At 46.0% G+C, this 54,535-nt stretch carries 70 protein-coding genes, 1 tRNA gene and 1 riboswitch (2 of these 72 running past the window's edge); of the genes, 15 read left to right on the top strand and 56 right to left on the bottom strand.

Annotation, left to right across the window (positions count from 1 at the left end; genetic code table 11):
• The 26 genes from spo0A to G9F48_RS12630 all read right to left on the bottom strand — a co-directional run.
• A protein-coding gene (spo0A, locus tag G9F48_RS12755) for a sporulation transcription factor Spo0A (protein ID WP_003153177.1) crosses the window boundary here: on the bottom strand, positions 1-113 show its 5' end (the start). Its footprint begins 688 nt before the window's first position; only the first 113 of its 801 coding nucleotides appear in the window; it begins with the start codon at positions 111-113; the stop codon falls past the left edge of the window.
• A gap of 280 nt (positions 114-393) precedes the next feature.
• Positions 394-1,674, bottom strand: coding sequence for a SpoIVB peptidase (gene spoIVB / locus G9F48_RS12750; RefSeq protein ID WP_007408360.1), 1,281 nt, complete (start codon positions 1,672-1,674; stop codon positions 394-396).
• A 163-nt stretch (positions 1,675-1,837) separates the two neighbouring features.
• Complete coding sequence (recN, locus tag G9F48_RS12745; RefSeq protein WP_077722583.1) at positions 1,838-3,568, bottom strand: DNA repair protein RecN; 1,731 nt, start codon at positions 3,566-3,568, stop codon at positions 1,838-1,840.
• A gap of 31 nt (positions 3,569-3,599) precedes the next feature.
• A complete protein-coding gene (gene ahrC / locus G9F48_RS12740; RefSeq protein ID WP_003153173.1) occupies positions 3,600-4,049 on the bottom strand; it encodes a transcriptional regulator AhrC/ArgR in 450 nt (149 codons plus the stop codon).
• 96 nt (positions 4,050-4,145) lie between these two features.
• Positions 4,146-4,991 (bottom strand): TlyA family RNA methyltransferase, encoded by an 846-nt coding sequence (locus tag G9F48_RS12735; protein ID WP_003153172.1) that lies wholly within the window; start codon positions 4,989-4,991, stop codon positions 4,146-4,148.
• Positions 4,988-6,889 (bottom strand): 1-deoxy-D-xylulose-5-phosphate synthase, encoded by a 1,902-nt coding sequence (gene dxs, locus G9F48_RS12730; protein ID WP_044053456.1) that lies wholly within the window; start codon positions 6,887-6,889, stop codon positions 4,988-4,990. Before dxs ends, G9F48_RS12735 begins: the two co-directional genes overlap by 4 nt.
• A gap of 143 nt (positions 6,890-7,032) precedes the next feature.
• Entirely contained in the window at positions 7,033-7,923 is an 891-nt protein-coding gene (locus G9F48_RS12725; protein ID WP_043867281.1) for a polyprenyl synthetase family protein, read from the bottom strand.
• On the bottom strand, positions 7,913-8,167 hold the full coding sequence (locus G9F48_RS12720; protein WP_007408352.1) for an exodeoxyribonuclease VII small subunit: 255 nt from the start codon (positions 8,165-8,167) through the stop codon (positions 7,913-7,915). The genes G9F48_RS12725 and G9F48_RS12720 overlap by 11 nt, the downstream gene beginning before the upstream one ends.
• Positions 8,164-9,510, bottom strand: coding sequence for an exodeoxyribonuclease VII large subunit (gene xseA, locus G9F48_RS12715; protein ID WP_165409570.1), 1,347 nt, complete (start codon positions 9,508-9,510; stop codon positions 8,164-8,166). The genes G9F48_RS12720 and xseA overlap by 4 nt, the downstream gene beginning before the upstream one ends.
• Before the next feature lie 123 nt (positions 9,511-9,633).
• Positions 9,634-10,485 carry a bifunctional methylenetetrahydrofolate dehydrogenase/methenyltetrahydrofolate cyclohydrolase FolD gene (gene folD, locus G9F48_RS12710; RefSeq protein WP_007408350.1) on the bottom strand — a complete coding sequence of 284 codons (852 nt, stop codon included), beginning with the start codon at positions 10,483-10,485 and terminating at the stop codon, positions 9,634-9,636.
• Between the two features lie 11 nt (positions 10,486-10,496).
• Positions 10,497-10,889: a transcription antitermination factor NusB gene (gene nusB / locus G9F48_RS12705; RefSeq protein ID WP_061890719.1), complete on the bottom strand. Its 393-nt coding sequence runs from the start codon at positions 10,887-10,889 to the stop codon at positions 10,497-10,499.
• Positions 10,890-11,153: 264 nt separating this feature from the next.
• Positions 11,154-11,561 (bottom strand): Asp23/Gls24 family envelope stress response protein, encoded by a 408-nt coding sequence (locus G9F48_RS12700; protein WP_003153156.1) that lies wholly within the window; start codon positions 11,559-11,561, stop codon positions 11,154-11,156.
• Between the two features lie 21 nt (positions 11,562-11,582).
• A complete protein-coding gene (gene accC, locus G9F48_RS12695) occupies positions 11,583-12,935 on the bottom strand; it encodes an acetyl-CoA carboxylase biotin carboxylase subunit (RefSeq protein ID WP_007408348.1) in 1,353 nt (450 codons plus the stop codon).
• Positions 12,936-12,949: 14 nt separating this feature from the next.
• Positions 12,950-13,429: an acetyl-CoA carboxylase biotin carboxyl carrier protein gene (gene accB / locus G9F48_RS12690; protein WP_070082099.1), complete on the bottom strand. Its 480-nt coding sequence runs from the start codon at positions 13,427-13,429 to the stop codon at positions 12,950-12,952.
• Between the two features lie 153 nt (positions 13,430-13,582).
• Positions 13,583-14,233: a SpoIIIAH-like family protein gene (locus tag G9F48_RS12685; RefSeq protein WP_003153150.1), complete on the bottom strand. Its 651-nt coding sequence runs from the start codon at positions 14,231-14,233 to the stop codon at positions 13,583-13,585.
• Between the two features lie 3 nt (positions 14,234-14,236).
• Positions 14,237-14,929, bottom strand: coding sequence for a stage III sporulation protein AG (gene spoIIIAG, locus G9F48_RS12680; protein WP_159164957.1), 693 nt, complete (start codon positions 14,927-14,929; stop codon positions 14,237-14,239).
• Positions 14,922-15,542: a stage III sporulation protein AF gene (gene spoIIIAF / locus G9F48_RS12675; protein WP_015388014.1), complete on the bottom strand. Its 621-nt coding sequence runs from the start codon at positions 15,540-15,542 to the stop codon at positions 14,922-14,924. Before spoIIIAF ends, spoIIIAG begins: the two co-directional genes overlap by 8 nt.
• A 16-nt stretch (positions 15,543-15,558) precedes the next feature.
• Positions 15,559-16,767 carry a stage III sporulation protein AE gene (gene spoIIIAE / locus G9F48_RS12670; protein WP_003153145.1) on the bottom strand — a complete coding sequence of 403 codons (1,209 nt, stop codon included), beginning with the start codon at positions 16,765-16,767 and terminating at the stop codon, positions 15,559-15,561.
• Positions 16,768-16,799: 32 nt separating this feature from the next.
• On the bottom strand, positions 16,800-17,189 hold the full coding sequence (spoIIIAD, locus tag G9F48_RS12665) for a stage III sporulation protein AD (protein WP_071392571.1): 390 nt from the start codon (positions 17,187-17,189) through the stop codon (positions 16,800-16,802).
• A 12-nt stretch (positions 17,190-17,201) separates the two neighbouring features.
• The gene (spoIIIAC, locus tag G9F48_RS12660; protein ID WP_003153142.1) at positions 17,202-17,408 is read right to left on the bottom strand and encodes a stage III sporulation protein AC; all 207 of its coding nucleotides are present in this window, start codon (positions 17,406-17,408) and stop codon (positions 17,202-17,204) included.
• A 22-nt stretch (positions 17,409-17,430) separates the two neighbouring features.
• Positions 17,431-17,946 carry a stage III sporulation protein SpoIIIAB gene (gene spoIIIAB / locus G9F48_RS12655; protein WP_032874046.1) on the bottom strand — a complete coding sequence of 172 codons (516 nt, stop codon included), beginning with the start codon at positions 17,944-17,946 and terminating at the stop codon, positions 17,431-17,433.
• The gene (spoIIIAA, locus tag G9F48_RS12650; protein WP_044053459.1) at positions 17,940-18,863 is read right to left on the bottom strand and encodes a stage III sporulation protein AA; all 924 of its coding nucleotides are present in this window, start codon (positions 18,861-18,863) and stop codon (positions 17,940-17,942) included. Before spoIIIAA ends, spoIIIAB begins: the two co-directional genes overlap by 7 nt.
• Before the next feature lie 76 nt (positions 18,864-18,939).
• The gene (locus tag G9F48_RS12645) at positions 18,940-19,221 is read right to left on the bottom strand and encodes a YqhV family protein (RefSeq protein WP_003153124.1); all 282 of its coding nucleotides are present in this window, start codon (positions 19,219-19,221) and stop codon (positions 18,940-18,942) included.
• A 147-nt stretch (positions 19,222-19,368) separates the two neighbouring features.
• On the bottom strand, positions 19,369-19,926 hold the full coding sequence (gene efp / locus G9F48_RS12640) for an elongation factor P (protein WP_003153123.1): 558 nt from the start codon (positions 19,924-19,926) through the stop codon (positions 19,369-19,371).
• A gap of 24 nt (positions 19,927-19,950) precedes the next feature.
• Positions 19,951-21,012: a M24 family metallopeptidase gene (locus G9F48_RS12635; RefSeq protein ID WP_165409569.1), complete on the bottom strand. Its 1,062-nt coding sequence runs from the start codon at positions 21,010-21,012 to the stop codon at positions 19,951-19,953.
• A gap of 131 nt (positions 21,013-21,143) precedes the next feature.
• The gene (locus tag G9F48_RS12630) at positions 21,144-21,674 is read right to left on the bottom strand and encodes a YqhR family membrane protein (RefSeq protein ID WP_003153121.1); all 531 of its coding nucleotides are present in this window, start codon (positions 21,672-21,674) and stop codon (positions 21,144-21,146) included.
• A gap of 221 nt (positions 21,675-21,895) precedes the next feature.
• On the opposite strand from G9F48_RS12630, the gene G9F48_RS12625 reads away from it, so the two are divergent.
• Both G9F48_RS12625 and G9F48_RS12620 read left to right on the top strand, forming a co-directional pair.
• Positions 21,896-22,852: a DUF1385 domain-containing protein gene (locus G9F48_RS12625; RefSeq protein ID WP_003153120.1), complete on the top strand. Its 957-nt coding sequence runs from the start codon at positions 21,896-21,898 to the stop codon at positions 22,850-22,852.
• Between the two features lie 34 nt (positions 22,853-22,886).
• Positions 22,887-23,282 carry an SA1362 family protein gene (locus tag G9F48_RS12620; RefSeq protein ID WP_017418130.1) on the top strand — a complete coding sequence of 132 codons (396 nt, stop codon included), beginning with the start codon at positions 22,887-22,889 and terminating at the stop codon, positions 23,280-23,282.
• Here G9F48_RS12620 and G9F48_RS12615 read toward each other — a convergent pair.
• The 3 genes from G9F48_RS12615 to G9F48_RS12605 form a co-directional block, all read right to left on the bottom strand.
• Positions 23,279-24,154, bottom strand: coding sequence for a patatin-like phospholipase family protein (locus tag G9F48_RS12615; protein ID WP_015388011.1), 876 nt, complete (start codon positions 24,152-24,154; stop codon positions 23,279-23,281). The genes G9F48_RS12620 and G9F48_RS12615 overlap by 4 nt on opposite strands.
• A gap of 114 nt (positions 24,155-24,268) precedes the next feature.
• Complete coding sequence (gene mntR, locus G9F48_RS12610) at positions 24,269-24,697, bottom strand: transcriptional regulator MntR (protein WP_007408338.1); 429 nt, start codon at positions 24,695-24,697, stop codon at positions 24,269-24,271.
• Between the two features lie 99 nt (positions 24,698-24,796).
• Positions 24,797-25,633 carry a lipoate--protein ligase family protein gene (locus tag G9F48_RS12605; protein WP_003153114.1) on the bottom strand — a complete coding sequence of 279 codons (837 nt, stop codon included), beginning with the start codon at positions 25,631-25,633 and terminating at the stop codon, positions 24,797-24,799.
• A gap of 193 nt (positions 25,634-25,826) precedes the next feature.
• Between G9F48_RS12605 and G9F48_RS12600 the strand changes: the two genes are divergently transcribed.
• Complete coding sequence (locus G9F48_RS12600; protein WP_007408335.1) at positions 25,827-26,207, top strand: rhodanese-like domain-containing protein; 381 nt, start codon at positions 25,827-25,829, stop codon at positions 26,205-26,207.
• Between the two features lie 52 nt (positions 26,208-26,259).
• Here the strand turns inward: G9F48_RS12600 and gcvPB are convergent, their stop codons facing one another.
• Genes gcvPB through gcvT form a run of 3 tightly spaced genes read right to left on the bottom strand, consistent with a single transcriptional unit; the run spans position 26,260 to position 30,189 of the window.
• Entirely contained in the window at positions 26,260-27,735 is a 1,476-nt protein-coding gene (gene gcvPB, locus G9F48_RS12595) for an aminomethyl-transferring glycine dehydrogenase subunit GcvPB (RefSeq protein ID WP_165409568.1), read from the bottom strand.
• Positions 27,728-29,074: an aminomethyl-transferring glycine dehydrogenase subunit GcvPA gene (gene gcvPA / locus G9F48_RS12590; protein WP_165409567.1), complete on the bottom strand. Its 1,347-nt coding sequence runs from the start codon at positions 29,072-29,074 to the stop codon at positions 27,728-27,730. Before gcvPA ends, gcvPB begins: the two co-directional genes overlap by 8 nt.
• Before the next feature lie 14 nt (positions 29,075-29,088).
• Positions 29,089-30,189, bottom strand: a complete 1,101-nt coding sequence (gene gcvT, locus G9F48_RS12585; RefSeq protein WP_165409566.1) for a glycine cleavage system aminomethyltransferase GcvT — start codon at positions 30,187-30,189, stop codon at positions 29,089-29,091.
• Positions 30,190-30,367: 178 nt separating this feature from the next.
• Positions 30,368-30,468, bottom strand: a riboswitch (glycine riboswitch).
• A 144-nt stretch (positions 30,469-30,612) separates the two neighbouring features.
• Here gcvT and G9F48_RS12580 point away from each other — a divergent pair.
• From G9F48_RS12580 to sinR, 4 genes are all read left to right on the top strand, one after another.
• Entirely contained in the window at positions 30,613-32,283 is a 1,671-nt protein-coding gene (locus G9F48_RS12580; protein WP_128574830.1) for a DEAD/DEAH box helicase, read from the top strand.
• A gap of 17 nt (positions 32,284-32,300) precedes the next feature.
• On the top strand, positions 32,301-33,095 hold the full coding sequence (locus tag G9F48_RS12575; RefSeq protein ID WP_060562613.1) for a YqhG family protein: 795 nt from the start codon (positions 32,301-32,303) through the stop codon (positions 33,093-33,095).
• 176 nt (positions 33,096-33,271) lie between these two features.
• On the top strand, positions 33,272-33,445 hold the full coding sequence (gene sinI, locus G9F48_RS12570; protein WP_003153105.1) for an anti-repressor SinI: 174 nt from the start codon (positions 33,272-33,274) through the stop codon (positions 33,443-33,445).
• 33 nt (positions 33,446-33,478) lie between these two features.
• Positions 33,479-33,814 carry a transcriptional regulator SinR gene (sinR, locus tag G9F48_RS12565; protein ID WP_003153104.1) on the top strand — a complete coding sequence of 112 codons (336 nt, stop codon included), beginning with the start codon at positions 33,479-33,481 and terminating at the stop codon, positions 33,812-33,814.
• A gap of 47 nt (positions 33,815-33,861) precedes the next feature.
• Here the strand turns inward: sinR and tasA are convergent, their stop codons facing one another.
• The 3 genes from tasA to tapA form a co-directional block, all read right to left on the bottom strand.
• Positions 33,862-34,647, bottom strand: a complete 786-nt coding sequence (tasA, locus tag G9F48_RS12560; protein WP_003153102.1) for a biofilm matrix protein TasA — start codon at positions 34,645-34,647, stop codon at positions 33,862-33,864.
• 63 nt (positions 34,648-34,710) lie between these two features.
• Positions 34,711-35,295 (bottom strand): signal peptidase I SipW, encoded by a 585-nt coding sequence (sipW, locus tag G9F48_RS12555; protein WP_012117977.1) that lies wholly within the window; start codon positions 35,293-35,295, stop codon positions 34,711-34,713.
• Complete coding sequence (tapA, locus tag G9F48_RS12550; protein WP_165409565.1) at positions 35,267-35,938, bottom strand: amyloid fiber anchoring/assembly protein TapA; 672 nt, start codon at positions 35,936-35,938, stop codon at positions 35,267-35,269. Before tapA ends, sipW begins: the two co-directional genes overlap by 29 nt.
• A 258-nt stretch (positions 35,939-36,196) precedes the next feature.
• Here tapA and G9F48_RS12545 point away from each other — a divergent pair, with 258 nt between their 5' ends.
• Complete coding sequence (locus tag G9F48_RS12545; RefSeq protein ID WP_060562616.1) at positions 36,197-36,526, top strand: DUF3889 domain-containing protein; 330 nt, start codon at positions 36,197-36,199, stop codon at positions 36,524-36,526.
• A 39-nt stretch (positions 36,527-36,565) separates the two neighbouring features.
• Here the strand turns inward: G9F48_RS12545 and G9F48_RS12540 are convergent, their stop codons facing one another.
• The 9 genes from G9F48_RS12540 to G9F48_RS12500 all read right to left on the bottom strand — a co-directional run bounded on the left by G9F48_RS12540 (position 36,566) and on the right by G9F48_RS12500 (position 41,863).
• The gene (locus tag G9F48_RS12540; protein ID WP_165409564.1) at positions 36,566-36,745 is read right to left on the bottom strand and encodes a YqzE family protein; all 180 of its coding nucleotides are present in this window, start codon (positions 36,743-36,745) and stop codon (positions 36,566-36,568) included.
• A 56-nt stretch (positions 36,746-36,801) separates the two neighbouring features.
• Entirely contained in the window at positions 36,802-37,179 is a 378-nt protein-coding gene (gene comGG / locus G9F48_RS12535; RefSeq protein WP_060562617.1) for a competence type IV pilus minor pilin ComGG, read from the bottom strand.
• Complete coding sequence (comGF, locus tag G9F48_RS12530; RefSeq protein ID WP_231932011.1) at positions 37,180-37,680, bottom strand: competence type IV pilus minor pilin ComGF; 501 nt, start codon at positions 37,678-37,680, stop codon at positions 37,180-37,182.
• A complete protein-coding gene (gene comGE, locus G9F48_RS12525; RefSeq protein ID WP_146284356.1) occupies positions 37,589-37,903 on the bottom strand; it encodes a competence type IV pilus minor pilin ComGE in 315 nt (104 codons plus the stop codon). Before comGE ends, comGF begins: the two co-directional genes overlap by 92 nt.
• Positions 37,887-38,324 (bottom strand): competence type IV pilus minor pilin ComGD, encoded by a 438-nt coding sequence (comGD, locus tag G9F48_RS12520; RefSeq protein ID WP_007612572.1) that lies wholly within the window; start codon positions 38,322-38,324, stop codon positions 37,887-37,889. The genes comGE and comGD overlap by 17 nt, the downstream gene beginning before the upstream one ends.
• Entirely contained in the window at positions 38,314-38,622 is a 309-nt protein-coding gene (gene comGC / locus G9F48_RS12515) for a competence type IV pilus major pilin ComGC (protein WP_003153087.1), read from the bottom strand. The genes comGD and comGC overlap by 11 nt, the downstream gene beginning before the upstream one ends.
• A gap of 4 nt (positions 38,623-38,626) precedes the next feature.
• Positions 38,627-39,664 (bottom strand): competence type IV pilus assembly protein ComGB, encoded by a 1,038-nt coding sequence (comGB, locus tag G9F48_RS12510; RefSeq protein WP_063174751.1) that lies wholly within the window; start codon positions 39,662-39,664, stop codon positions 38,627-38,629.
• Positions 39,651-40,721: a competence type IV pilus ATPase ComGA gene (gene comGA / locus G9F48_RS12505; protein WP_003153083.1), complete on the bottom strand. Its 1,071-nt coding sequence runs from the start codon at positions 40,719-40,721 to the stop codon at positions 39,651-39,653. The genes comGB and comGA overlap by 14 nt, the downstream gene beginning before the upstream one ends.
• Positions 40,722-40,912: 191 nt before the next feature.
• Positions 40,913-41,863 (bottom strand): magnesium transporter CorA family protein, encoded by a 951-nt coding sequence (locus tag G9F48_RS12500; protein ID WP_003153082.1) that lies wholly within the window; start codon positions 41,861-41,863, stop codon positions 40,913-40,915.
• 145 nt (positions 41,864-42,008) lie between these two features.
• Here G9F48_RS12500 and G9F48_RS12495 point away from each other — a divergent pair, with 145 nt between their 5' ends.
• Positions 42,009-43,310: a hemolysin family protein gene (locus G9F48_RS12495; protein ID WP_165409563.1), complete on the top strand. Its 1,302-nt coding sequence runs from the start codon at positions 42,009-42,011 to the stop codon at positions 43,308-43,310.
• A 37-nt stretch (positions 43,311-43,347) separates the two neighbouring features.
• On the opposite strand, the gene G9F48_RS12490 is transcribed toward G9F48_RS12495, so the two are convergent.
• Complete coding sequence (locus tag G9F48_RS12490; RefSeq protein WP_070082115.1) at positions 43,348-44,178, bottom strand: STAS domain-containing protein; 831 nt, start codon at positions 44,176-44,178, stop codon at positions 43,348-43,350.
• Positions 44,179-44,249: 71 nt separating this feature from the next.
• Here G9F48_RS12490 and G9F48_RS12485 point away from each other — a divergent pair.
• A tRNA-Gln gene (locus G9F48_RS12485) sits at positions 44,250-44,320 on the top strand.
• Positions 44,321-44,383: 63 nt separating this feature from the next.
• On the opposite strand, the gene G9F48_RS12480 is transcribed toward G9F48_RS12485, so the two are convergent.
• On the bottom strand, positions 44,384-44,764 hold the full coding sequence (locus G9F48_RS12480; RefSeq protein ID WP_003153079.1) for a Spx/MgsR family RNA polymerase-binding regulatory protein: 381 nt from the start codon (positions 44,762-44,764) through the stop codon (positions 44,384-44,386).
• Positions 44,765-45,000: 236 nt separating this feature from the next.
• Here G9F48_RS12480 and G9F48_RS12475 point away from each other — a divergent pair, with 236 nt between their 5' ends.
• A complete protein-coding gene (locus G9F48_RS12475; RefSeq protein ID WP_003153078.1) occupies positions 45,001-45,246 on the top strand; it encodes a DUF2626 domain-containing protein in 246 nt (81 codons plus the stop codon).
• A gap of 40 nt (positions 45,247-45,286) precedes the next feature.
• Here the strand turns inward: G9F48_RS12475 and G9F48_RS12470 are convergent, their stop codons facing one another.
• Entirely contained in the window at positions 45,287-45,925 is a 639-nt protein-coding gene (locus G9F48_RS12470; protein ID WP_003153077.1) for an MBL fold metallo-hydrolase, read from the bottom strand.
• 154 nt (positions 45,926-46,079) lie between these two features.
• On the opposite strand from G9F48_RS12470, the gene G9F48_RS12465 reads away from it, so the two are divergent.
• A complete protein-coding gene (locus G9F48_RS12465; protein ID WP_165409562.1) occupies positions 46,080-46,253 on the top strand; it encodes a DUF2759 domain-containing protein in 174 nt (57 codons plus the stop codon).
• Between the two features lie 32 nt (positions 46,254-46,285).
• On the opposite strand, the gene G9F48_RS12460 is transcribed toward G9F48_RS12465, so the two are convergent.
• The 5 genes from G9F48_RS12460 to G9F48_RS12440 form a co-directional block, all read right to left on the bottom strand.
• Positions 46,286-46,600, bottom strand: a complete 315-nt coding sequence (locus G9F48_RS12460) for an MTH1187 family thiamine-binding protein (RefSeq protein ID WP_003153073.1) — start codon at positions 46,598-46,600, stop codon at positions 46,286-46,288.
• Between the two features lie 5 nt (positions 46,601-46,605).
• The gene (locus G9F48_RS12455; protein WP_165409561.1) at positions 46,606-47,643 is read right to left on the bottom strand and encodes a YqgU-like beta propeller domain-containing protein; all 1,038 of its coding nucleotides are present in this window, start codon (positions 47,641-47,643) and stop codon (positions 46,606-46,608) included.
• Between the two features lie 72 nt (positions 47,644-47,715).
• Positions 47,716-48,843: a M14 family metallopeptidase gene (locus G9F48_RS12450; protein WP_165409560.1), complete on the bottom strand. Its 1,128-nt coding sequence runs from the start codon at positions 48,841-48,843 to the stop codon at positions 47,716-47,718.
• Between the two features lie 82 nt (positions 48,844-48,925).
• On the bottom strand, positions 48,926-49,888 hold the full coding sequence (gene glcK, locus G9F48_RS12445; RefSeq protein WP_017418148.1) for a glucose kinase GlcK: 963 nt from the start codon (positions 49,886-49,888) through the stop codon (positions 48,926-48,928).
• 35 nt (positions 49,889-49,923) lie between these two features.
• Positions 49,924-50,133, bottom strand: coding sequence for a YqgQ family protein (locus G9F48_RS12440; RefSeq protein WP_007408313.1), 210 nt, complete (start codon positions 50,131-50,133; stop codon positions 49,924-49,926).
• A gap of 197 nt (positions 50,134-50,330) precedes the next feature.
• Here G9F48_RS12440 and nhaC point away from each other — a divergent pair, with 197 nt between their 5' ends.
• Positions 50,331-51,695 carry a Na+/H+ antiporter NhaC gene (nhaC, locus tag G9F48_RS12435; RefSeq protein ID WP_165409559.1) on the top strand — a complete coding sequence of 455 codons (1,365 nt, stop codon included), beginning with the start codon at positions 50,331-50,333 and terminating at the stop codon, positions 51,693-51,695.
• Between the two features lie 76 nt (positions 51,696-51,771).
• Here nhaC and G9F48_RS12430 read toward each other — a convergent pair whose 3' ends face one another.
• The 3 genes from G9F48_RS12430 to rpmG all read right to left on the bottom strand — a co-directional run bounded on the left by G9F48_RS12430 (position 51,772) and on the right by rpmG (position 52,798).
• Complete coding sequence (locus G9F48_RS12430) at positions 51,772-51,945, bottom strand: hypothetical protein (protein WP_003153061.1); 174 nt, start codon at positions 51,943-51,945, stop codon at positions 51,772-51,774.
• Between the two features lie 70 nt (positions 51,946-52,015).
• Entirely contained in the window at positions 52,016-52,570 is a 555-nt protein-coding gene (locus G9F48_RS12425; protein WP_156735557.1) for a 5-formyltetrahydrofolate cyclo-ligase, read from the bottom strand.
• Positions 52,571-52,648: 78 nt separating this feature from the next.
• Positions 52,649-52,798, bottom strand: a complete 150-nt coding sequence (gene rpmG, locus G9F48_RS12420) for a 50S ribosomal protein L33 (protein WP_003153056.1) — start codon at positions 52,796-52,798, stop codon at positions 52,649-52,651.
• Positions 52,799-53,145: 347 nt separating this feature from the next.
• Between rpmG and G9F48_RS12415 the strand changes: the two genes are divergently transcribed.
• Positions 53,146-53,499 (top strand): hypothetical protein, encoded by a 354-nt coding sequence (locus G9F48_RS12415; protein WP_003153047.1) that lies wholly within the window; start codon positions 53,146-53,148, stop codon positions 53,497-53,499.
• Positions 53,496-53,960, top strand: coding sequence for an endolytic transglycosylase MltG (locus tag G9F48_RS12410; protein ID WP_003153042.1), 465 nt, complete (start codon positions 53,496-53,498; stop codon positions 53,958-53,960). The genes G9F48_RS12415 and G9F48_RS12410 overlap by 4 nt, the downstream gene beginning before the upstream one ends.
• A gap of 97 nt (positions 53,961-54,057) precedes the next feature.
• Here G9F48_RS12410 and pstB read toward each other — a convergent pair whose 3' ends face one another.
• Positions 54,058-54,535 carry the 3' portion of a phosphate ABC transporter ATP-binding protein PstB gene (pstB, locus tag G9F48_RS12405; protein ID WP_165409558.1) on the bottom strand. Its footprint extends 305 nt past the window's final position, so 478 of the gene's 783 nt are visible here — the last part of the coding sequence; its start codon lies beyond the right edge, outside the window — the gene reads right to left on this strand; the stop codon is at positions 54,058-54,060.

Below are 54,535 nucleotides of genomic sequence, written 5' to 3'. Positions count from 1 at the left end.
CCGTTATAAGCAACGCCGATCACTTCCATATCATCCTGTCCCTCTATATATTCACTCAACAGGCTTACAAGCTCTCGATTATCATCAGCAACACAAACTTTAATTTTCTCCACGTTTCTTCCTCCCCCAATGTATTAACAGGACGCAACCCATTTGACTGCTATATGTTACATTCGACAAAACCACTACTTCCCCTTTTAAAAAATCCATATTTACCAATAATAGTGGTATATCTTTGTTTTTCTAGCATTTTCTAGGTTTTTCGACTAAAAATTAAGTTTGACAAATCAGGAAACGTGAATTTGTCGAAAAATCTTCATGTCTTATTTTACATGAATCCAGGAAAGAAGTGAAGAACGCATCACATAAAAAAACTGCCGGATCATCCGGCAGTCAGCTTGCTTTGTCTTTCCCGTAAACATCAACACCCGCTTCAGACAGCATCCATTCGATATGAACGCCGTAGCCGCTTGTCGGATCATTGACAAATACGTGGGTTACGGCTCCGACGACCTTTCCGTTCTGGATGATCGGGCTTCCGCTCATCCCCTGAACGATTCCGCCGGTTCTTTTCAGCAGTTTCGGATCTGTCACTTTCAACACCATTCCCTTTGTCGCCGGGAATTTTTGCGGCGTGGTGCTGACGATTTCAATATCAAATTTCTCTACTTTATCGTTTTCGATAACCGTCAGCATTTGCGCAGGTCCTTTTTTTACTTCATTTGACAAAGCAATCGGAAGCGCTTTGTCGGAAATGTTGTTTTTAATCGGCTGATGCAGTGTCCCAAAAATGCCGAACGGGCTGTTGCGGTTAATATCGCCGATCGTTTTCCGTTCTGACGAAAACCTTGCCAGTTTTTCGCCGGGATTGCCGCCTTTTCCTTTTTCAATCGATGTTACAGTAGAACGGACGATTTCTCCGTCTTCTACAACAATCGGTTTTTTTGTATCCATATCAGAGATGACGTGGCCCAATGCGCCGTATTTTTTTGTTTTCGGTTCAAAAAATGTCATGGTGCCGATGCCGGCTGCCGAATCGCGGATATAAAGGCCGATTCGATATTTCCCCTCGGCTTCGTCCTTTGTCGGAATCAGCTTTGTTTTGATTTTTTGCTTATCGCGTTTCACCAATAAATCCAAAGATTCACCGGTTTTGCCCGCTTTTTGAATAAACGGGGCGATGTCGCTCATTTTTTCAATTTTATGTCCGTTCATTTTAATAATGATGTCGCCAGATTCAATACCCGCTTGTTCTCCCGGAGACTTTTTCCCATCCTTTGTCATCACCTGGTGAAAACCGACGACCAAAACACCGACTGAATGCAGTTTTACACCGATGGACTGTCCGCCCGGAATGACCTTCAATTCTGGAAGGACACGCACTTTCGTTTTTTTAATGGGAAACCCGGCAAGATCATATACTACTTCTGACCGGCCTTGTGTTTGCCCTGTTATGTTTGCATGACCGTGCTCTTCTTTCAGCGTAAAGGCTTCTGATAATTCGCCCTTTTCAGCGCTTATTGATGCATTGACCGGAACGGCCTGAGTCTGGTTTTCAAAGACGCTCATTTCTGACGGTATCAGTAAATATTCTTTAAACGGCTTAAAAAAGCCTACACTTAGTAAAGAAACAAGGAGAATTACACCTATTGCTTTCCTCATGTTATCGTGCATTCATTCCTTCACTCTCCTCGCTCCTATCCCACACCACTTTCTTTTTCTGCTACATCTATACTTTTGCCTTCCTGCGCTTGATTTATAACCGGCATACGAAGAAAAACATTGGATACACTGTTAGAGAAATGGAACAAAAAAATAAGCTGCCTGTATCAGCAGCTTATCCTGTCGTTTTTACCTGTCCGGCCTGTTTTAAAAGCTCTTGTGCATGCCGTTTTGTCAGATCGGTCACTTCAACACCCGCAATCATACGGCCGATTTCCGCTACCTTATCCTGCTTGGAAAGCGGCGTGACATGCGTTGTCGTCCGGCCGTCTTTGAATTCTTTTGCGATCAGAAGGTGCGTATCCGCCATGGCGGCAACCTGCGGCAGGTGTGTAATGCAGAGCACCTGTGAACCGGTCGATACTTTATGGATTTTTTCCGCGATGGCTTGGGCAACCCGCCCGCTTACACCGGTGTCCACTTCGTCAAAGATGATGGAGGTGACATCCTGCTGGGAAGAAAAAATACTCTTCATCGCCAGCATCACCCTTGAAAGCTCGCCTCCGGAAGCGACCTTTGACAGCGGTTTTAAAGGCTCACCGGTGTTTGTTGAAATTAAAAACCTCACAAGGTCAATCCCCTTTTGGGTAAGCTGCACGGGCTGCCCGTTAACAACCGGAGCTTCACTGGCAGACGGATCGGTTTTCACGAGAAATTCCGTATCAAACGTTGATTTGCCCATATACAGACTTTGTAATTCCTGATGAATCGCTTCCGCCAGTTTCTTGGCCCATGCTTTTCTGATTTTTGATAAATTGGCGGCTTCTACGGCTACATCTTTGCCGACCGACTCCAATTCCTTCTTCAGCGCTTCAAGGTGGCTGTCGCGGTTCTCGATTTGATCGATTTCCTCTTCTATTTTAGAGCCGTATTCCAAAATGTCTTCTACCGTCGCTCCGTATTTGCGCTTCAGCTGTTTGATCTCATTTAAACGGGTTTCAATAAAATTCAGCCGTTCCGGGTCATATTCCAGATCATCTAACAGATTGCGCATCTGAAAGGTTGCATCCTCCAGCAGATAATAGGAACTTGACACACTTTCAGACAGCTTTTGCAGCGGTTCATTGATATCCGAAATATCTTCAAGCTGGGCAGAGGCCATTCCGACCCAGTCAAGCCCCCCCTGCTCGCTGCGGAGCGCATTATAGGCGTTTTGCAATGATTCATAAATTTTTTCAAAGTTGGATATCTGCTTCCGCTCCTCCTGAAGAAGTTCGTCTTCATTCAATTCAAGCTTCGCCGACTCGATTTCTTCAAGCTGAAATTGAATCAGGTCTAACCGATGCGCCATTTCCTGCTCGCTTTCTGACAGCTTCTTCACTTTTTTGAGCAGCTTCATATAACGCTCATAGCCTTCATGGTAAGCCTGAAGCGCGGATTCGGCCTCAGCGCCCGCAAATTTATCCAAAAGCTCCAAGTGTTTGTCGTCCTCCATTAACAGCTGGTTATCATGCTGTCCGTGAATATCTAATAAAAGTCTGCCGATTTCCCTTAAAGCCGCAATCGTCACTAATTTTCCGTTGACACGGCAGACGCTTTTTCCTCCGGCATTGATGTCCCTTCTCATGACAATCATGTCGTCAGATGCGTCTATTCCCTGCTCACGGCATACTTCAAAAACGGGATGACCGCTGTCCAATAGAAACAGTCCTTCAAGCTCGGCCTTTGTTTCACCGTAACGGACAAATTCGGACGAGCCGCGTCCGCCGACTAATAGGGAAACGGCGTCTATAATAATTGACTTGCCGGCCCCTGTTTCTCCCGTCAGGACGGTGAGCCCCCGTTCAAACGAAATCGTCAGTTCCTCTATAATGGCAAAGTTTTTTATTGATAGTTCAGCTAACAAACAGCATTCCACCTTTTATCTGATAATTACGCTACAGCAGCTCCAAAAGACGGCTTTGTACGCCTTCCGTATCTTCAGGCGTCCTGCAGATGATTAAGATCGTGTCATCTCCGCAGATCGTGCCCATGATTTCTTCCCATTCGAGATTATCCATCAGAGCGCCGATTGCCTGAGCATTCCCCGGCATCGTTTTTAATACGATCATATGGCTTGCTGAGTCAATTTTTACGAACGCATCCATTAATGAACGCTTCAGTTTTGACAGCGGATTGAACCGCTGATCCGCCGGCAGGCTGTATTTGTAGGAGCCGTTGTTCGTCGGCACCTTTACGAGATGCAGCTCTTTAATGTCTCTGGAGACAGTCGCCTGGGTTACCTTATATCCCTCTTCTCTCAGCATGTCAACTAAGTCATCCTGCGTTTCAATCTCATGGCTTGTAATAAGCTCTCTGATTTTTATATGCCTTTGGCCTTTTGTCATGTAAGCACCTCTGTTTTCAAGCTGTTCTTGTCATTATGTTAACCGCTTCTTGATAAAAAGTACATGATGGCAGAAAAAAGGAATAATAGCCCCCTATTATTCCGGTACATCTGTCTTTTTGGCTTTTAATGTCTCATGTGCTTCGCGGACGGTACGGAGAATGTCTTCTTCCGGCAGTTCAGCGCCGTTTCCGTCTTCTCCGCCCCATTCCAAATGAAGCAGAAACTCAATATTGCCGTCTCCCCCCGTAATCGGTGAGAAGGACAGTCCTTTCACTGTATATCCTTCAGAAGCGGCAAATTGATTCATGCGGCGGAGAACGTCAGCATGAACGCCGGGATCTCTGACAATGCCTTTTTTTCCGACGGATTCCCGTCCGGCTTCAAATTGCGGCTTCACCAGTGCGATACAATCGCTCCCCGGTACAAGCAGCGTTTTTAAAACCGGCAGAATGAGGCGGAGTGAGATGAAAGAAACATCGATTGTCGCAAATTCCGGCAATCCCTCTGTGAAATCGGAAGGCTCGGAATAGCGAAAATTCGTCCGTTCCATGACGACGACCCTCTCGTCCTGTCTGAGCTTCCAAGCAAGCTGATTATAGCCGACATCCACTGCGTAGGACCGCTCAGCTCCGTTTTGGAGGGCGCAATCCGTGAATCCTCCTGTAGACGAGCCGATGTCAATCATCGTTTTGCCTTTTACCGAGACAGGAAACACTTCCAAGGCTTTTTCAAGTTTTAATCCGCCTCTGCTGACGTATTTAAGAGGGTTTCCTTTTACCGTTAACGGAAGATCCCGGGCGATTTTTTCACCCGGTTTGTCCAATCGGTTTTCATTTGAGTATACGATGCCCGCCATAATGGCGCGTTTCGCTTTTTCCCGCGTTTCCGCAAGGCCTTTTTCTACAAGAAGTACATCTAATCGTTCTTTTTTTGCTGTCATGATCCAATTCCTTTATGTGTCTTCGGCGGCATCAGCAGTTTTATCCGGTTCATAACCTCAGCCTTCGTGAGACCGATTTCTTCAAGCAGGGCGGTTACGCTGCCGTGTTCAATAAACCGGTCTGGGATGCCCATTCTGTCAATCGGTGTATGATACATGCCGAGGTCATGAGCGTATTCAAGAATCGTGCTGCCGAATCCGCCTTCAAGCACGGCTTCTTCTATCGTTAAAATCGGCAGACCTTCATTAAGAATGGCCTTCATCATCTGTTTATCAATCGGCTTTATGAACCTCGCATTCACGACACGCACGGACAGGCCTTCTTTTTGCAGTTCTTCAGCCGCTTCCAGCGCCATTTCAATGGTCGTACCGAATGTTAAAATGACCGCGTCTTTTCCGGGACGGAGCACTTCCCATGTTCCGATCGGAATGGTTTTCAGCTCTTTATCCATCTTTACGCCGAGCCCGTTTCCGCGCGGGAAGCGCATCGCAATCGGACCGTCCTCATAATTAAGGGCTGTATTGACCATATGGCGGCCTTCATTTTCATCCTTCGGCATCATTAAAACGAGGTTCGGTATATGCCGCAAAAAGGCGATGTCAAAGACGCCTTGATGCGTCTCCCCGTCAGCGCCGACCAAACCGGCGCGGTCAATGCCGATAAATACATTCGCGTTTTGACGGCAGATGTCATGGACGACCTGATCGTACGCCCGCTGCAAAAAGGTCGAATAGATCGCAAGAAACGGCTTCATCCCCTGAAGCGCCATTCCCGCGGCCATTGTCGCCGCATGCTGTTCTGCGATTCCGACGTCAAACATGCGCTCAGGAAATTCTTTCGCAAATCCTTCAAGCTTAGAGCCGACCGGCATGGCCGGTGTAATCGCGACAATTCTGTCATCCTCGCGCGCAAGCTCCTGCACGGTGCCGCTGACAAGTCCGCTCCATGAAGGCGCCGCGGCTTTCGGCTTGACAAAATCACCCGTATTGATTTTATAAGGACCCGTTCCGTGCCATGTGCCGATTGTGTCGGTCTCAGCCGGTTTATAGCCTTTGCCCTTTTTCGTAATGACATGTAAAAGGACAGGACCTTTCGTTTTTTTGGCGTATTGCAGGTTTTCAAACAGTTCGTGGTAGGAATGACCGTCAACCGGGCCTAAATACGTAAAGCCCAGCTCTTCAAAAAACATACCTGACACAAGCATATATTTTAAGCTGTCTTTTATCCGTTCCGCTGTGGCGGCCAATTTTCCGCCGACGGCCGGGATGCGCTTAAATAAATATTCAAGCTCGTCTTTTACCCATTGATATTTGCCGGCCGTTCGAAGCCGTCCCAGCATAGAATGAATCGCCCCGACATTCGGCGCAATGCTCATCTCATTATCATTCAGAATGACGATCATATCTTTTTTCTCATCACCGATATGGTTCAGCGCTTCAAGCGCCATTCCTCCGGTTAAAGCGCCGTCTCCGATAATCGGGATGATATATTCTTTCGATCCTTTAATATCACGGGCGGCAGCCATTCCCATCGCGCCTGAGAGCGATGTTGAGCTGTGGCCTGTTTCCCATACGTCATGTTCGCTTTCGCTGCGTTTCGGGAAACCGCAAAGCCCTTTATATTGGCGCAAGGTTTCAAACTCCTTGCCGCGCCCGGTTAACAGTTTATGAACATAGGACTGATGTCCGACATCCCATAAAAATTTATCTTTCGGACTGTCAAATTCTTTGTGAAGCGCAATTGTCAGCTCGACAACCCCGAGGTTCGGCCCGATATGGCCGCCAGAGGCAGACAGCGATGTGATGAGGAAATTGCGGATCTCCTCACTCAGCTCTTCCAGCTGTTCAATTGACATCTTTTTAAGAAATGACGGGTCCTGTATTGATAAAAGATCCAAAGCGGATCAACTCACTTTCAGCATGAATTTCTGCAAATTAAACAGTGTCTTTTTGAAAAAAGAAAAAGACTCCCTTTGTATTTTCATCGAAACTGCTTACATTTTACCATAGGAGCGGCAGCCCCTTCAAATCAGGACCGTTTTTAATGATCTCTCGCCGCGATTAAATCACAGAGGTCATGCAGCAGTTCTTTCTGAAGAGAAAGGCCGCTGATGATCCGTTTCGCCTCGCTGATATGATACGCCAGCTTCTCTTTCGCGCCTTCTAGCGTTAAAAGCGACGGATACGTTGACTTTTCATTCGACGTGTCTGAGCCGACCGGTTTGCCGATCTTCTCCTCATGCCCTTCAATATCAAGGATGTCATCTCTGATTTGAAATCCGATGCCGATATGGCTGCTGAACAGACGCAGCTTTTCGACTTCATCCTCCGGCGCATCTGCCAAAATGGCGCCCGCCGTCACGGAAAAACCGAGGAGCTTGGCCGTTTTCCGCTCGTGGATGGATTCCAGTTCCTCAAGCGTTATCCGCTTTTGTTCCGCTTCCATGTCGGCAGCCTGCCCGCCGACCATTCCTTCCGTTCCTGCCGCGCTGATCAGCTCATCGACGAGACGGAGCCGTTTTTCTGCTGAAACCGCCTCAGACACGTGAGATGTGATCAATTTAAAGCTTTCTGTCAGAAGCCCGTCTCCGGCCAATACGGCTGCCGCTTCTCCGAAGACTTTATGGTTTGTGGGCTTTCCCCGGCGCAGATCATCATCGTCCATGCAAGGAAGATCATCATGGATTAAGGAATACGTATGAATCATTTCGACAGCGCATCCGACCGGAATCCCGTCTTTTTCATCTTTTCCGTAAGCATTCAGAACGGCTAAGACGACGAGGGGACGCAGCCTCTTTCCGCCCGCTTCCAAAGAATACAGCATAGATTTTTTGAGGATTTCAGGCATCGCAAGCCGTTCCGTATACAAAGAAAGCTGCTGTTCAATCAGTTGTTTGCGCGATGCTAAAAATGCGTCCAGTTTATTTGTCACCTTCGTCTTCCTCCTGAACGCTGAAAGGTGCAAGTTCGCCGTTATCTTTTAAAATAAAGTCCATTTGCTTTTCGACATGCTGAAGCTTTTCATGGCACATTTTTGAAAGGGCCATCCCTTCCTGAAAATAATTAATCGCCTGCTCAAGCGGCACGTCTCCTTCTTCAAGCTTTGCCACAATACCTTCAAGGCCTTTCATCGCCTCTTCAAATGTCAGCTCTTCACTTTTTTTGGTTTCTGTCATTTTCGTTCGCCTCTCTTTTGCAATACTTCACACGTCAGAACGCCGTCTGTCATCTTTACTTCAAGCGTATCATTTTGTTCGACTTGATCAACGCTTTTGATCAGCTCTTTGTCTTTATAGGCCAGACTGTATCCTCTCTCCATCACCTGAAGGGGACTTAATGCATTCAGTTTACCAAGAACCGTCTGAAACTGCGAATGAAGCTGCTTCAGCTGGACATTCATGCTTCGGGCGAGCTGATTTGAGCGCTCCTCGTACCGTTTTTTCGCCTGTTTCAGCTGGGTTTCAGGGTGGAGCGCCGTTAATCTGTACGTATTCCGCTCCAGCTGCCTTTGTTTCCTGTCCGTAAGCCCTGTGAGCTGTGATTGGAACTGCTGATACAAAAGATCAAACTGCTGTTCTTTTTGGGTATACAATCGTTTCGGAAAACGGAACGCGTAGGACGACTGGAGCGATTGAACCCGTTCTTTTTTCTTGCTGATATGCTGCTGCATCGCTCTTGTCAGACGGACTTCCGCCGTTTTTGTCCGTTCCATTAAGTCCGTCGTATGGGGGACGGCAATTTCTGCCGCTCCTGTCGGCGTTGCCGCCCGGATATCCGCGACGAAATCGCTGATTGTAAAATCTGTTTCATGTCCGACGGCTGATATAATCGGAATGGCGGAAGCAAAAATCGCCCGGGCCACGATTTCTTCGTTAAATGCCCACAATTCTTCGATCGAGCCCCCTCCCCTTCCGACGATCAGGACGTCACACATTTTTTGTGCATTGGCTTCTTCAATGCGCTTCACAATCGATCTGCTGGCATTTTCACCTTGAACGAGCGCGGGAAGCACAATGACTTTCACAAGGGGGTATCTTCTTTTGAGTGTGGTAATGACGTCTCTGACGGCTGCTCCCGTCGGTGACGTGACGACCCCGATCGTAGCCGGAAAAGCGGGGATGGCCTGCTTATACCGGTCATCAAACAACCCTTCGCCGGCAAGTTTTTTCTTTAATTCTTCATATGCTAAGTAGAGCGCCCCCACACCGTCCGGCTGCATTTCTTTCGCGTACAGCTGATAGCTTCCGCTCGGTTCATAGACGGAGATCCCGCCTCTTACGATGACCTTCATTCCGTCCTCGGGCTTAAACGCAAGCCTCGAACTTTGTCTTTGAAACATGACAGCCTGCATGCGGGCATGCTCATCTTTTAATGTAAAATAGATGTGGCCTCTCGTATGAATTTTAACATTGGAGAGCTCACCCTTAATCCAAATGTCTTCAAGATGAGGGTCCACATCGAATTTTCGTTTAATGTATTTGGTCAGCGCGGAAACCGTGACATATGCCGCTTCACTCACATCCTGCACTCCTTTCATAAAGGCTTTTTGCCCTAAACTAAGAAAACCCGCTCTGGCTGAAAGGAGCCTTAAGAAGCGGGTATCGTGCTCATTGTCACACTTTTTGTGACTGTCTCCGGTTATCTATGATAACGTACGTCTGGCAGATTTAACAGTATTATGCGCAAGCATCGTGATGGTCATCGGACCTACTCCGCCCGGCACCGGTGTAATGAAAGATGCTTTTTCTTTCGCTTCATCAAACTGAACGTCTCCGCAGAGTTTTCCGCTTTCGAGACGGTTGACGCCGACATCAATGACAATGGCGCCCTCTTTGATTTGATCGGCTTTGATGAAATTCGCTTTACCGACCGCTACCACAAGAATATCTGCTTTTTTCGTATGCTCAGACATATTTTTCGTGCGGGAATGGCAATATGTGACGGTCGCGTTTTCGTTCAGCAGCAGCTGGCCGACCGGTTTACCGACAATATTGCTTCGTCCGACTACAACAACTTCTTTGCCGGAAAGATCTACGTTCGTCTTTTTCAATAACTCGACAATTCCGTGCGGCGTGCATGGAAGAAATGTATCTTCGCCAAGCAGCATTTTCCCGACGTTGAGAGGGTGGAAACCGTCAACATCCTTATCGGGAGAGATCCGCTCGATTACGGCTTTTTCAGAAATATGATCCGGAAGCGGCAGCTGGACGAGAATGCCGTGGAATTCCGGATTTTGATTATACTGATCAATCACTGTTAAAAGCTCCGCCTCGGTTAAGCTTGAGTCAAAGCGGTCAAGCTTAAATTTCATTCCCATTGTTTCAGCGGCTTTTTTCTTGCCTGTCACATATGAAACAGAAGCGGGATCGTCTCCGATTAAAATGACCGCCAAACCAGGCACTACGCCTTGTGCTTTCAGCTCTTCTACTTCTTTTGCCAATTGTTCGCGTTTTTCTTTAGCCGTTTCTTTTCCGTCGATGATTGTTGCAGTCATTTTCTTTCCTCCTATGATTCGATATCAGTTTTAATGTTAGAAAGAACCCCGTTTACGAATTTTGCAGCTTTATCGTCGCCGAACCGTTTTGCCAGCTCGATTGCTTCGTTTAATGACACGTTAGCAGGAATGTCGTCAGTATAAACCATTTCATACACCGCCAGACGCAGGATCGCGCGGTCTACGTTTGCAATCCGGTCAAGCTTCCAATTGACGAGATGGCCGGAAATCATTTCATCAAGCTGAACCTGATGTTCGATCACTCCGTACACCAGCTGTTCAAAGAAGGCATCTGTTTTTTCACCATCAAGCGCGTGCTCAATGGCATCGTTCGGTGCAATATCGCTGACATCAATCTGAAAAAGTGCCTGCAAAGCTTTTTCTCTAGCTGTTCTTCTTTTCATTTTCTTTCTCCTTCAGATCCGCTTTATCCGCTTGTCGTTAAGCTTAAAGAGATCATAACATATTTTTTTCTCAATCGCATGTCGAAATTTAGGTTTTTTCACCCTAATGCCGAATATTTTCACAAACCGTATTAATTTCATTCGGATTTCACAGCATGAAGAAACTCGGCTGCCGTTTGTAAGCCGGCTTTCTTCATGCCTGAAATGACGGGAAACGTATAAAAAACCAAAGGGCTGCCCATCCCCTTGGTTTTTATACGCTCATTACATTTCTTCGTCGATTTCGACTTCTTGGGCTTTCGTGTCAAATTGAATGCCGACGATATGAATATTGATTTCATTAATGGTCAGAGACGTCATGTTTAATAAGGTTTGGCGGATATTCTCCTGAACGCTTGCCGCCACTTTCGGGATCGAGATCCCGAATTGAACGACGCAATAGACGTCGATGGTAATGCCGTCATCGGCTAAATCGACCTTTACGCCTTTACCGTGATTGATTTTGCCGAAGCGCTCTACGACGCCGGTGGCGAAATTGCCGCGCATTTCAGCAACTCCTTCAACTTCGGAAGCGGCGATGCCGGCAATGACTTCAATGACCTCAGGAGCAATTTCAACCTTGCCTAAATGAGCCTCGTCATGATCCATTTTAAGCACACTGTTGTCTTCCATTCAATTCACCTCCCGCAAAAATTATGAGCCCATTACATCATATGTTTCTAAAAACTTTGTATTAAACTCTCCGCTGACAAATGTTTCGTGTTCAAGCAGTTTCAGATGGAACGGAATCGTCGTTTCAATACCTTCAATCACGAATTCGCTCAGCGCGCGTTTCATCCGTGCGACTGCCTCATCACGCGTTGTTCCGTATGTGATGACTTTAGCAATCATACTGTCATAGTACGGCGGGATCGAATAGCCGGGATATGCGGCTGAATCCACGCGTACGCCGAGTCCGCCCGGCGGCAGGTACATGTTAATTTTACCGGGTGAAGGCATGAAGTTTTTCGCAGGATTTTCAGCATTGATGCGGCATTCAATCGCCCAGCCGTTAAATTCAACGTCTTCCTGTCTGAGCGAAAGCTCCTGTCCGGATGCCACTTTGATCTGTTCTTTGATCAGATCCGTTCCCGTCACCATTTCTGTGACAGGGTGCTCTACTTGAATACGCGTGTTCATTTCCATGAAGTAGTAGCGCTGTTCTCTGTAGTCATAAATGAATTCTACTGTGCCGGCTCCCGTGTAACCGACGGCCTTCGCTGCTTTTACCGCAGCTTCGCCCATCTGCTCCCTGATTTCAGAATCAAGCGCAGGTGACGGTGACTCTTCAAGAAGTTTTTGCAGACGTCTTTGGATAGAACAGTCACGCTCTCCGAGATGGATCGTGTTTCCGTAATTATCCGCAAGCACCTGAATTTCAACATGGCGGAAATCTTCTATGTACTTCTCGATGTACACACCCGGATTTCCGAATGCCGTAGCGGCTTCCTGCTGGGTAATCTCAATGCCTTTGATCAGTTCTTCTTCTGTGCGTGCGACCCGGATGCCTTTTCCGCCTCCGCCCGCAGTGGCTTTTATAATGACAGGATACCCAATTTCACCTGCAAGCGAAACCGCTTCTTCCGTATTTTTTATGATTCCTTTTGAACCGGGCACAATCGGCACGCCCGCCAGCTGCATCGTGTCGCGCGCGATATCTTTTGTTCCCATTTTTGAAATGGCGTCAGCCGTAGGGCCGACAAACGTTACGTTCAATTCCTCGCACAGCTCGGCAAAGTCGGCGTTTTCAGCTAAAAACCCGTATCCCGGATGAATCGCATCCGTGCCGGTCAGCTTTGCGACGCTGACGATGTTCGTTACATTTAAATAGCTTTCTTTTGATGTTTTCGGCCCGATACAAAAAGCCTCATCGGCCATTTGGACATGCAGGGCGTCTTTATCTGCCTCAGAATAAACGGCTACAGTTTCAATGCCCAGCTCTTTGCAGGCCCGGATGATTCTGACGGCGATTTCTCCTCGGTTGGCGATCAATAGCTTTTTAATCATAATAGCAGGTCTCCTTACTCAGCTTTTACAAGAAATAGAGGTTGTCCGTATTCGACCAGCTGGCCGTTTTCAACTAACACTTCAACGATTTCTCCTTTTACTTCGGCTTCAATCTCGTTAAAGAGTTTCATTGCTTCTACGATACAAACAACTGTATTTTCGCTCACTTTTGAACCTTGGTTTACGTAAGGGCCGGCTTCCGGCGATGAAGAAGCATAAAACGTTCCGACCATCGGAGACGTAATTTTGTGCAGGTTTTCGTCTTGTTTCGGCGCTTCCTGAACAGGAGCGGCTTCACGCGCTTCAGGTTTTGCAGCCTGCGGAGCAGGTGCGTAAGCGGCGGGAACGGCTTGGGCTTGTCCCGTTACATTCACTGCCGGCGCTTCATTTTTTTTCAGTTTGAGGCTTACGCCTTCGATTTCGTAAACGAATTCGTCGATGGAAGATTCATCGATTCTTTTTATCAGTTCATGAATTTCGTTGATTTTTAACATCAGTTTCCACTCCTATGTATAAAAAATAGAAATTTATGGGTTGCTACTAAAAGTACATACTATGTTTATCTTACAGGAGCGCTTGTGTAAATTCAACACTGATCTAAAATGACATCAGAAAAGCCCGCAGCAGGTGCGGGCGGTGGAGATCTCTTATTTTGTCGGTTCAAACGTGACGGCGACGTCTTTCATCGTCTTGATTTCTTTTTCCACCAGGTCAATGATAGCGGAAGCTTTTGCGTTTGAATGTTTGTCAGACATGACCGTAATGTTGATTTTGTCTCCTTCAGCATCCACGAGCGCATCTTTGTAGCCTTGTGTTTTAATCAGCGTTTCCAGCTGTTTTTCCGTCCCTTCAGCATTGCTCAGCGCCGTCATTTTATCGTAGGCTTCGCTTTTTTCCTTTGCGGTCGCATCATCGCTTGAAACAATGCTGTTTAACTGTTCCCTTTCTTTGCTTCTTGCGTCTTCAAGTTCCATGCGGTATGCGGTAAATAAGTTTTCATCAGCTGTTTCTGTAGCGACCGATCCGTCTTTGTCCGATGCTTCGGCTGATGTTTCTTTATCCTCTTTTGTGCCTTTAGAATCTTTCGTTCCTTTTGTTCCGTCTTCTTTATCCGTGCCGCTTCCGTTCTTATCTTTCGTTTCAGGAGCCGGCGTTTTTTCAGTTGCCACTTCTCCGCTGCTTTTTTCGCTTTTCATCTGCACGGCATTTTTGCTTTCCGGCGACATAATATAATAAACACTTAATACCACGACGAGACTGAGCATTGTTAAAAGCCAAACCGTTTGTTTTTTCAGCATGATTTATGAATCCTCCTTGATTTTTTTAGGGGCAACCGCTACACGGTAGCTCGGAACATCAAGCACCCTTGTGACGGCATCAATGATGGTTTTTTTTATTTGAACGTTGTCCACTCCCTGAGCGACAACGAGTACACCGCGGATATCGGGCTTTTTCGTCTGGACGACGACCGGGGTTTCCTGATCCCCGTTTCGAATCATGACAATTTGTTCCTCTGAGGTTTGATCGGTTACGCTTCTTTTGCCGCCTTCTTTATCGGTTTCTTCGGTGGTGGTGTCTTTTTTCGTTTTATTTTTCTCAAACACTTTCAAAGATGTGGCGTCTACGTTCACGACAATTGAGACATCCTCCACGCCGATAATCGTTTCAAGGATTTCTTTCAGCTGGTTTTCATAGTCTCTTTCGTAATCATCGATTGTGGTTTTGGCGCTGCTGTCTTTCGATGCCTTAAAAACGGGTGCGCTTTTTTGCCCGCTTTTGTCTTCCGTTCGGCCGGACATGACGGTCTGCGCCGCTTGGTCCTTCCCGGTTTTCTCCGGTGAAGAGAACAGCTGGCTCACCAGCATAAAAGATACCCCGAGCACAAACACGAACAGAAAGTAATGATATTTTGTCAGTTTTGGTTTTTCTCCGTCTTTCGCCTGTCCGATCATCAGCTGTTTTTTGAGTATGGTCCATAGTCCGTTTTTATTCATGGCCGTTTTTCTCCCCGCCTTCCATATAAACCGTAATTTTCTCACTGCCGATTTCCCATATATCCGCAAGTTTTTCTTTGATGTCTGCGGCCTCTTTTTTTTCGGCTGCGCCTTCCGGTTCGTATTTGCGGTCTGTGCGGATGTCGATCGGTGCGACGGTTTGCACGGTTTTTTCAGAAGATGGGGCCATATACACGCTGATCGTTTTTACATCTTCTTCTGAACGAACCTGTTCTTCCGCTGTAAGGCGGATGTCGTCTATTTTGTATTCGTCATGACTGAACATCTCCTCCGCTTTCTTTTTTAGTTGGACAGCCATTTCTTCTAAAACATATGCGCGGTTTGATGCTTGTATTTCTTTTTTTTCTGATTTGATTTGATTTTTTATATCAGCGGATTGGGATTGCTCTTGTTTTGTCAAATAATCGAAGATGATTTCCGGGTCTGTTTTGAAAAGTTTGAAGATCGGGTTGAGCATGACAATGATTAACAGCAGGCTGACAACCATCTTGGCGTATTTTTGCATACTGGAGCTTGGCAGCAGCATGTCGATGACGATGGCGAATAAGATAAATAAAATAATGCTTGTCAGCCATTCTGTTAAAAAGCTCATATCCAATGGGCCTCCTTTATTTCATCATCATGGTGAGGTTGCCTGCTGTAATAATGACTGTAATACTGAGGAAAAACATGAGAGAGACGATGGCGAGCGCCGCGAAAATATACAGCACGCTTCTGCTGATGACGCCGAGGCACGTAATGACGGGACCGCCTCCGAGCGGCTGCAGAATAGCGGCCGCGAGCTTATAAATAAAAGCGAGCGAGAGCACTTTAATCGCCGGAAACGCGGAGATGCAGATCAAAATTCCGACTCCTAGGATTCCCACGGTGTTTTTTAATAGGAGCGAGGCGCTGATGACCGTATCCGTCGCATCCGTAAACATCCGGCCGAGCACGGGAATAAAATTGCCTGTGATAAATTTTGCAGTCCTGAGCGTAATCCCGTCCGTCACGGCAGCCGAAGCCCCCTGTACGGAGATGACGCCGAGAAACACGGTGAGGAATACGGCAAGCGCGCCGATCGCGATATTTCTGAGCAGATTGGCAAGCTGCGTGACTTTATATTGATCCGTCATCGTGCTTACGATGCTTAAAATCGCTGACAGGAAGATAAGCGGCATGACAATGTTTTGAATGAGAAGGCCGCTCGTATTCATCAGAAATAAAATAACGGGGTGAAAAAAAGCTGCGGAGACGGCTCCCCCGGAAGACGCCAAAAGCGCGAGTAAAAGCGGGATGAGCGCGAGAATGAAACTTGTCATCGTCTGGATCGCTTCACTGGCATAATTGACGGCAACATGAAAGCTGTTTAAAGCGAGAATAATCAGCACCATGTAGACGATTGCATAAGCCACTTTGCTGACGGTGCTCTGCTGGAACGCATTTTGCAAAAGCTGCAGAATGACACAAAAAATGGTGAGAAGAATCAAAGTTCCCAGGAGCTTTCCGTTTGCGAGCACTTCATGAAACAAGTATGAAAATAAAGCCTTCAGCCATGCCTCCGGCGAGAACGTTTTTTCTCCGTTAATAAAGTCGATGATGCTTCCCTTTTGGCTTTCAGGCAGAAGACCGCCGTATTCTGTCATGATGTCGTCCCAAAACTTTCCGATGCCTTCTGTTTTCAGCGCTTCGGCCTGCTTTTTGGCCACTTCATCAGCGGATTCTTGGTGAACTGCGGTTTCCTGCGACGCACCGTCTGTTCCGGCAGCTTGTACACATTCAGTCTGAAAAAATAAGAGGATGAACAAAAAAGCCCCCGCCCACCGAAAGCGCTTCATTTTTTGTGCCCCCCTTTCCATTTTATTTATGCTCAAGAAGGAATAAGTCCGAGAATCGTTTCAATAATGACGGTGAGTATCGGCACGGCCATTACCAGTATCAAAATTTTTCCGGCCAGCTCTATTTTCGAAGCAATCGCTCCCTGGCCCGCATCCTTTGTCAGCTGCGCACCGAATTCAGCGATGTAGGCGATGCCGATAATTTTTAAAATGGTTTCCACATAGACCATATTGACATTTGCATTGACGGCTATTTTTTCTATCATTCTGATAATGTCGTAAATCTGATCGATGAGATAGAGAAAGATCACGCAGCCGCTGAAGACGACAATCATAAACGCGAAAGTCGGTTTCTGTTCTTTTACGATCAGGGAGAGAAATGTGGCGATCAGGCCTAAACCTACAATTTGAACAATCTCAATCTGTAAGCCCCCCTATCCTTGGAATAGAAACACAGCTTTGATCTTTTTGAACAGGTCATCGACAATCGTCGCCACCATAAATAAAATATAGATAAAGCCAAGCAGCGTCACCCATTGGGCGTATTCTTTTTTTCCCATTTGGTCAAGTATGGTGTGCAGAAACGCAACCACGATACCGACTCCGGCGATTTGAAAAATGACATTTACGTCGACTCCCATTTTATGTTTGCTCCCCTCATGTTTACATCAATAGAAGAATGAGTAACAGTCCGGCTAAAAATCCTAAGCTTTTCACCATTTTTTCATTTTTCGCCTGCGCCCGTCCGGCATCCGCTTCCGCCGCTTCCAAATGTGTAAGCGCAAGCTTGATATGTTTCTGCTGAGAAACACGGTCATGGAGCCCGAGCGTCTCTCCGAATTGCTTCAGCACATCGTATTCGCTTTTTTTCATCGCCATGGAGGGCCAGTTATGTTTCAAGCTCTGTTCCCAAGCCGTTTTGGCGGAATCGCTTCCCTGCTCAAGCCTTCTGCTGAAAGCTTGAAACAATAACGATACAGGTTTGGAAAGCTGTGCGGCAATTTGTCCCGAGGCGGTATGCAGCGGCGTATGCCCGAACATGATTTCCGCTTCTAGTGATTGCAGCGCCGCGCGCAGCTGACGGATCTGCCGCGGCCTTTCAATATACATTTTGGCGATCTCAAATCCCGTCCATGTCGTCGCCGTCAGAATGAACACGGCACCCAAAAGCTTCAGCATGTCATCACGCTTTCAGCATGCGGAACCGGTTCTCCGTCCTTTCCGTACATCCTGCTGATCGTTCCCGGACCGCGGCGTCTTGACAGCTCCACATACCGGTCAAACACGTTTTCCTCCCACAGCATTTTCAGCGACGGCCTCTTGACCAAGTCTTTCATATTCCACCCGTGCGCAGAGACGATAACGGATACGCCCGCATGGAGCGCCTCCAGCAGCGCTTGTGAGTCTTCCATTCTGCCGATCTCATCCACAATTATGACATCAGGACTCATAGAACGGATCATCATCATCAGCCCTTCCGCCTTCGGACAGGCATCAAGGACATCGACTCTGCGGCCGAAACTGTGCTGGGGAATGCCCCGCAGGCAGCCGGCAATTTCCGACCGTTCATCTACGATACCTGTCTTTTTTGCCGGGATGCGTTTTGATCCGGTGCTGGAAAGACGGGCCAAATCACGAAGCAAGGTCGTTTTCCCCGTTTGCGGAGGACCGATGATCAGCGTGTTCAGCCAGTTTTCTTTCCATAAGAAAGGAATGAGCGGTTCTGCGATCCCCAGCTTCTCCCGGGCGATTCGGATATTAAAAGAAGTAATATCCCGGAGTCCTTTGACGGCTCCGTTTTCGACGATGACTCTTCCGGCCAGCCCCACACGGTGGCCTCCTCTGATTGTGATGTATCCTTTTTTCAGCTCTTCTTCAAGCGTGTACATACTGTAATTGCTGAGCCGGCTGAGGATCAGCTGTGCGTCGCCGGCCGTACACACATATGACAAATACAAAGGTTGTCCTTTTTGGATCAGTTCAACCGGCCTGTCGACCCGGATTCTGATTTCTTCTGTATCCCGCCTCGCTTCTTCGGGCACGGCGGAGATGGCATCTCTCAATAATTCAGGGAGAACCTCTGTAATTTCATTCAATAGAGTCTCCTCCTTTTTACCGATTGGCTTCTTTAAAATGTATGATCCGGGACAGACTTTATGACACCCCGGCCCTCTATTTATGCACACCGGCCAAAATCAGCACCACCCCCGCAAAAATCAATATTAATTTTGCATATGAGAGCTGTCCGGCAATCTGATAAATGCCGATCGTCATTGTGATGATAAAGATCAGAGGGCCGACGATTGCCAAAATACTATTCACCACAACCGCTTTTCTGATGTCGTTTGTCAAAAGCATGATAATAGCGGCCGATAATTCAATGAGCGAGGACAAAACTCGTAAACCGGCCATCGTTAAAACAGTAGAATTGATTGAACCGAACAAAAATTTCATTGCAATCCCCCAACTTCAAGCATTTTGTTACACTATATGCTCTAGCTGACGGAAGTAGTCTCACTATTTTCATATAGAAGAAAGATTCTGAGGCAGAACGCAAAAAAAGCCTGCCCCGTAAAAGGAGCAGACTCCGAATTTCTTTAACTACGCTCTTGACACGTAAGAACCGTCTGATGTATTTACAACCAGCGTATCGCCTTCGTTCACGAAGAACGGTACGTTTACGACAAGGCCTGTTTCCGTTTTGGCAGGTTTCGTGCCGCCTGACGCCGTGTCGCCTTTAATTCCCGGCTCTGTTTCAACAACTTTCAGTTCAACTGTGTTCGGCAGTTCAATACCGAGCGTTTCAGACTGATACATCATGATATGCACAGACATATTTTCCAGAAGGTATTTCAATTCTTCTTCGATTTGGTTTTCGTTCAATTCAAGCTGTTCATATGAGCTTGTATCCATGAACACGTGCTGATCGCCGTTGGCATAAAGATACTGCATCGTTTTTGTTTCGATTTGAGCTTTCGCGACTTTTTCACCTGCACGGAATGTTTTCTCCTGAATAGCGCCCGTGCGCAGGTTACGCAATTTAGAACGGACAAATGCCGCTCCTTTTCCCGGTTTTACGTGCTGAAAGTCAACGACGCGCCAAATGCCGCCGTCTACTTCAATCGTTAGTCCTGTACGAAAATCGTTAACTGAAATCATGTTTGATGTCCTCCTATATTCCGATCACAAAATAATTAATTCTTTAGGGGAATGCGTAATTGTCCGGTTGCCGTTCTCAGTGATGATGATATCATCTTCGATTCTTGCGCCCCCGACATCCGGTATGTATATGCCCGGCTCAACCGTTACCGCCATGCCCGGCTCAAGAACGGCCGATGACCTGAAAGACAGCCCCGGTGATTCATGGACTTCCATTCCGAACCCGTGTCCTGTCGAATGGCCGAAATACTGTCCGTAGCCTTTTGCGGTGATATGATCCCTCGTCAGGGCATCCGCTTCTTTTCCCGTCATGCCGGGTTTTATATGCAGGACACCAAGCGCTTGGGCATCGTATACGACCTGATAAATCTCTTTCAGTTTATCACTTGGCTCTCCGACCGCGACGGTGCGTGTGATATCAGAACAATAGCCTTTATAATAAGCGCCGAAATCAAGCGTGACCAAGTCTCCCTTTTCAATCAATTTGCCGCTTGCCACTCCGTGGGGAAGGCTGGATCTGACTCCCGAGGCGACGATCATATCAAAGGAAGAGCCGTCTGCTCCTTGACGTCTCATATAAAATTCGAGCTCGTTTGCAACTGAAATCTCTGAGATGCCCGGTTTGATAAACGTCAGAATATGTTCAAACGCATCATCCGCAATCTTCGCAGCTTCCTCTAATATCTTAATCTCTTCACTTGACTTAATCAAGCGCAACTTTTCAACGGAATCCGCGACGGGAACCATCTCCGCTTCCTGCAGCACCGCTTGGTAGGATGCATATGTTCCGTACGTCATGCTGTTTTGCTCGAAGCCGAGTTTTTTAACGCCGTACTCAAGAATCGTATCCGCAGCCGTTTGGATTAAGCTACCGCCGTGCTCGATAATGTCAAAACCCTTCACTTGCGTCTTCGCCTGCTCGGTGTAACGGAAATCCGTGATAAATGCCGCACGTTCTTTCGATATGACCGCAAGGCCTGACGAACCCGTAAATCCCGTCATATACTGCAGATTGGCGGAGCTTGTCACCAACATTCCGTCTATATCCAGCTGACCGAAAAGATTTCGCAATTTCTCCAGTTTCATTCCCTTTCTCCTCCTCGCCGATTCTTGACTGCCGCCTGACAACGCGGGAGCATCCCCGCCCGGTTTTCAGCACAAAAAATGTTCACTTCTCGTGAACATTTTACCATACCGGACAGGGATTATACACTTATTCACTTGTTGCCGAGCGCCCTTGCAAGCTTGTCTGACGTAAGTTCATTGTAGTTGAAGGAAATTGAGTAGCCGACAAACAAACCGTACAGAATGTAAAGGCAAAGCGTCGTCACGATTGTATCTGATTTCAATTCAGTGACGGATTTCACATCTTCGAAAATCGGATTGAATAAGAAAAAAACCGCACACCATAAAATGACGCCGTACACCATCCCCGGCCACATGGTTTTAAAACGCTTCAGGCAGACGAAATAAATAAACGCCCCGGCAATTGAAATGAATCCGATGACAACGATGCTGACCATCGTGCCTAGCCATTGTTTTTTCCATTCTCCGATCATAAACGGCTGAAGAATCATGTTGGGGCTGATCTCTGAAAAATGAAAGACATACCCGAGATAGCCGATCAAACTCCAAAATACACCGCCGGCAAATCCGATACCGCAAATTCTGCCGGTAAATGAAACAGGCTGCTGATCATCATCCTGCTTCTTTTTTTCTTCCTGTTCTGAATGTTTTTCGCTTGTCATCATGGCACCTCCAGTCATAGACTGCCCAAAAATTAAAAAGTCATAAAAAGCTGCGCCATATTTTCATTCAATGAGTAAAATCTAAAGAAACGGGGTATACTGCATGTAGAAAAAGCATTGATTTTCCGGCTGTCTAACTAGAGGTTTACCGCGGTTTCCTGTACAATAGAGTGAAAGGAAATGGTTAGTAAATCCTAAGAAAACAGGCAGGTTGATAAACAATGTCCAAACAAAAAACGCCCCCTGCATACGGCGGGCAGGCTGTCGTTGAAGGGGTAATGTTCGGCGGCAGAAAAAATTATGTTACCGCCATCCGCAGGAATGACGGAAGCATTGATTTTTTCAAGCTTCCGAGAGTGCCGAACGCCAAGCTTTCGGCTTTAAAAAAGATTCCTTTTTTGCGGGGAATCGTCGCCATCATTGAGGCGAGCGCCAACGGCACAAAGCATTTAAACTTTTCCAGCGAACGTTACGGGCTTGATCCTCAGGATGACGCAAAGCTGGAGCAGGAAGATAAGAAGGGTTCCGGCTTATCGATGTTTTTCAGCCTGGCGGTGATCGGCGTACTGTCGTTTTTGTTCAGCAAATTCGTTTTTACGCTCGTCCCGGTCTTCTTAGCGGAGCTTGTAAGGCCCGTATTTTCCTCAGACGCCGCGCAGATCGGAATCGAAAGTCTGTTTAAGCTGATTCTGCTTCTCGGCTACATTTATTTTTTATCAATGACGCCGTTAATTAAAAGAGTGTTTCAATATCATGGAGCCGAACATAAGGTCATAAACTGTTATGAACAGAATTTGCCAATTACAATAGAAAATGTTCAGAAACAGTCACGGCTTCATTACCGTTGCGGTTCAAGCTTTATTTTATTTACGATCATTGTCGGCATGTTCGTCTATTTACTCGTTCCGACAGATCCGCTTTGGGTGCGGATTTTAGACAGGATTGCGCTTATACCGGTCGTTCTCGGCATCTCCTTTGAAGTGCTCCAGCTGACGAACAGAGTGCGGAATATCCCCGTTTTGAAAGTGCTCGGTTACCCCGGCCTGTGGCTGCAGCTTTTGACTACAAAGGAACCGGCGGATGATCAGGTCGAGGTTGCCATAGAAAGCTTTAACGAGCTTCTCAGACTGGAAGACATTTCAGAACAGAGCGAAAAGCCGTCTCACAACGTAATCTGAACCGTTACCGTTATTATTTTGGAGGTGGGCAGTTATGAATCATCGTGTACAACCTTTTTTTGCTGTATTGATAGCGCTTGGCGCATTCGGTTTCATTTATGCGGCGGTAACCAACCCCGGACAGATGATTTCAAGAGCGATCACCGTAATTATCGCAGGCGTTATTATTTATTTTATCGTGAGGACGGTCCTGAACCGACGCACCGGCCGTGACGGAACCGCTTTCAAAAAAGCGGCCAGACAATCGCGGCTCCGAATGAAGGAGCAAAAAGCGAAGCACCGCGCCGGACACAGAGGCCGGGTCAGCCATTTGCGGAGCGTGCCGAGCAGCAGCAGACCGAAGCCGATGATTCTTAAGAAAAAAAGCCAGACCCAGCTTACCGTCATAGAAGGCAAAAAGAATAAAAAGAAAAACAGAGCGCTTTTTTAATAGCTCCATTGCTTCAAAAATTGCTCTGTTCTGCTTTTTCCTAGCTCAATGAGAGCTAGTTTTTTTTGCGGTGTGAGATGAAACTCCGTCGCCATCACATGTTCCACCGGAATAAAAATAATATTCTGTTCATACTTTGTCGCGATATGCCTGGCATCATGAGCGTCTTTCATCGTTTCAAACAAAGCCCCGAACAGCTCAAAAGCGTTGCGGATTGATTTTTTCGGGCGCTCTTTTTCGTTGGGCGAAAGCGAAATTCCGATGACCGGCCGTTTGCGTTCTTTTGAATACAGCCAAATCGGGAAATTGCTTAACACGCCGCCGTCAACGACCGTTGAGGTGCCTTTTTCGGTCTTCAGTTTTATCGGTTCAAAAAAATAGGGAATGCTGCAGCTCATTCTGACGGCTCTGGCAACCGGGAACATCTCCGGATTTAATCCGTAGCGGGGAAGATCGTCAGGAAGCACGATCATCGTTCCGTTCGTCAGATCTGAAGCGATGAGACGGAGCGAGCCTTTTTTCAAATCGCCGAACGCGATGATACCCTTCGCTTTTAATTTATCCGCAATCCACTTTTCCAGCATATCGCCTCTGTATAGTCCGAGGCGCCAATATATCGACACCCACTGCAGGATTTTCAGCGGGAGGAATGAGCATCTCTGATCAAGCAATTGCCTTCCGTCCACCTCATCTATGATGGAATGAACCTCTCTGCTCGTATAGCCCGCAGCGATAAATGCGGCAATAATCGCGCCGGCGCTTGTTCCGGCGAGCCTTTCAAAGCGAAAGCCCTTTTCTTCCAGCGCTTCATAAGCGCCGGCAAGCGCCACCCCTTTTATCCCCCCTCCCGAAAATACGCCGTCAATCTGCATAGCGCGCCCTCTCCCTTCCATCTCAAGGTGTATTATTATTTTAAGAAACGGCTGGGCGAAATAGACCAAAGAATGAAGACATTAAAAAAAGGGCGCCCCATTTCGGGCTGCCCTTTATTCACCGGGATTTTCGGTTTTTTTCTGTACGGATTTCAATTCTTTTTTCCGGCTTTCGTCATCTTCAAAATACTGAACGAGGTCGCCGATGCGGTCAATGCTGTTCCAGCTCAGATGATGTTCGATTCCTTCAACATCATTGTAAATCTTCTCTTCATCAACACCAATGATTCTTAAAAACTGCTCAAGCAATTCGTGTCTGTATACGAGCCGTTTGCCGATCTTTTTGCCTTTTGACGTCAATACGAGCCCGCGATATTTTTCATAAATCAAATACTCGTCTTTATCTAGTTTTTGAACCATTTTCGTTACAGAGGAGGGGTGGACTGCCAAAGCTTCCGCGATATCAGAAACCCGTGCATATCCTTTTTCTTCTATCAGCATATAAATCTGTTCAATATAATCTTCCATACTTGGTGTTGTCATAAGTAACCCTCCCAAAAAGCACCTTAACTTTATAAACCATTACAAGTTTACACTAACGGTCATGAAAAAACAAGGATGCTTCCGGTCTGTCAAGCCTTATCAGCGCTTATAATTCCATTCATCAGACGCGTATTTCGTCTCAGCCAGCTCATTGACAAATGCAAGCTCTTCAGACGTGAGTGTGTAAGGCTCAAGATGAATGTTCAGCCCTTCCTCAAAACCGGCTTTAAAAGCGATTCTGGCCTCATCCATCGTTACCCGTTTCGGCGCTAAGGCGTTGATGGCTACCGCTTTGTTTTTGAAATTCCGCTGCATGCGCTCACGGACTCTGTCGCTCGGATATAAAAACAGATCAAACAGTTTATCCTCATCAATGTCAAGCAGGATGGAACCGTGCTGAAGAATGACGCCTTTTTGGCGTGTCTGTGCGCTTCCGGCAACTTTCCGTCCTTCAACGACCAGTTCATACCACGAAGGCGCATCAAAGCAGACGGACGAGCGCGGATTTTTCAAGCTTTCTTTTTCTTTCTCCGTTCGCGGAATCGCAAAGCAGGCATCAAGTCCAAGGTTTCTGAATCCCTGCAGAATACCTTCTGAAATCACCCGGTACGCCTCTGTCACCGTGGCCGGCATTTCCGGGTGATCCTCTGAAACGATTACGCTGTATGTCAATTCTTTATCATGCAGAACACCCCGTCCGCCTGTCGGTCTTCTGACAAACCCGAGGCCGTGTTTATGTACTGCGTCAAAGTTAATTTCCTTCTTAATATTTTGAAAATACCCGACAGACAAAGTTGCCGGATTCCAGCCGTAAAATCGGATCACCGGAGGAATTTTTTTTTGGCTGTGCCAATATAAAAGCGCTTCATCCAGCGCCATGTTAAATGCCGGGCTTTCATTCCCTGAGTCAATAAACCGCCATGTTTCTTTTTCCATACACTGAACCCTTCTTTATCGTTTTAATAAAATCAGTTTAACAAACTGCCTTGAAAATGAAAAATATTTCGTTTCATTAAGGATGACAATCGCTTCATGCTTTACTATAATAGTATTTGTCCCAAAACGTCCGGTAAGCCTTGTTTTCAGGAAGCAGGGTTTTGATTTTATAAGTTAAAGGAGTAGAATCGCATTGTCTAATATGATTGCTTTAATTATTGTTGCGGCGTTTATCGTTTATATGATCGTGTCGTATTTTTACCAGCAGCGTTTAATGAAAACACTTACGGAAGAGGAATTCCGCGCGGGCTACAGAAAAGCGCAGCTGATTGACGTCCGTGAGCCGAATGAATTTGAAGGCGGCCATATTCTCGGCGCGCGCAACATTCCGCTGTCACAGCTGAAACAGCGCAAAAGTGAAATCCGTCCTGATAAACCCGTTTATCTGTACTGCCAAAACAATGTCCGCAGCGGACGCGCGGCACAGACGCTCCGCAAACACGGCTGCAAAGATATTTACAACCTGAAAGGCGGATTTAAAAAATGGGGCGGAAAAATTAAAGCAAAAAACTAATCATGAAAAAAGAGCTGTCCGTTTTATACGGAAGCTCTTTTTTTATACCGTGTCAGCGGCTGACGTCAGGTGTACGTTCGTATTTTAAAACCGGCTTTCTTGCCGCCTTGGTTTCATCCATTCTTTTGACAACTGTTGTATGCGGCGCCTCCTGAACGATTTCAGGCAATTCCTCCGCTTCCCGCGCAATTTGAATCATGGCATCTATAAACGCATCAAGCGTTTCCTTCGATTCCGTTTCCGTCGGTTCGATCATAATGCTTTCTTCAACATTGAGAGGAAAATACACAGTCGGCGGATGATAGCCGAAATCCAAAAGCCGTTTGGCAATATCAAGCGTTCTTACGCCGAGCTTTTTCTGCCTTCTTCCCGATAACACAAATTCATGCTTGCAATGACGGTCATACGGGAGATCATAATAAGGCGCGAGTCTTCTCATCATATAATTTGCATTTAAAACCGCGTTTTCGGTCACAGCTTTTAAGCCGTCAGGCCCCATGGAACGGATATACGTGTAGGCTCTGACATTAATGCCGAAGTTGCCGTAATAAGGTTTTACGCGCCCGATCGACTGCGGCCGGTCATAGTCAAAAGTCAAACGGCCCTCTTTTTTCGTAAGAACGGGTTTCGGCAGATACGGAATGAATTCTTTTTTCACTCCGACCGGCCCTGAGCCCGGTCCTCCCCCGCCGTGCGGCCCGGTAAATGTTTTATGCAGATTAAGGTGGACGACGTCAAATCCCATATCTCCCGGCCTTGCTTTACTTAAAACGGCATTTAAATTCGCTCCGTCATAATAAAGCTTTCCGCCGGCCTGATGGACGATTTCAGCCATTTCCGTAATGTTTTCTTCAAATAACCCGAGGGTGTTCGGATTCGTCAGCATCAGCGCAGCTGTTTCTTCGTTTACCGCTCTTTTCAAATCTTCAATGTCAACCAGCCCGTGCTCATTTGACTTAACGGTAATCGTTTCAAAACCGGCGACCGTGGCGGATGCCGGATTCGTACCGTGGGCTGAATCAGGGACAATCACCTTCGTCCGTCCGAAGTCTCCCCGCGCTTCGTGGTAGGCGCGGATCATCATCAGGCCGGTCCATTCACCGTGAGCGCCCGCCGCAGGCTGCAGCGTCACCTCGTCCATGCCCGTAATCTCCTCCAAGTGTCCGCTTAAATCGTATAAAAGCTCAAGCGCCCCCTGAACTGTGTCCTCGTCCTGAAGCGGATGAATAGCGGAAAAACCTGCGAACCGGGCAATCTTTTCATTTAATTTCGGATTGTATTTCATCGTACAGGAGCCGAGCGGATAAAAGCCTGAATCAACTCCGTGGTTTCTCTTAGAAAGAGCGGTATAATGCCGCATAATATCAAGCTCTGATACTTCCGGCAGCTTTGCGTCTTCATCGCGGATATAGTCACCGGGAAGAAGGCTTTCAAGCTCTGTTTCCGGCACATCAAGCTCCGGAAGGCTGTAACCGACACGCCCTTCGCGGGACATTTCAAAAATAAGCGCCTGATCTTGATTATTCATGTTGATCCCCCAATCCCGCAATAAGCGAATCGATCTCTTCTTTCGTTCTCAGCTCTGTGACGGCAATCAGCATATGCTGATCCAGTTCCGGATACGCAAGACCTAAGTCATATCCGCCGATGATGCCGTCTTGCAGGAGCCGCCGGTTTGCTTCCTTGACGGGAAGATTAAGCCTGACGGCAAATTCATTAAATATCGGGCCGTCAAATGCTACGTGCAAGCCGGCTTTTTCCGCTTGGCGTCTCGCGTAATCAGCTTTCAATATATTTTGGCGGGCCATGTCTTTGACGCCGTTTTTTCCGAGCGCCGTCATCGCGACTGAAGCCGCTAAAGCATTCAGCGCCTGATTTGAACAAATGTTAGACGTGGCTTTGTCTCTTCTGATATGCTGCTCGCGCGCCTGAAGGGTGAGAACAAAACCTCTTCGCCCGTTTTCATCCTCCGTTTGGCCGACAAGCCGGCCCGGCACCTTTCTCATCAGTTTTTTCGTTACTGCAAAATAGCCGCAGTGCGGGCCGCCGAACGCCGCATGTATGCCGAAAGGCTGCGCGTCTCCGACGACAATATCAGCTCCGTATGCCCCGGGCGGTGTCAAAATACCGAGCGCGAGCGGGTTTGAAGAAACAATCAGCTGGCTGTTTCCTTTATGTGCGAGCGGCTCAATGTCCTTTAACGGCTCGATTTGTCCGAAGAAGTTCGGATACTGAACGATCACGGCGGCCGTCTCATCACAAACGGCATGTTCCAATGCTTCAAGATCTGTGACGCCGTTTTTCGCGGGCACCTCTACAACCTCAATATATTGGCCCTTTGCGTATGTTTTCAAAACATCCCGTGATTCCGGATGAACGGCTGCGGAAATGACGATTTTTTTCTTTTTCGTATGTCCCGACGCAAGCATCGCCGCTTCCGCAAGCGCCGTTCCCCCGTCGTACATAGAGGAGTTTGCGATATCCATTCCCGTTAATTCACAGATCATCGTTTGAAATTCAAAAATCGCCTGCAGCTCCCCTTGTGAGATTTCAGGCTGGTAAGGCGTATAAGCCGTGTAAAACTCTGATCGGGATATCACATGATCGACGATAACCGGCTGGTAGTGATCGTACACTCCTGCGCCCAGAAAAGATGCATATGTAACAGCGTCTTTATTTTTCGCCGCAAGCTTTGTCAGCTCTCTCGTCAGCTCCGTTTCAGATTTTGCTTTTTTAATTTGGTAGTCTTTTTGAAACCTCACATCTTCCGGAATATCGGCAAACAGTTCATCAATTGTTTCTGCGCCGATGGCTTTCAGCATTTCTTTTTTATCCTGTTCTGTCGCGGGCAAATATCGATGCTTCATATGACTCTCCTTTTTCAGCTCTGTTTTGGACGTTTATAAAACGGTGTGCGGACAATCTTCGCTTTTACCGTTTTTTTACGGATTTCCACTTCTACTTCCGTTCCGACTTCACTGAATTCCGTTTTGATTAAGGCAAGGCCGATATTTTTCTTTAAAGTCGGAGATTGCGTGCCTGTCGTGACTTCACCGATCGGAACACCGTCTTTTTTCACGGCGTACCCGTGTCTCGGAATCCCTTTTTCAATCATCTCAAGTCCGACCAGCTTTCGCGGGGCTCCTTTTTCTTTCTGTTCGCGCAATACAGATTTCCCGAAAAAATCGGAATCTTTCTTGTGTTTCACGGCAAATCCGATTCCGGCTTCAATCGGTGTAATATCTTTCGTCAATTCCTGACCGTATAAAGCAAGCTTCGCTTCAAATCTCAGCGTATCACGGGCGCCGAGGCCGCACGGAACGAGACCTTCATGCTCTCCCGATGCAAGTATCTCCTTAAATAGATGAACCGCATCTTCATTTCGGCAATATAACTCAAACCCGTCTTCACCGGTATAGCCTGTTCTTGAAAGCAGGACTTGGCGTCCGGCAACGTCCGCCTCGTCAATAAATGTAAACGGCTTTAAGGAGGACAAATCACATTCAGTCAGCTTTGCAAGAACCGTCTGGGCATTCGGCCCCTGAACGGCAAGCAGTGAAATCCCGTCAGACTGATTCGTCAGCGTGACGTCGCCTTCCACATGTTCCGTCAGCCAGGCGATGTCTTTTTCAATATTAGACGCGTTTATCACGAGCAGATAGCAGCTCTCGCTTTTCTGATAGATCAGCAAATCATCGACCGTGCCGCCGTCAGGATAACACATGGCGGTATAAAGCGCGTTTCCCGGCTTTAAATCGGCAACGTCATTTGTCATCATTTTTTGCAGAAAAGACAGGGCGTCTTTACCGGATACTTCAACTTCCCCCATATGAGACACATCAAACAGGCCCGCTTTTGTGCGGACGGCTTCATGCTCCTCTTTAATAGAAGAAAATTGAACCGGCAGCTCCCATCCTCCAAAATCAATCGTTTTTCCGCCGTATTCTTTATACACGTCATAAAGCGGTGTTCGTTTCAGCATCATCTTCCCCCTTCAGTCATTGGCGCATTGTAAAAACATATAAAAAAGGACAGAGAAACACCTCATAAAAATGAAGGTTTCTCTGTCCCGGCACCTGAAAGTTTACTTTATGAACATATCATAAAGACGTCCCCTTTGGTGGCCTGCTTCTTCTAAGTGCAGACACTCTCCAGAGTTGCGTCGAGCAAGAGTTCTTTTGCCTGAGAGATTCACTCCGCAGTTTGCTCCTTCGGCGCCCGGACGCCCATCTTTCGTCCGAGTCTCTCCCCTTGCTGTCATTCGCTCATATTTACCAATTTTATGGACATACTAAAGCAATATCTTTTAGTGAAATCATTACTTATATCCTACCACCCTCATTTACGTCCGGCAACAAAAATTATGATAAATCAGTTTTTTAAAAGAAAGGCGGTTTTGTTACATATGACAGCAGAGATCATATTTGATGCAAACTGGCCGGGAGAGTTTTCTGAGCGGCTGAAAACGGACGGTCCCTGGTCAAATTGGGAGATGTACAAACTGTCGGCTGAAGTCCAGCAGACCCTTGCCATTCCTGAATTCGAAGGGTTGAGGGCTCCTTTGTACCTTCCCGATTTCACTCCGCTTCCCCATCAGCTTGAGGTCGCGCAGAAAGTCGTTGAAAAAATGAACGGCAAGGCGATTTTGGCTGATGAAGTAGGGCTCGGAAAAACGGTGGAAGCGGGCCTGATTTTAAAAGAATATATGATTCGCGGGCTGGCCAAGAAAATCCTGATTCTTGTGCCGGCATCACTCGTTTCCCAGTGGGTGAAAGAGCTTCAGGAGAAGTTTTTAATACCCGCTGTTGAACAGAAGAAAAGCTATGTGTGGGAACAGTGCGATATCGTCGTTTCTTCTATTGATACGGCCAAACGCTCCCCTCACAAAGACATTGTCCTTTCTATTCCGTATGATCTCGTCATTATTGACGAGGCGCACAAGCTCAAAAACAGCAAAACGAAAAATTATGAATTTGCGAGAAGTCTTGTGAAGAAATACTGCCTGCTTCTGACGGCGACGCCGATTCAAAACCGGATCGAAGAAATCTTCAATTTAGTGTCACTGTTAAAGCCCGGCCATTTAGGAAACGAAAGCGGATTTCAAGAAACCTTCAATCAGAAGGACGGGATTGACGCTCATGAGCATTTGAAAGAACTCGTCAATAAGGTGATGATCCGCAACACGCGGAGCGACACCGGCCTTACATGGACGAAGCGCCACGTGGAAACAGTGCCGATCACCTTTTCACCGACGGAACAGGCGCTTTACGATGACATTGCCGCACTGAAAAACGGCACGGAAAAGCCCGCAAGCGCATTTTCCATTATGACGCTGCAAAGAGAGTGCTGTTCAAGCCGGGAAGCCGTGTATATGACGCTCAAAAAAATGCTTGACCAAAAAGACAAACAAGCGCCCGCATTCGATGAACAGACGATCGCTAATTTAATGGACCGCATCAATCAAGTCACGCAAAACTCAAAAGCGATTCAAGTTGTTGACTTGATCCAAAAGATTAATGATAAAGTCATTATTTTTACTGAATACAGGGCGACACAGATTTACCTGCAATGGTTCCTTCAGCAGAACGGCATAAGCTCCGTTCCGTTCAGAGGCGGATTTAAACGCGGAAAAAAAGACTGGATGAAGGATCTTTTCCGCGGCAAAGTGCAGGTGCTGATCGCTACAGAAGCCGGAGGCGAAGGGATCAACCTGCAATTCTGCAACCATATTATCAATTATGACCTCCCGTGGAACCCGATGCGGCTTGAACAAAGAATCGGAAGGATTCACAGACTCGGTCAGGAAAGAGATGTCCATATCTACAATATGGCGACAAAACATACGGTGGAAGAACATATCTTAAAACTTCTGTATGACAAAATTCATTTATTTGAAAATGTCGTCGGAGAATTAGATGACATTTTAACAAAAATCAAAGTGAGCAATTTTGAAGACCATTTGCATGATATTTTATGCCATTCGCTGACAGAGGAGGAAATGAGAATCAAAATGGACAATCTCACCTCTTTTCTGTCGTACAGTACGGAAAAACCCGCCAGAAAAAAAGGCTCTTAAAAAGGAGGTAGCGCGACATGAGACAGCAGGAGGTTCACCAATTTTTACTGCGCTTTTTTGAAGCGAACCACTGCCCGATTACAGAACACGGGCCGGGTTTTATGACGGTTCAGTTGACGGTCGAGATGGACAAACAAATTATGAACCGCCCGTTTTATTGGCATTGGCGTGAAAAAACGGGCGGCGAACCGAACCCGATGAAGATTACGTTCATCACTGATAAAGAAACGGCTCCGGAGGATATGGACGGCGAGTTTATTTACTTTGGAGCCCCGCGCCTCTTTCAAATCTTTCAAGCAGTTAAACAAAATGGGAGATTTACAAGAATATATGAGAAAATTGTATCAGCCGGAGCCAGAGTGCCGCTTCAGCCCTGGCTTGGATTAAATGTAGTGATTTCATACCAATCCGACATGAAAAAAGACAGACTTTTGTCTTTAGGCCTGCATCTTGTTTCTGGAACAATTATAGAAGGGTTTCAGCAGAAGCTTGCAACGCTTCCGCTGACCTCGCAAATATCAGACTATTGCTTTACCATATCGCCGATGATTAAGCCGGAAAGCGGGATTAAAAGGATGGAGCATTACTTAAAAGACGCTGCCGCCAAAGAGCCGTCAGACTGGGCTGACAGCGCGATCGCCAGATGGAAAAAGGACCTCAGGCTGCTCGATCAGTTTTATGAGCAGACAGAAGAAAAACCTGAGGAATACCATTTGGAAAAACAAGCGCTGAAAGCCTTATATCAGCCGAAAATTCACATTCAGATTGAAAACGGCGGTTTATTTTTCCTGCAAAGTAATTTTTCTGGATAAGCGTTATCCATTCGACACCTTTCCCGTTTTTTCTGGAAATTCTATATTATAATAAAAGTATATAGAAAAAATTTCTGGCGTTTCGCATGCGATGAATCACTTCCAGACATGTAAAGATAAGGTCATGGGCGGATTGGCTGAAATACATAAACAAGTATTTTAGGAGGAGAAAATGCATGAAAAATGCAAAAATGGAATTTTCGCAATTAGATAAGGAATGGGTTGAGCTGATATTAGAAGCTCAAAAAGCAAATATCAGCCTAGAAGAAATACGCAAATACCTGCTTTCGCATAAAAAGTCTTCTCAACATATCCAGGCAGCCAGAAGTCATACCGTAAATCCTTTCTGAATGTGCTATAATATCACAAGGAAGGTGATGACATTGATTGGCCAGCGTATTAAACAATACCGAAAAGAAAAAGGCTACTCACTATCAGAACTAGCTGAAAAAGCTGGGGTAGCGAAGTCTTATTTAAGCTCAATAGAACGAAATTTACAGACGAACCCCTCCATTCAATTTCTCGAAAAAGTCTCCGCTGTTCTGGACGTCTCGGTTCATACTTTACTTGATGAAAAACATGAAACCGAATACGATGGTCAATTAGATAGTGAATGGGAGAAATTAGTTCGCGATGCGATGACATCCGGGGTATCAAAAAAACAATTTCGTGAATTTTTAGATTATCAAAAATGGAGAAAAGCGCAAAAAGAGGAGTAGTGCCGCCATATGTGCACAACTCCTCTTTTAACTGTCCGACTTTCGGATTAGTTTTTATCCTCACTGTGAGCCTTTTCATTTTCCTTGACGTAACCGTCTTTATCCGTATGATCTTTCTTAATAGTCAAGCCGTTCCATTGCGTTGCTTCAAAAGAGAATTGAAGAGAAATCGCATTGCCTTGGAACTTGTTTTGCACACTTAATCCGTCCGCAGTTTTTGCGGTGTCATTTTTAAATTGGATTTCCATTCTCACCTGGTCATAATCAGCAGGCGTTTTCGGAACTCCGTCGTACTCAGGAGCTGTTTTACCGTTAATGGTTGCCACATTGACTTTTCCGCTCTCACTCAGGAATTTCGGATCAATGTGCTTGCTGATCGCTTCGGCAGCTGCTTTATCCTGCTTTGTTGACATTAAGTATAAGTCTTTCAGGCTGGCCGCCTTTAAAATGATATTTTTAGGATAGCCGTTGCCCCCTTCTTTACCGACTGTCAGAACCGTAATTTCAAACTGGCTGAGGAAATCCTCCGCAGATTCATTTCCTTTCTTTGCTCCTTTAAAGTCAGTAAAATTCAAAGCCATCAGCACTTCTTTAATAGCAAGTGAACCGTTGTTTCTGAATTCAAAATCTTTCGTCAATTTATCACCTGGTTTTAAGTTTGACAAATTGACATTGGCTGATTGTTCTTTAGCCGATAAATCAAGTGTTCCTGACGCAAATGTAGCGTCCGTCGACTTCACATCATTAAATGCGGCCCATGTGCCTCCTCCTACTAATGCTAAACCGAGTGCGGCAGAGGCAACGCCCAAGCTTAATTTCTTTTTCATACCCATGTTTGTACTCCCCTTACTTTTTATTTTTTGTTATCAAATCCTGTCGCCAGGTTGCAACCGTATTCATGTGGAGATGGTTCCCTTTTTCGCATGTTCTTCCAGCGCTTTCGTTTTCCGCTCAATATCGCGGAGGGCGCTGACGATGACTGTTATTGAGTAAATCAGAAGCATGACGCCGGGAACGATTAACAGAATCGCCGTTCCGATCGGCTGGCTTGCCAAATGTATGACATATCCTGCATACGGAAGCTGATATCCCGTATACTGGGCCGCCACTTTTTCAGCTTGAACGGGTGCGGCATCCGGGGCGGCATTATGGTCCCCTTTTGTCTCAAACAGCAGGTTCCCGTCCTTTTTTGTGATCCCGATTATTCTGTGTGTGACGGCTGTTCCGTCATCTTGCGTAAAGGTGATCACATCCCCTTTTTTTAAGTCATTCACGTCAGAAATTTTCTTTACCGCTATGAGCGAACCCGTCTTAAATTCCGGGTCCATTGAACCCGACAGCACGGATTTCAGCGTATAGCCGAAGATGGCCGGCTCACCCCCGGAAGCCCGGGTCGAAATCACCGTTAACGTCAGCACAATAATCAGACTGAAGATGACGGCATACAAAATATTACTGATCAGTTTCAGCGTTTTTTTCATGTTCTTCCCCGCTTTCTTTTACCGGCTCAGCCGGCTCTTTCTCCGTTTTCTTTAGCTCGGAAACGGTCGCCTGTTCCCGGCATTTGACGAGTTTCATCGGTTTTGACCACTCAAATTTTTCTTCGTCCGCCGGATACCCTTCAGGCTTGTAAACCTTGAATGCGTATATGCCCGGCTGCAAAGACCGCTTTGACTCAATTTTATAAATCGTTTTGCTTTTTTTATCAGTAATAAGCCCTTTATCCACAACATTGCCGTTTCGTAAAGGCTGCTGCTGAGAAGCGATTTTATGGAGCTCCCATTTCCAGTCAGAAACAGTCCGCTCTTTTCCCTTATTCTCCAGCTCGGCATAGAGTTGAAGCGGCGCACACACGGTGCCTGACGTATCAGTTTGATTTGTTATATGTAAATCACTCTGATCCCAGCGTTCGTCATAACGGCAATCGTCATCCGTATATTGAAAATCTCCGCACGTTTGAACCGGGAGACTGAAGCTTTTCACATCATTGAAGGAGGAACTTGTATCACCTGTGAACTGAGCACATATCGTCACGGACAGGCAAAAAATGAACGAAAGCCGTAAAAATAGCATCATCCGCCATCTCACCTTGCCCTTTTTTTCCATTCGCAACCATCGGAACATGCCTTACCCCCTGTAAAACTGTTAATAAATATGACAACCGTTCTCTTTAAAGAACCGTATGAACAAAGTATAATCAAGGATTATCGTCTTGAAAAATGTCAAAATCGGTCAAATTGTTCGTTTTTGAGAATGGTATCTTTCAAAAACATCGTTTTGCTTCAAATTACACACCTTTTTGGAATTTTTTCTAATAAAACGTGAGAAAATAACGAGGTGACTAGAACAAAATGGAAAGTATATACAGCGAAAGGACGAAGAATGATGATCACACAAAGTCTGATTTGCCTTTCTCTTCTTGTTTTCGGGGTTTCAGGAACAGCTCAGGCGGAAAAGGTGCCTTATTATGCTGTTCACCATAAATCAAAATGGGAAAAGTTAGCAGAAAAAGAAGCTAAAAAAAGATATCCGCTCGCCCAAACATTATTTATTCAAAAGGTGTGGGATCGGAAAAGAACGGATGAAGCAGTCAAACAGTACCACTTGACATTGCGGGATGGCGCAAAAGAATTTGGTGTGTTTGTTACGATTTCTTTTAATCCCTACAGCCAAAAGGTAAATAAAATTGCCGTCATTGAGGAATACCAATAAGGCCCTCCTGATACAGGAGGACCTTTCGTGTGATTCACTTTATTTTTTCCGCTGCTTCCACAGCTTAAAACTGTACGGCAAGATTCCGAACCAGTGCTGAGAAGCCGGCACTTTCTTTTCTTTCCGCACTTCTTTTCGCTCTCTCCGTTCCTGTTTCGGCGTATCGAAATATTTAACGAATTGCTCAGTCATATATTTTACATAATCATTTGTTTTCACGGCTCTCACCTCATAGTGCTGTCTTTACTATGAAGTGTTGTCCCGCCGCCTCTTTTTTATACTTCCGTCCATTGAATCAGCTGTTTCTTCTTCTGATCGAACAAAAGGTGAGCCTCCCGTCTCGTGCCTGACACTGTTTCGGCCTGAATTGTAACCTGAACCGTTTCCCGGCGATCACTCCCGGTGATGCGGAAGGAAACAGTTCCGTACGGAAAACGCTGTGTACCAGTTTGGACCTTTTGTCCCTGTGTCATATGGCGGCTTGACAGCAGCGCGCCGTTTTGGAGCAGATTCTCTCCGATCCAATACTCCCCGGCCTCTTTCGCAAATGTTTTTCGGGTGATGAAATCAGATGAAGTATAGCTGATGACAAGTAAAACTGCGGCAGAAACAAACAGAACCGCGGGATATATAAAACCGTCAGATTTGTGCATTTAATCACCTTTTAAAGAGCTGTAAACCGGAATGACCGCCTGATTCTTTTTACCTGTAACGCTTGAGATCTCTAATAAGAGCAGGCCGTTTTTCACATCAGCCGTTAATGATACCGCGTTTTGCAGGATCGGCACGTGGCCTTTTCCGTTTACTCTTTTCCTTATCATCTTATGATAAATTTCAAAACGCACTTCTTCGCCTCCTGTTTTCCGGCATGCTAACGCCCGGCCGCCGTCCGCCGGTTTCACAGTCTCTGCCTGTTTACATTCGTTCATGATCTGCTGAACGGCAATTTGATGCTCCCGGCTGTCTAATCCGCCGTTATCGGTCCGGTTTGATAAAAACAGATGTAAAATCGGGCCCAGGGTTCCTGATAGGAAAAGACAGACTGCCAAGGAGAACAAAACATTAAGAAGCGTAAAGCCAGTCTGTTTTGAGAATGCTGAGACACATTTCTTTTTCGCCGCGGTCAGCCGCACACACTTTGTAATACTCACCATCCTCCTTCCACTTCACGCTGGGAGACGGCGGCTTTTTTCCGGTCATCATATAAGTGCTGATATGCTTCTGAAGAAGCTGGTACGCTTCCTGGCGATCTTCTATTTTCAGACCATCTGTCAGCATGCCCGTCCAGACCGGAATGATAGACGTCATAAGGAACAGCCAAATGGCCATTGCTGATAGTGTTTCAATAGTAGAGAACCCTTTATTTCCGTTTAGCATGGACATTTCCGCTCCCTAAGTAAACTGTGATCTCATAGGTGAACCCGGCGCTCTTCAATTGAATCTTTCCTCCCGAATTCGGATGGCCTTTTTCATTAAATTCAAGGCTCTCCGGTAAAGTCACAAGTGTAATGTGAAGCGAATCAAAAGAACGCTCGACAATCCTTCCGCCTGACTGCAGTTTGTATTTATGCTCTTTTGGAAGAAAAGTGATTTTTGTTCTTTTATGTTCTGCGATAGCCGTTTCCTGGGCAAGCTGAATATCTTTTTGAAGCTGTTCTGTTTTTTGCCGCACGGCAAGGTGGGTGCAGACCGGCGGAACCGTCGTGAACAAAACCGTCAGCAGGACGGACGCCAGGCTTAACACAATCAGGCTTTCAAGAAGGGTAAACCCGTTTTCTGTCCGCCTGTTATTGTTCAACTGTAACTTCTCCGCCACTAATTAAGATCTGTTTACCATTCGGGCAGGCTGTATTCTTTTTGATATATCCCTCTGATTGTAAATCGTTCATATCCGGCATTTTACCTTCATGGTCGATTTCGTACGCCGTCACTTGGGCTTTCACCATATTCTGCAGTCCTTCACAGCCTTTATGCTGAATGCTTTGATTATGTTTTGTAACGTTAGGAATGGTGATTAAAAGCAGAATGGAAACAATAAATAAAACGATCAGCATTTCAATTAAAGTAAATCCATCTTGATTTTTCAGACGAAGCACTCCCTTACATTTGGTTCATCATCTGGTACATCGGCATCAGCATTGACATGTAGACAATTAAAATCATACCGGCCACAACACCGTAGATGACAGGCTGGAGAATGCCGGTATACTTCGCCGCGTTTTGTTCAAGACGCTCCATCATAAACTGGCTGTACGTATAAAGTTCGCGGTGAAGCAGGCCGTTTGCCTGTCCGTGGCTGACTGCAGCCGCAAGATCTTTTTCATAACACGGATGCCCGGAAAGAGCGGATTCTATGGTTTCTCCGGCTTTCAGACGTGTAATGAGCATCTCTGCTTCTTCACGATAAAAAGGCAGAAAAGATTGTTCTTTAAAAGCTGTTAAGCTGTCATAGATAGAAAGACCGGATTTCAGAAGACTGCTGAGCTGTAAAGAGAAAAAGTAGCTGTTAAAAAGAACGGCCGCTTTTCCTAAGAGGGGTATTTTCACAACAATGAGCATTTTATCTTGCGGGGATTTTTTCTTACATAAGAACCAAACGTACAAAAACAAGCAGAAAGCGGCGGACAGCGCCAGTGCGCAGGCTTCATGAAAATGCCGAAAAAACGCAAAGATGAAAGCAGTCGCACCGGATGTATTCATATTCATTGATTGATAAATCCCAGAAAACTGCGGAATAATTAAACTTTGCAGGATATAAAACATGACACAGACGGAAGAAATTAAAAACATCGGATACCGGAGCATTTTTTTGATTTGATTCGTCTGCATGAGCTTTCTCTGTAATAATTCGCCGCTTTGTTTCATCGCCCCCGGCAATTCTCCGTGTTTCTCTGCGAAATAGCAGATAGAGACGGCTTCTTTATGAAAAGACAGTGCCTCAAGCACTTCGTAAAACGCATCACCTTCCCTCAGCCGGCGGATTCCGTCCGTCAGCTCTGCAAGCTGACGTTTATGCAGCTGGAGTTTCAGCAGTCTGAGCCCTTCAATCAGACTGTATCCTTTTTCCGTCATTTCACCGAGCCTTTTCAAAAAAGCCGCTTGATCCTTCAACGGCCAGGTTCGTTTAATCCGCTTCATGATACACCCACCGATCGTAATTGTCGGTCGTGACATAGCCGAGCGCGATTCCTTTTCTGATCAGCCTGCGGAGCGTCTGATATTGAAAATTGGCGTGCTCTCCCTTTGCTTCCTGAAAGCATTGGGTAAGGTTTTTCCCGTAGAGCAGTTCATAAATGCCCGCACGGCGTGTCTGCCTGTACATCCGGCAGTACACCGAACAGTTTTCCTCTTTGCAGAACGGACATGTTAAATCAACCAGACGCTGAGCAGCGATGGCAATGACGGTTTGTTCAATTTCTGTCATGTTCACCCCAAACTCCAGCAGTCTGTATATGGCGCCCTTAGCATCCCTTGTGTGCAGGCTTGAAAGAACGAGGTGTCCCGTCATGGCCGCGCGGACTGCGATTTCAGCCGTCTCGGCATCCCTGATTTCCCCTAAGATGATCATATCGGGATCATGTCTTAAAATCGCTTTTAAACCGGCGGAATATGTGACTCCGGCTTTTTCATTCACCTGGACTTGCAACACATCCTCATCTCTTGTTTCTACGGGGTCTTCAAGCGTGACAATCCGCCGGTTGAAATGCCTTTTTGCATAGTTGACAAGCGAGTAAAGGGTGGTCGTTTTTCCAGAGCCGGTCGGGCCGGTAAACAGAAGCAGGCCGTGCGAATGCTTCAGAAAGGACAATAGTGCGGCGCCCGCCCCCCGAAATAAGGACAGTTTATCCAGAGGGGGAATCTGCCGCTTAGGCAAAAGCCTGATGACAAGACTTTCATCATTCATTGTCGGCAAGGTTGACATTCTCAAATGAACGGTTTCCGTCGGAAGCGGCAGAGACAATGACCCGTTTTGCGGCTTACGTCTTTCTCCTATATCCATGGCCGATAAAAACTTGAAATGAGAAATAAGCCTTACGCATTCCTCTTTTTTTAAGACTCTTTTTTTCACAAGAGCATGGCCGATGCGAAAATGAATGAAAGCATCCTTTTCTCTCGGCACAATGTGTATATCTGAAGCCCTTGCCGTATAGGCCTCATTTATGATGTTCCTGCTGTATGTTTCAATATTTTTCACAAGACTTCCCTCCTTCCGCACGTATTGTAAATCAGATACACAAAAGCCGGCAAAGGAGAGATTATGCGTTTTACACTGTGTAAAACGTAAAAAAATAAAAAATAAGCCCCCTGACTTTGATTTACTGAATGAAATCCGGAACCATTCGGCCATTTTCAGCCATCAAAAAAGCAGGCGTATGCCTGCTCTTCTTAGCGTTTCTTTTCTTTCCGCAAATATTTTTTTTGATGCTCCCTCAAAATGTCCCCTGTCCAGCCTTTCTGCCGCAGATAAATATAAATCAGCAGGGTTGATACAATAATGAGCACGATGGAACAGATATACGCATATTTCCAATGAAGCTCCGGCATGTTATCAAAGTTCATCCCCCAGAGAGCTCCAAGCGCGGTCATCGGTGTAAAGAGAGTTGTAAAGATCGTCAAGGCTTTCACAATTTCATTTCCTCTTTGGGAGGTAATGACTTCCTCGGCGTGCAGCAGATTGCTCAGTTCCTGATCAAACTCATTGATATATGTAATCCCTCTTTCCATCTTATGATGAGCCCTGAGGTAATCTTTCTGCCTGTCATTTTTCGGGAGAAACGCTTCTTTTAAAGCCATTTCCACTTTTTTAGCTCCCAGTGTAAGACCTTTCCAAATGAACAGCTCATGGCGCAGTTTATGCACATTTTCCAAGATTCCTTTACTGTTGTCATCATGAATCTGCCATTTCAGCGTCCGCTGCTTGACTTCAAATTCATCCAGTCCGATCAGATAGGAATTCATCAGCTCTCCCAGCAGAACAAAAAAGCCTTCAATCGGATTTTCACAGGTTTGAATCTGCTGTGTGGCATGCTTTTCTTTTACACCGCGCAGCAGCGAAAAATCAAAATTAATCGTAAAAAAGAAGTCTCTCGTAATATAAAAGTGAAATACGGTATGGTTTTTTTCATCATCTAATCCTTGATGATAGATTAAAGATCCGAAAACCGCTTCATTATTCTGATCATTTGTATCTGAGCGCAGAAAGTTTATATGATTTTCATGTTCAAACCACTTTTCGCATTGCGGCCAGTGATTGTGATGGATCATTTTTTTCGCTTCCGTTTTTTCATGCGGACCGAGCTGGTACCACAGCCAGTCCGCTCCCGAATGTACCTTCATCTCTTGTCATCCTCCAGTATCGCTTTCTTGTTTTATTACCGTAAATGAAGCAGGCTAAACCAGGTTCGATGTTTGAGCAGCTTTCTACAGTGGTATTATTCCGAAAAAAGGGAGGTGCAAGCCTTCCTTCGCGGAAGGCGTTACATTGTATATCATCAAACTATCTGCCATCGTACTATTTATTTTATTAACGGCGTGTTTTGTCGCCATAGAGTTTTCAATTGTTAAAGCAAGGCGCTCCCGCATTAATCAGCTCATTGAGGAAAATGTAAAAGGAGCAAAAGCAGCCAAGCATGTCATTACACACCTCGATGAATATTTATCGGCGTGCCAATTGGGCATCACCGTCACCGCTTTGGGGATCGGCTGGCTGGGTGAACCGACAGTCAAAGCAATGCTTCAGCCGTTATTTTTAAAAACCGGAGTTCACGAAGCGGTTGCCCAAGTACTGTCATTGATCATCGCCTTTCTGCTGGTTACATATGTGAATGTCGTCATCGGCGAACTCGCCCCGAAAAGTTTTGCTATCCAAAAAGCCGAGCGGATTACACTTTTGTCTGCCAGACCGATGATTTTGTTTTATAAGTTAATGTTTCCGTTCATCTGGCTGCTCAATCATTCCGCCCGCCTGATTACAGCCATGTTCGGCTTGAAGCCTGCTTCCGAACATGAAATGGCTTATACGGAAGAGGAATTGCGGGTGCTCCTTGCCGAAAGCTATCGAAGCGGCATGATCAAAAAAAGCGAGCTGCATTACGTAAATAACATTTTTACATTTGATAAGCGCACTGCCAAAGAAATTATGGTGCCCCGGAATGAAATGGTGAGCCTGCCGTTAGACAGCGGATCGGGACATATGCTCCGGGACATTATCAAAACAAATAAATATACCCGGTATCCCGTAGTAAAAGGAGATAAAGATCATGTAGTCGGCATCATCAATATTAAAGAAGTTTTATTCAGATTCCTGTCAGAAGGAGGGGCGTTTACAAAACACGAACTCAGCCCTTACATCCAGCCGGCGATCCACGTGATTGAGACGATTCCGATTTATCAATTGTTCGTTAAAATGCAGCGGGAACACGCCCATATGGCCATTCTCATTGATGAGTACGGCGGAACCGCGGGATTAGTAACGGCGGAAGATATCATTGAAGAGATCGTCGGCGAAATCCGCGACGAATTTGATACGGACGAAACACCTTCCGTTCAAAAGCTTGGGAAGAACCGCTATCTCCTGAACGCCAAATTGCTGATCAGTGACGTCAATGATTTACTCGGAACAGAGATTACGGCTGATCAAGTCGATACACTCGGGGGCTGGTTTCTTACTCAGCATATTGACGCGAAGCCCGGGAGCACCATTGATTTTGAAGGCTACACATTTACGGTAAAAGAAATCGACAGCCATCATATCATGACGATTGAAGCTGACAAAGCTGAATAGCTGAGGGAGAAATCCCTCCCGGCCATTCAGCTTTTTATCATCTTAATGATTCTTTTACGATAAATCCGTTTTTTGCCAGCGCCTTCGCCAGACTCTGCTCTGTTTTCACCTGAGAAAAATCGATGCCGAGCTTCACGACGGTCTGCGCGATTTCCGGCCTGATGCCTGAGATTGTCGTTTCTATGCCAAGAAGTTTTGTGCTGTCAATCACTTTGAAAATCTGATAAGCGACCATCGTATCCACAATCGGCACTCCTGATATATCTAAAAATAAATAAGAAAGACGGAGTGAAGAACATTGGTCAAGCACCGATTCCAAAATCATTTTTGCCCGGTAGGTATCAATTTCGCCGACAAGCGGCAAAATTCCAATACCGTCGGCAATCGGCATAATCGGCGCGCTCAGTTCGTTAATCATTTCCTTTTGGGCGTTTAATTGTGTAACCGTCACTTTATAATATTCCTCTGTAAATACTTCAATCATATGGTCAATTGCTTTGTTCAGCTTCTCTCCCCAATGGAATACCGCATTCGCCCCGGGCTTCTCAGACATCGTTTCACAGCATGTCTGTATGCGGTTCCAGACCAATCTCCGGAATTCTTTAAAGCTCGTGACGCTTTCATAGACCGGTACTTCATGGACGGCCCGGTCCCTTGCGAACTGAAGCGCCCACTTTGTCAGCTCCTCTTCCCCGCCGTCTTTTTCCGATAAAATGCCGGCAACGATTTCAATTAACAGACGGTGCTGCATTTCCGCTTTCTGATCATCTGAAGGCCGCCCCGATTTTGGTATGAGCAGCCACTGGCGTGTGATTTCACCTGATTCTTCAATTAAGGTTCGAGATAATGTTTCATTCAAATGTTTCACGGGTCTCCTCCATTCAAATTACTTTGTATGTATAAATCGGCGCCGGACGCACATACTGTAATTACATCTGATGGGCTATAGCCAAGCGGTAAGGCAATGGACTTTGACTCCGTGATCGTTGGTTCGAATCCAGCTAGCCCAGTCGCGCAACCGCAAAAAACGAAGATTAGCTGATAAATTTGATCAGCGGATCTTCGTTTTTCTCTTATGATACAGATTGATGTACCGTTTTTTTCTTCGTCAGCTTCATCAGTTCTCCCGGATTGTATCCGATAACGAGCTTATTGCGATCGATCAGAATCGGACGCCGCAGCAGTTTCGGCTTCTCAGTCAAAAGCTTCAGCACTTCATTTACAGTCATTTCTTCAATGTTCAGGTTGAGGTTTTTAAATGTTTGGCTTCTCGTCGCCAATATTTCATCAATTCCTTCGGTCGTTAATGATAAGATCTGCTTCAATTCATCAATTGTCGGTGTCTCCCTGAATAGATGGCGCTCTTGAAAGTCAACATTGTGGGCTTTTAACCAATGTTTCGTTTTTCGGCATGATGTGCAGCTCGGGTATGAATAAAAAATAAGTTCTTTCATTTTTAAAAATTCCTCCCTCGGATAATCCGTCTCTTTGTTAACATAAGTACCCTGAACTTTTTTTCCCTAAACGTATTTCAAAAAGATTTTTCGGATCTTTTTTAGAGAGCGGCATAAGATATAAAACACAGGGAAAGACATAAATTCCACAATAAATATAATCATGAAAATGTTTACATTTTGAGTGCCGATCTATTATAATAAACTTCAGATAGACTCTCGGGAGGGGATAAGGAATGAATCGCATGTTCCGGGTGTTAGGATTTTGGACGGGGATATTTGCAGTCATGTTTTTTCTAGGGGGCATGAAAGACGCTTCTCTTTTGTTTTTTGGACAGACGATCTTTTTCGTATTTCTTTCTTATTTGAATCTGACTGAGCGGATGTATATTTATATTTTCGGAGCTTACTTAACCGTATTTTTCGCCGGATTTACATATTACTCTATTTTTATTATGACACCGGGCGGCGGAACCCATTGAACAGAAAAAGACAGACCGATTATGGTCTGTCTTTTTTCATTTACAGTGAAAAACCATTGATAAACGGGTTTCGCTCCTGCTCTGTCTGGATGTCCGTTTCCGGCCCGTGCCCGCTTAATACAAGTGTATGTCCGGGAAGCGTGAGCAGTTTTTGATGAATGGAATCAAGCAATACGTCCTGACTTCCGCCGTGTAAATCAGTTCGGCCGATGCCTCCCTGAAAGAGCACGTCACCTGAAATCACCAGATCCGCGTCCTTCACATAATAAGAAACGCTTCCCGGTGAATGTCCCGGCGTAAACAATGTCTCCAAATGGAAAGGCCCGATGTCCAAAATGCCGTCGCCTTCGATGAGCCGTTCGGCGGGCCGTGCTGTTACGGCAATGCCCCGCAATATGCCTGATCCGTTTAAGGAAGAGTCCTCCAGCCACTTTTCTTCATTTTTGTGAAGATAGACGGGAACATCCCATCTGTCTCTTACTTCGTCAAGTGCGCCGATATGGTCAAAATGGGCGTGCGTCAGTAAGATGGCCAGCGGCTTCAGATTGTTTTCTTTTATGTAATTGTTGATTTTGTCCGCTTCCCCGCCCGGATCAAAAATAAGACAGGACTGATCCTCACTGACAAGAAAATACGCGTTTGCCTGAATCGGACCGGCCGGCATTCGTCTCCATTTCACTTTCATCACCTCTTTATGTATATGCCCTTATTATGAAGGTTTTCTGCGGAAGATTCAATGAATGCGGCCGGGAAAACGCTATCGACAAACAAAATGAAAACGGTTAAAATAAAATGGAAAGATTTTCAGGTTCCAATGACAAAGGAGGAGCATGATGTTACTTGTTGTAATCTTCGGCCTTGTCGCATTATTAGCTGTATTAGGAGTCCTGCGGGCTGTCAGACAGAGAAATATCCTGGGATTTTTGTTAGCCGCCGCCACCCTGGGTGTGTTTGGCTGGTTTACCGTAATGACCATTGTAACCAGCGGCTATCCGACTGCACATTAAAAGCCTGTATCCAATGGATACAGGCTTATTTTTTATTGCTGCAAATGTTTGCTGACACTTTTGATTTTGCTCTCCAGCGTCGTTTCTTTATCACGTCTGTCATCAATGCGGATATTTGTCGCCACTCTGTGCAGCCCTTTTTGGAACGGGGCTTCGTGAATGTCCTGAATGACTGCGAATAAGTCGCTCAGCTCACCTTCAATCAACGTGTTCATCGGCGTGAGCTGAAATTTGATTTTGCCGGCAGCTTTGTAACCCTCCAAAATGTTTTGCACATCCGCTACATACTCACTGACGCTCGGTGTTTTTGTTCCGATCGGAATGATTGTGACATCTGCAATTGCCATTTGGTTCAAACTCCTTTTTCATTTGTTATGATTGGTTCTGTCATGCCTGTTTTCAGTGAAATCAGACGGTCATACGTAAAGCCGTATAAAGCGTATTCCCCGTTCGGAGAGATCTGAATCGGCTCCATTTCCGTGTTTTTGAGCACCGTCCGCTCCCGTTCGTCTCCTAAGTCAAAGCTGATCAGATTGTAAGAGCGGCCTTCAGGCTTAAATATGTAAAACCGCTTGTGTGTCTGATCGTAATCATATTCCATCGGCGCAAAGCTCTCATACTTTTTTTGGAGAGGAAAGCGGTGTGTCACGGATGCCGGCTTTTGGAAAAGGAACTCGCCGTCTCCGTCCGATTGATCCGTTTGTCTGACGGCAATCGTCATGCCCGGGCGGGAATCAGTCCAGATGACGTGATGAAGCACTCTTTTTTCTTTTTTCGTCTGCAAGTCATAAGAATATAAAGGACCCTCTTCCTCCGTTTTTCCTTGCTTGATATATTGGAATTCATCAGTGGAGGTCCAATGGACAAAAGGGGCCTGAACGGGACTCTTTTTTAAAATGCCGTTGTTCATATCAGCCGTATAGGCTGTGAAGTCCCATGTTTCAGTAAAAACGGTAATCATCATTTGATACGGGTCATACGGATTCCAAGCCGTCTCCAGCTCATAAGAGTTAAAGGCTTTGTGATAAAGTCTTTTCCCCTGCTTGTTTATAAGCACAAGCTCAGTCTGACCGCTGCTTGTCACCTGTACGAGAATCAGCTGTTTTTTCCGGCTGATCTTTACATTGACAATATTGCCCTTTGTTTCATAGAGCCGTTCGGATTTTCCGCTGAAAAGATCATATTTCATCAGCTGATGATGTGCTGTATACAGAATTGTTCTGTTATCCAGCCATCCTTCCGTTTTTTCCGCTTCCTTTTTACTGAGCGGAACGATTTTCTGTTCTGCCGATTTTGCCGAAACGCCTGTGTCTTGCTGCTGATGAGATGGTTCACAGGCCGCTAAACACAGAACGAATGCGGACAGCAGAACACAAACCAAGTATCTCATCAGCCTTCCCTCCATTCTTTTCTATTGTCCCATATTTGTTTATGTAAACAAATGAGAAATTTCACAGATGTCTCAAAAAACAAGCGACCTCCACAAAATACCTTCCGTCGCTTGATAAATATCAGCAAACTGATGAAAAGGCAAAGGGTTTTTTCCCTTCCCGAGCTCAATGGTATAGCCCTCTTTTCCATACTGCTGTATAAACCAATCCCTAAAACCGGCATGGCTGTCAATGGTTTTAACGCCTTGATAGCGGTTTCCGCTTATCGCTTCCAACTCCCGAATCATCTGAGATGATTGCTCCGGTTCACATCCTTCGTATCCCCAATAAATCTCTTCTCCCTGCGTATGAAGCGCGATCAGCCGGTCAGGCGGCTGATCCGTTATCAGCCGATGCATCGCCTGCGCCTCCGGTTCAGTGAGCGGCGCCGTTCCCGGAAAATCACGGTATGAAGGGGCTTTCGGTTTGCGCCTTTGTTCAATATCCCAATTGGATGGGAAATGTTTATTTAAATCCACACCGTTTATATTCGCCTTCCATTCGCGGAAATCCGGGCGGTGCTCATTTAATTCGTTGAGAAATTCATTTTTTTCTGATAAATCTTCACACCCGTAAAGTACGAGATCAACCCCGTCGGGATTTACGAGCGGAACGAATGACAATGATGTCCGGCTGAATATATCAAGCGCAGAGTGCCCGAAAACGGTTTTATTTTCGCATAATGCCGCGCAATATTCTTTACACCATTTAAGCGCGACCGAGGTGGTGATCCATTCATTGGCATGAAATGAGGCGTTTACATGGACTTTTCTTTCGGCCGTATCCGCACCTATTTTCAGCTCATAAAGCGGCTTTCCCAATACGGAACTGCCGATTTTACGGCATGTGACAAACGGAAAGACATCCGTTATTTTCTCAATTTCTTCATAAACCGATTGGGAGCCGTACACCTTTTCTTCCTTCAGCCATTGATCAGCGGAAAGAACGCTTTCACAGTGCCGGATGTATCGCGAAAGCCCGCTCAGCGTCTCAAGCGGCGGACCCTCTGACTGCCCGCTCACGGCAAAGCCGGGACAAAATAATTCATCGCTTTCCGCCGTTTTATCAGCGGCTTTCAACAGTTTTTCATCAATTGAAAGCACCTTTGCAATATCTTTCATATGCTGTTTCAATTCAGGTTTGACACGAATTCCCGCCATGTTCATCCCCCTTTTTTAAAAACTATATGACAGGGGAGATAAAAAAAGAAAGCTGCCCGCGATATGGGCAGGCAGACTTTCTTCAGCAGTTTTGATGTTTGAGCCATTCATTTTTGGCAATCCACGCCCCGCCGATGACTCCGGCATCATTTCCAAGTGCCGCAATCGAAATATCGGCCGCTTCCGCAGAACGCGGGAACGCGGTGATTTTGAAGGTCTCTTCCACTTTTGACCGCAGGATTTCACCCGCTTTAGACACGCCTCCGCCGAGCACGATTTTTGTCGGATTCATGGCGCTTGCCAGATTTCCGAGCACGAGGCCTAAATGTTTTGCGACATAATCGACGACTTCAAGCGCGGTCTTATCCTGCTGTTTAGCCGCTTCGAACACGTCACGTGCCGTCAGATCGCGCACTTGTAAGAGCGAAGAGTCGGAAACCGCCGCAAGCTTTTCTTTCGCGATGCGGACGATGCCGGTTGCGGACGCAATCGTTTCGATGCAGCCGGATTTTCCGCAATTGCACGGAGCTCCTCCTTCCGGAATACTGCAAATATGACCGATTTCTCCGCCGGCCCCGTTTTTACCGTGAACGATTTCTCCGTTGACGATAATGCCTCCGCCGACTCCGGTTCCGAGCGTCACTAAAATGACATCTTTGGCCCCGTCACCTGCACCCTTCCACATTTCTCCGAGCGCTGCGATATTGGCATCGTTTTCAATGACGGCCGGAATACCCGTTTCCGCCTCGAGATGGTCTTTCAGCGGATAGTTTTTCCACCCCATATTTGTCGTCTCATAGACCATTCCTGTCGCCATTTCCACGGGTCCGGGCGCTCCCATTCCGATCCATTTTACAATCCGTTTCGGCTTGTTCAGTTCTTCCAGCTTCTGATCAAGCGCTTTGGCGATCGTGACCGTAATTGTGTTTCCTGATTTATCGGTCGGAACTTCCCATTTATGCTGAATTTCACCGTACATGTTGATAAAGGCCAGCTTGATGGTTGTTCCGCCAAGATCAATCCCCGCAAACCATGTATCTTCCATAATAATCTCCTTTTCTTATTTAAAATCCTGCTGTGTTATCTGCCTTTAATCCGCTCCGATTCTCTCTGAAGAACTCCGGCGGCTTTTTGCCATAATTCTCTTTCAATCACGTTTGACAAGTACATTTCCTTTAATTCATCTTTCATAAAGTCAATTTCGGCTTGTCTGTCACCGAAATAAACGATATGTCCGAATGACTTAAACAGCTGCTGCACGTCATAAAATGAATTCATCTTCTTCACCATTTCTATTCTTCTTAGTATAAGCGTATTTCATCTCTGATCCGGGCGTCAAGCAAAAAACGATTGGAGAAAATATCCTTGTATTATTTTCATAAATTGTATATTCACAATTGTAAAAAAACACTCATTTATGCGTTTTTCTGTTACAATACTTTCGTGCCCAAAAGCACAAAAGGATTAAAGTTTGATGGGGTGTTGTTTTGAAACAAGAAAAAAGGCTGACGTTCATCTCAGCCATCAGTTTATTTGTCTTGATGTTAGCAGTCATCATTTCCTGCCTGTTTTTCTTTCATACAGAGCCGCATATGCCGCTGTTCTTTTGCGTCATTATTCTGTCTCTGGCAGGTTTATGGCTCGGTTTCTCGTGGGACAGTCTTGAGAAAGGAATTGTCAGCGGATTGAAAAACGGTGTGCAGCCGATTATCGTGCTGGCTTTGATCGGTGTGCTGATCGGCGCCTGGATGTACAGCGGCGCCATTCCCACCGTCACCGTTTACGCTTTGTCAATTATACAGCCGAGTCAGCTGCTTTTGACCGCATTATTTTCCTGCATGATTATCAGCACGCTTGTCGGCTCAAGTCTGACAACTGTCAGTACAATCGGCGTCGCGCTGTTAGGGGTAGCAAGCGCGGCGGGAGTTCCGCTCGAATGGACGGCGGGAGCAGTCATTTGCGGGGCTTGTTTCGGTGATAAAATGTCACCGATGTCCGACACGACGAATTTTGCCGCCGGAATCGGCGAAATTCCGATTTTTAAGCATATTCGCCATATGATGGGCACCACCGTTCCGGCACTGCTGATCACGATCGTTCTTTTTTATATTCTCGGTTCATCTGTTTCAATAAATGCCGCTTCAACGCAAAATATTGAGGCGGTCATTTCCGGAATAAAAGAAGCCGTGCACGTTACGCCTTGGTCGCTTCTTTCACCTCTGTTGGTGATCATTTTAGCTGTGAGACGGGTTTCCGTGATTCCGGTGCTTACCGCCGGTATTATTTCCGCAGGGCTTCTGACTGCTGTTTTTATTCCTGACAGCAGCATTCAAGGATTTATATCCGCCCTGCAAAGCGGGACGGCGTTTAAAACCGGCGACCAGGCTGTGGCCAGCATTATCAACAGAGGCGGGCTCCAATCGATGATGGGATCAGTCTCTCTGATCATGATCGCCTTTGCGCTCGGCGGCCTGATGGAAAAAACGGGCCTGATCGCGGCGCTGCTTCAAGGATTGATAAAAGGCGTGCATACAAAAGGACGTCTTGTCATGGCGACCGTCTTCTCAAGTATAGGCGTAAACCTTGCGACAGGTGAGCAGTATTTGTCGATCTTAATTCCGGGTCAATCTTATAAACCTTTATATGACAAGCTCAGCATTAAGCGGATTCACCTTGCGCGGTCGCTTGAGGACGGCGGAACATTGATCAACCCGCTGATTCCCTGGGGAGTAAGCGGCGCTTTTATGGCAAGCGCATTAGGGATTTCCGTCATCGACTACCTGCCGTTTACCTTTTTCCTGTACATTTCTCCTATGATCTCAATTCTGCTCGGTTTCCTGAAAAAAAGCTGACAATACGAGAAAACCTGCCGTTTTTTACCGGCAGGTTTTCTTATGCAAAAAATCCCGCTGAAAAAACGGGATTTGTTTAAAATGCCTGCTGAATGAATTTGTTTCTGATAAACGGTATTTTTAAAAAGAAATGAATGAATGTCCGTCTGATCCCCGGCTGGCTGAGCACGCTGTTCATCAGACGGTAGCGGTTTTGGTAAACGGCTAAAACAGATACGGCGCATAATGAGTAGATCAACAATTTTTTCATCTTATCCCTCCTGCCCCTATCGTTTGTCAAACAGCGAGAATTATTCCGGTGCAAAAAGTTTTTTATGCGATTAAGCGATGGTTTCAGATTCAGTCACGATCATATCGACCGGAATATCGTGGGGCATGCGGGGAATACGGTCTGTCAGCTGGCAGTCAAAGAGAAGCGACACGGTACGGCCTTTATAACCGGACAGGTACCGATCATAATATCCTCCGCCGTATCCGATTCTGAAGCCTTCCCGGTCAAAAGCCACGCCGGGCACAATTACAAGGTCAATGTCATTTTGGGCGGCTTTTTCCGTCAGACTCCCGATCGGTTCACTGAGGCCCGCATATACGGTTTCCAGCTGATCATACGCAGAAAATGTACGGAACTCCATTGCTCCCGTCTGCGGAAAGCATTTTGGGATACAGACTTGTTTTTTCTCTTTCCAGGCCTGTTCAATAATCGGCCGTGTCGGAATTTCCAGGCGTGTCGAGATGGTAACGGCGATCACGCGGGCCTGTTTCCATTCTTTTAAAGAAAACAGCGTTTCACGCATGCTGCAGCATTTTTTCTCCCATTCACTTTCTGTCATGTCAGAAAGCTTTGCTTTTATATCGGTTCTGATTTGTGCTTTCACGTTTCTCAAACCTCCCTGAAAGACAAAAAAGCCAGAACTTTATTGAAAGCTCCAGCTTTTTCCGCTGTGTTAAACAGCTTATTTTGTTTCACGGTGTAACGTAGATTTTTTATCACGTGGGCAATATTTTTTAAATTCAACGCGGTCCGGATTGTTGCGTTTGTTCTTTTTAGAAATATAGTTACGCTCACCACATTCAGTGCAAGCCAAAGTAATATTAACGCGCATTATTTTCCCTCCAAACTAAATATCATTTACTTATTCAGACTTATATATAATACCACTATAATGGACGGAATGCTAGAGCTGATTTACATGAAATGTTGTTTAAGTGCAGAAAACATCAGTTTACGCTTCTGATCCTCTGAATGAGCTTGCGTCAGAAGAAGGCAAAATATGACGAAACAGGACAAAAAAGGGCTTTCCGATACGAAATCTATAGAGAAATAACCGTTTGCTCCCCGAGTAAAAAAGATTTTCCGACAAAATTCCGTTTTTTTCTCTATTTCCTTTAGAATGGCGGCGTTTTATGGTATAAAAAAGAAGGGCAAATTAATAATAGAAGGTGATGAAACGTGGAAATTGCTATTATTGCGTTGTTTATCGTCAGTATAGCGCTTATTGCATTCTCATATTCTCAAAGAGATCCGATGAAAGACGTGGAACAGGAGCTAGAAACGCTTCAGCTTTCCGCCATGCAGGAAATTTACAAGTTGAAAAAGAAAATGACGGTGCTTGAAGAAGAATTGCTGGAAACCAACCTCGTGATCCGCAAAGCCAAAAGCAGCGGCATTAACCAAAAAATCGCCAAACAAATCATTTCAAAATATAACAACGGAATGTCTGCGGAAGCCATCGCAAAAGCGGAGCACGTGTCTGTCGAGGACGTCAATACCATTATTAAAGATAATGAGAAGGTGCTCGTATGACAAAACGGGGCATTCAGGCTTTTGCAGCAGGCATGATTTTAGCGACGGCCGTTCTCGCCGCTGTCTTCTATTTGACTGACCATGACCAGGCAGCCGCCGTTAAAACCGAAAAAACAGCATTGACAGAAAAAGAAGTAAACAGCTACCTCGACGATCAGCACAAAGTCTCCGTCAACCGGGATGACTATCAAAAACTGCTTGATTCTAAAGAAAAATCATTAAACAACGACCAAAACACAGACGCTAAAAAGAAAAAAGTAACATACAAACTGACGATTAAAGACGGAATGAGCACTGCTGATGTGTCATCCATTCTTGAAAAAGAAGGGATTATTCCTTCAGCGAAAGACTTCAATGATTACGTCATTGACGCAGGCTACCACAAAGAAATCCGCGCCGGCCATTTCAAAGTCGACTCAGATATGAGCTTTAAAAAAATCGTCAAAACATTAACCCGCTAAAAAAGCTTGCAGGCATCGTCCATTCAGATGGATACGGCCGGCAGGCTTTTTTAATAGGCATATAAAAAGGACCCGGTCAATGGCCGGGCCCTTTTTTTTATCCGAATTTTCCGGTGATATAATCATGTGTTTTTTGATGATCCGGCTGAGAAAATATTTTGCCTGTATCGCCCCACTCCACCAGTTCGCCCATATAGAAAAACGCGGTTTGATCAGAGACCCTCGCAGCCTGCTGCATGTTATGAGTCACAATGACGATTGTATACTTTTCTTTCAATGTCAAAATCAGCTCTTCTATTTTCCGCGTGGACACGGGATCAAGAGCGGACGTCGGTTCATCCATCAGAAGGACGTCCGGTTTGGTGGCGAGCGCCCTTGCGATGCACAGGCGCTGCTGCTGACCGCCTGACAGTGAAAGCGCCTGCTGGTGAAGGCGATCCTTCACTTCATCCCAGAGCGCAGCTGCTTTTAAAGATTCCTCAGCGATTTCAAGCAGTTTCTTTTTATTTTTTTCGCCGTGAATTCTCGGACCGTACACGACATTCTCAAATATTGACTGGGGAAACGGATTGCCT

Origin of the sequence: Bacillus sp. EKM420B, assembly GCF_011065565.1 — a bacterium.
In the GTDB taxonomy this organism is placed as follows: Bacteria; Bacillota; Bacilli; order Bacillales; family Bacillaceae; genus Bacillus; species Bacillus velezensis.
Note: the sequence above shows the minus strand (reverse complement) of the source record. Positions and strands in the feature narration are given on the sequence as shown.

What these genes read in the sequence shown, in the direction of transcription:
- spoIIIAC (WP_003153142.1), bottom strand. Translation starts at nt 17,408, where the DNA reads ATGGGAGTCGACGTAAATGTCATTTTTCAAATCGCCGGAGTCGGTATC.
- G9F48_RS12615 (WP_015388011.1), bottom strand. Translation starts at nt 24,154, where the DNA reads ATGCAGATTGACGGCGTATTTTCGGGAGGGGGGATAAAAGGGGTGGCG.
- G9F48_RS12580 (WP_128574830.1), top strand. Translation starts at nt 30,613, where the DNA reads ATGACAGCAGAGATCATATTTGATGCAAACTGGCCGGGAGAGTTTTCT.
- nusB (WP_061890719.1), bottom strand. Translation starts at nt 10,889, where the DNA reads ATGAAAAGAAGAACAGCTAGAGAAAAAGCTTTGCAGGCACTTTTTCAG.
- folD (WP_007408350.1), bottom strand. Translation starts at nt 10,485, where the DNA reads ATGACTGCAACAATCATCGACGGAAAAGAAACGGCTAAAGAAAAACGC.
- G9F48_RS12620 (WP_017418130.1), top strand. Translation starts at nt 22,887, where the DNA reads ATGAATCATCGTGTACAACCTTTTTTTGCTGTATTGATAGCGCTTGGC.
- sipW (WP_012117977.1), bottom strand. Translation starts at nt 35,295, where the DNA reads ATGAAAAAAACGCTGAAACTGATCAGTAATATTTTGTATGCCGTCATC.
- G9F48_RS12475 (WP_003153078.1), top strand. Translation starts at nt 45,001, where the DNA reads ATGAATCGCATGTTCCGGGTGTTAGGATTTTGGACGGGGATATTTGCA.
- spoIIIAF (WP_015388014.1), bottom strand. Translation starts at nt 15,542, where the DNA reads ATGAGCTTTTTAACAGAATGGCTGACAAGCATTATTTTATTTATCTTA.
- gcvPA (WP_165409567.1), bottom strand. Translation starts at nt 29,074, where the DNA reads ATGAAGCATCGATATTTGCCCGCGACAGAACAGGATAAAAAAGAAATG.
- efp (WP_003153123.1), bottom strand. Translation starts at nt 19,926, where the DNA reads ATGATTTCAGTTAACGATTTTCGTACAGGACTAACGATTGAAGTAGAC.
- G9F48_RS12430 (WP_003153061.1), bottom strand. Translation starts at nt 51,945, where the DNA reads ATGAAAAAATTGTTGATCTACTCATTATGCGCCGTATCTGTTTTAGCC.
- G9F48_RS12635 (WP_165409569.1), bottom strand. Translation starts at nt 21,012, where the DNA reads ATGAAACTGGAGAAATTGCGAAATCTTTTCGGTCAGCTGGATATAGAC.
- sinI (WP_003153105.1), top strand. Translation starts at nt 33,272, where the DNA reads ATGAAAAATGCAAAAATGGAATTTTCGCAATTAGATAAGGAATGGGTT.
- comGG (WP_060562617.1), bottom strand. Translation starts at nt 37,179, where the DNA reads ATGCACAAATCTGACGGTTTTATATATCCCGCGGTTCTGTTTGTTTCT.
- G9F48_RS12440 (WP_007408313.1), bottom strand. Translation starts at nt 50,133, where the DNA reads ATGGTGAAGAAGATGAATTCATTTTATGACGTGCAGCAGCTGTTTAAG.
- G9F48_RS12685 (WP_003153150.1), bottom strand. Translation starts at nt 14,233, where the DNA reads ATGCTGAAAAAACAAACGGTTTGGCTTTTAACAATGCTCAGTCTCGTC.
- glcK (WP_017418148.1), bottom strand. Translation starts at nt 49,888, where the DNA reads ATGGAAGATACATGGTTTGCGGGGATTGATCTTGGCGGAACAACCATC.
- rpmG (WP_003153056.1), bottom strand. Translation starts at nt 52,798, where the DNA reads ATGCGCGTTAATATTACTTTGGCTTGCACTGAATGTGGTGAGCGTAAC.
- G9F48_RS12700 (WP_003153156.1), bottom strand. Translation starts at nt 11,561, where the DNA reads ATGGAAGACAACAGTGTGCTTAAAATGGATCATGACGAGGCTCATTTA.
- G9F48_RS12625 (WP_003153120.1), top strand. Translation starts at nt 21,896, where the DNA reads ATGTCCAAACAAAAAACGCCCCCTGCATACGGCGGGCAGGCTGTCGTT.
- accB (WP_070082099.1), bottom strand. Translation starts at nt 13,429, where the DNA reads ATGTTAAAAATCAACGAAATTCATGAACTGATAAAAAGAATCGATGAA.
- gcvPB (WP_165409568.1), bottom strand. Translation starts at nt 27,735, where the DNA reads ATGAATAATCAAGATCAGGCGCTTATTTTTGAAATGTCCCGCGAAGGG.
- G9F48_RS12575 (WP_060562613.1), top strand. Translation starts at nt 32,301, where the DNA reads ATGAGACAGCAGGAGGTTCACCAATTTTTACTGCGCTTTTTTGAAGCG.
- G9F48_RS12410 (WP_003153042.1), top strand. Translation starts at nt 53,496, where the DNA reads ATGACAAAACGGGGCATTCAGGCTTTTGCAGCAGGCATGATTTTAGCG.
- tasA (WP_003153102.1), bottom strand. Translation starts at nt 34,647, where the DNA reads ATGGGTATGAAAAAGAAATTAAGCTTGGGCGTTGCCTCTGCCGCACTC.
- ahrC (WP_003153173.1), bottom strand. Translation starts at nt 4,049, where the DNA reads ATGACAAAAGGCCAAAGGCATATAAAAATCAGAGAGCTTATTACAAGC.
- G9F48_RS12735 (WP_003153172.1), bottom strand. Translation starts at nt 4,991, where the DNA reads ATGACAGCAAAAAAAGAACGATTAGATGTACTTCTTGTAGAAAAAGGC.
- comGF (WP_231932011.1), bottom strand. Translation starts at nt 37,680, where the DNA reads ATGGTGAGTATTACAAAGTGTGTGCGGCTGACCGCGGCGAAAAAGAAA.
- G9F48_RS12465 (WP_165409562.1), top strand. Translation starts at nt 46,080, where the DNA reads ATGTTACTTGTTGTAATCTTCGGCCTTGTCGCATTATTAGCTGTATTA.
- spoIVB (WP_007408360.1), bottom strand. Translation starts at nt 1,674, where the DNA reads ATGCACGATAACATGAGGAAAGCAATAGGTGTAATTCTCCTTGTTTCT.
- G9F48_RS12450 (WP_165409560.1), bottom strand. Translation starts at nt 48,843, where the DNA reads ATGGCGGGAATTCGTGTCAAACCTGAATTGAAACAGCATATGAAAGAT.
- comGB (WP_063174751.1), bottom strand. Translation starts at nt 39,664, where the DNA reads ATGAAGCGGATTAAACGAACCTGGCCGTTGAAGGATCAAGCGGCTTTT.
- mntR (WP_007408338.1), bottom strand. Translation starts at nt 24,697, where the DNA reads ATGACAACACCAAGTATGGAAGATTATATTGAACAGATTTATATGCTG.
- spoIIIAE (WP_003153145.1), bottom strand. Translation starts at nt 16,767, where the DNA reads ATGAAGCGCTTTCGGTGGGCGGGGGCTTTTTTGTTCATCCTCTTATTT.
- spoIIIAG (WP_159164957.1), bottom strand. Translation starts at nt 14,929, where the DNA reads ATGAATAAAAACGGACTATGGACCATACTCAAAAAACAGCTGATGATC.
- G9F48_RS12720 (WP_007408352.1), bottom strand. Translation starts at nt 8,167, where the DNA reads ATGACAGAAACCAAAAAAAGTGAAGAGCTGACATTTGAAGAGGCGATG.
- G9F48_RS12460 (WP_003153073.1), bottom strand. Translation starts at nt 46,600, where the DNA reads ATGGCAATTGCAGATGTCACAATCATTCCGATCGGAACAAAAACACCG.
- spoIIIAB (WP_032874046.1), bottom strand. Translation starts at nt 17,946, where the DNA reads ATGCTGAAGCTTTTGGGTGCCGTGTTCATTCTGACGGCGACGACATGG.
- G9F48_RS12480 (WP_003153079.1), bottom strand. Translation starts at nt 44,764, where the DNA reads ATGAAAGAACTTATTTTTTATTCATACCCGAGCTGCACATCATGCCGA.
- G9F48_RS12545 (WP_060562616.1), top strand. Translation starts at nt 36,197, where the DNA reads ATGATGATCACACAAAGTCTGATTTGCCTTTCTCTTCTTGTTTTCGGG.
- gcvT (WP_165409566.1), bottom strand. Translation starts at nt 30,189, where the DNA reads ATGCTGAAACGAACACCGCTTTATGACGTGTATAAAGAATACGGCGGA.
- G9F48_RS12605 (WP_003153114.1), bottom strand. Translation starts at nt 25,633, where the DNA reads ATGGAAAAAGAAACATGGCGGTTTATTGACTCAGGGAATGAAAGCCCG.
- tapA (WP_165409565.1), bottom strand. Translation starts at nt 35,938, where the DNA reads ATGTTCCGATGGTTGCGAATGGAAAAAAAGGGCAAGGTGAGATGGCGG.
- G9F48_RS12500 (WP_003153082.1), bottom strand. Translation starts at nt 41,863, where the DNA reads ATGAAGGTACATTCGGGAGCGGACTGGCTGTGGTACCAGCTCGGTCCG.
- G9F48_RS12645 (WP_003153124.1), bottom strand. Translation starts at nt 19,221, where the DNA reads ATGAAATTTTTGTTCGGTTCAATCAATTCTACTGTTTTAACGATGGCC.
- G9F48_RS12630 (WP_003153121.1), bottom strand. Translation starts at nt 21,674, where the DNA reads ATGACAAGCGAAAAACATTCAGAACAGGAAGAAAAAAAGAAGCAGGAT.
- accC (WP_007408348.1), bottom strand. Translation starts at nt 12,935, where the DNA reads ATGATTAAAAAGCTATTGATCGCCAACCGAGGAGAAATCGCCGTCAGA.
- comGE (WP_146284356.1), bottom strand. Translation starts at nt 37,903, where the DNA reads ATGCTAAACGGAAATAAAGGGTTCTCTACTATTGAAACACTATCAGCA.
- G9F48_RS12455 (WP_165409561.1), bottom strand. Translation starts at nt 47,643, where the DNA reads ATGAGATACTTGGTTTGTGTTCTGCTGTCCGCATTCGTTCTGTGTTTA.